Origin of the sequence: Amycolatopsis halotolerans (assembly GCF_042647905.1) — a bacterium.
GTDB lineage: Bacteria > Actinomycetota > Actinomycetes > Mycobacteriales > Pseudonocardiaceae > Amycolatopsis > Amycolatopsis halotolerans.
Genome location: NZ_JBHRWI010000081.1, coordinates 1 through 57671 on the forward strand (window position 1 = coordinate 1; position 57671 = coordinate 57671).

Here is a 57671-nt window from a genome sequence, read left to right on the forward strand (position 1 = left end):
CTGCAGGACCATCACCGGTTCGCCGGCGAGGAGCTCCAACGTCTCGATCTCGTCGGGCGTGGGCATGCGTGAGCAGACAGTCTCGCTGATCGTGTCCGGCTCGAGGCCCTGCAACGTGAGGACCAGGAAGCCGCCGCCTCGACCGGCTGGTCCCGGAGTGTCGTCGACGAGGCGGGTGCCCTCGACATCTTCCGGCAGGTAGTAGCTGGAGAGGGTGTGCGTCGGGTGGCCCGCGTCCTTGACCAGACGCGCACGCTCGTAGACGGGCGAGCCGACGTCGATGCTCAAAGCTTCGGCGATCTCCGCGTCCGCCTCGATCCGCGAAACGGTCTGGGTCTGATCCGTGGGCTTCCACTCGCGACCGGACACTTCGCGGTCGGCAATGAACGCCACCGTGTCGCCGTACTTCCACTTGCTCTTGGCGTAGCGGTCGGCACCGAGGCGTTTCATCGGCGGGCGTGCGCGAACGACGGTGCCGCGACGGCGGATCGGCGTGACCAGCCCTTCGGCTTCCAGGAGACCGACGGCTTTGCGGACGGTGTTGACGTTGACGCCGTACTCCTCGGCCAGTTCCTCCTGCTTCGGCAACGTCGAGTCCGGGGCGTAGTCGCCCCGCTGGATCGCGTCGCGCAGGATCGCGGCCAGGTCGCGGTACCCAATGCCCACGTCGTCCTCCTCCGTCGGCGATAACGCTAGCGGTATCAGCACCTCCCGACCTATCAGACTAGATAGAGGTATTTCTATTGACAACTCTTCCCGCGAGGTTTTCAATAGGACTACCTCTAATTCGGTGACCGGTCCCCCAGGTTCCAGACGTCAGACACCTCAGAGGAAAGGCATCCATGATGGCGGCCAGAGCTGAACCAGCGACACTGCATGACGCGCACGCCTCCGCGACGATCCGGCGGCCCGCAGCGGACGCTACCCGTTCGGACTGGGCGGGGTTCCACCTCACGAACGCGCGGATGTACCGAACCGTCGCGGACCATGACCGCTGGCATCATCACGAAGCCCTGTACTGGGCTGACTACGAAGAGCGTCAGGCCGCACGGTTCTCCCCGCCGCCCAAAGAGGTCGAGAGCGAACCGAGTTAGTCCACATTAGACACCAGCACCCCTGTGCCGCGACTGCGACTCAAAGCCGGATCGACTTCTGGTTCATGAACTCCTCAATCCCCGACGGCCCCAACTCCCGCCCCATCCCCGAGCGCTTGATCCCGCCGAAGGGCAAATCCGCCTGCGACCCGCCGGACTTATTGAAATACACCATCCCTGCCTCCAGCCGATCCGCCGCGCGACGCAACCGAACCGGGTCCGTGCCGAACACCGCCGCGCCCAAACCGAACGGCGAGTCATTAGCGATCTCAATAGCATGGTCATCCGAATCAGCAGAGAACAAGATCGCCACCGGACCGAAGATCTCCTCCCGGTAAGCGTCCATCTCCGGCGTGACATCAGTCAGCACGGTCGCGTCCAGATAAGCCCCCTCACCACGACGCCCACCGGTCCGCAGCGTCGCGCCCTGCTCCACCGCGCGAGCCACCTGACCAGCGACCTCGTCAGCAGCAGCGACGGAAGCCAGCGGCGGCAGCTTCGCAGCCGGGTCAGCCGGATCCCCCGGGACGTAATAGTCCGCGACCCGCTTCGTGAAGCGGTCCACGAATTCCTCATAAAGGTCAGACTGGACAATAATCCGCTTAGGCGCGTTACAGGACTGCCCACAGTTACGCATCCGCGCGGTCGCCACAGCCTGCACCGTTTCGTCCAAATCCGCGGTGTCGAGCACCAGCAAGGGATCCGCGCCGCCCAGTTCCAGTACGCATCGTTTCAGGTTCCGGCCCGCTTCAGCCGCCACGGAGATACCGGCTTGTTCGCTGCCGGTCAGGGAAACGCCCTGGATGCGCGGATCGGCAAGAATCGACGGAACCTGACGGCTCGAGGCGAAGACGTTTACGTAAGCATCGTCCGGAACGCCTGCTTCGTGCAGAATCGCCTCGATAGCCAGCGCCGAACGCGGGCAGATCGACGCGTGCTTGAGCAGGATCGTGTTGCCCAGCACCAGATTCGGCGCGACGAACCGGGCCACCTGATAGCACGGGAAGTTCCACGGCATCACCCCGAGCAGCGCGCCGATCGGTTCCTTGCGGATCACCGCGGAACCGCCGCGGATGGCGAGCGGCTGGTCGGCGATCAGGTCCGGGCCGCGCTCCGCGTAGTAACGGAAGATGTCCACGACGATCCCGACCTCGCCGCGGCCCTCGTTGACGCGCTTGCCCATTTCCAGCGTCATGATGGCGGCCAGCTCGTCCGCGCGCTGCGCGAACAGGTCCGCGGCGCGGGCGACGATCGCTGCTCGTTCCGCCACCGGACGGTCCCGCCAGCTGCGATATCCGTGGCCGACGCGTTCGATCGCCGCGCGAACCTCCGCGTCGGTCGCGTTCTCGATTTCCTCGATCAGCTGGCCCGTTGCCGGGTCGGTCACCGTGTACATCGCGGTCTCCCTGCGGTCGGCATTCTCGGCGACATCCTATTGCATACAGTATCCCGTGTATAGATGACGCAGGGTAGCTGATTCTTGACCGAGAGCGGGCGGTCGAGTATGGTCTAGACCACAAATCTCCCCACCCCCCTCCGCCCGCGCTCCACCCCACCGCGGGCTCGTCGGTCGTGCCGTGGCTCGTCCGGCCGCCCTCCGGCGCGGGAGCGGGCCCGGCTTCAAAGGAGCCACCATGCCCCGCAAACGCACGATGCTCGCCGCACTCGGCGGCGCGGCCCTCGCCCCGGTGCTGATGCTGATCGGCCCCGGCATCGCCAGCGCGCACGGCTACGTCAACTCCCCGCCGAGCAGGCAGGCCCAATGCGCGGACGGAACGGTGTCCTGCGGCGACATCAAATGGGAACCGCAGAGCGTCGAAGGGCCCAAGGGCCTGCAGAGCTGCAGCGGCGGCAACGACCGGTTCGCCGACCTCGACGACGACAGCAAGGGCTGGAAGGTCACCCAGGTCGGCACCCAGGTCACCTTCAACTGGGTGTTCACCGCGCGCCACCGCACCAGCGACTACGAGTACTTCATCGGCGGCACCCAGGTCGCGAGCTTCAGCGGCAACGACCAGGCCCCGCCGGAAACCATTTCGCACCAGGTCGACCTGAGCGGCTACACCGGACAGCAGAAGGTGCTCGCGGTGTGGAACATCGCTGACACCGGCAACGCGTTCTACGCCTGCATCGACTTGAACGTTTCCTGACCGCGCGAAATGCCGGGCAGCCGGGCGGAATCCCCGCTCCGGCTGCCCGGTGTTTCATCCGGCGAACGCCTCGGCGACGGCGAGGCTGTCCTCGTAAACGTGATACTGCGTGATCAATCCGCCGCCAACGGTCACGTGCACCGCGAAGCTCGTCGCGAAACGCTTGCCGGTCAGCTTGACTGTCTGGGCGCTCGTTCCGACGAGCACCGCGTCCGGCCCGTGGACCAGGATTCGGTCGACCCGAACTTCTTCGGGAGCACAGGCGCTTCCGAGCGTCCTGAAGTGGTCCGCGACGTCCGCCCGGGTGGAGCGGGGGCGGATCCACGGCACAGCGGGATGCTCCGGTTCCGGCCAGCTCACCCGCCAGTCGACCGGTTCCGCGAAAAGCTCCGCGATCCGGTCCGGGTCGCCCTGCGCGAGCCTGCGCACGAATTCGTCCGCCGTCGTGCGGGCGTCCGGAAACGCGGGAAGCGGCGGCTCGGCGAACTGGCAGTCGCGCTGGATCCGGCCGTCCTCGCCCAGTTCAGCCACGACGAAGCCGGTCCAGGCGACCTCCCCGTCCGCCGCGGGGACCATGCAGGTGCTGAACCGGACCACGCCGTGATGGCCCACCGCGTCTCCGGCGGACCGGAACACAAACCCCGCCCCGCCAACGAATTCCTCGAAAGCCTCATCGACCCGGCGCTCGAGCTCCCGATGGCCCCGATACTCCGCGGACTCGGTGAACTGGACCCCGTCCTCGGCCCACAACGAGGCGATCGCCGCGCGGCGGGCGGCCGGGTCGGATTCGTTCCACACTGCGACATACCGGTCGGCGAACGCGCCGGCGTCAATCTCGTGATCCATGCCCGGACGCTAACCGCGCTCCACTGACATCCTGTGTCAGCGGAACGAGGCCTCCGCGCTCTTCTTGCCGACCAGGAACCACAGCACCGGCCCGATGAACGGCGCGCAGAACGCGAAGATCACCCACACAAACTTCATCCCGCCGCCGAGCGGACTGCCGAGCACGCTCACCAGCGCGCCGAGGAACAGCAGGACCGGAAACGCCACCAGCGCCATCATCCCGGCGACGGCGGCGAAGTGCAGGCCTTGATGGACGGTGTCGGCCAGGACGGCGGTCATCAGGAGTTTCCTCTCTCACAGCGGGCTGAAGCCCATTGTGCGAGCCGAACCGCCTCGCCCGGATCGGCTTGACGGCTCGATCCGGGTACCGCTTAAGTCGTACACGCGTCCACTGTGGACATCAGGCTCCGAACAGCTCGAGCAAAGCCGCCGGTGCGTCAGCGCGGAAACAGCTCTCGAGACTTTGCGCCGACTCCGTCGCGGATTTCGCGCTGCGCGGGAACAACGCAGCCTCGTACTCGGCGAGCGCACGTTCGACGTCGCCCGGGTGCCGGGCTAGCGCGAGCCCCAACTCGGCACCGTCGAGCATGGCGAGGTTCGCGCCCTCCCCGGCGAACGGTGACATCAGGTGCGCGGCGTCGCCGACCAGCGTGACGCCGGGCACCCGCGCCCACGAATGCTCGACGGGGAACGCGTGGATCAGCCGCGGGACCAGGTCACTGTCCGCGTCCGTGACCAGGGCGCGGAGCTGGTCAGACCAGCCGTCGAAGTGACTCAGCACGGCGGCCTTGGCGGCGTCGCGATCAGTGAAGTCGATGGACGCGGCCCAGGCTTCCGGGACGCGCACGGCAGCGTAGACGTGGAGGCTGCCGTCCGGTTCGCGGTGCGCGAGAAAGCCTTTGTCCTCGCCGAGCGCGAAGCTCATGCCGCCGCCGAGGAGAGCCGCCGCCTCTGGGTGCCGGGAATCGGCGTCGAGAAGGTCGATCTCGACGAACGAGATCCCGGTGTAGGCCGGTTTCTCCGGCGAGACCAGCGGACGGATCCGCGACCAGGCGCCGTCGGCTCCGACGAGCACGTCCGTGGTGAGCGACGTGCCGTCAGCGAGGGTGAGGCGATGCCGCCCGTCAGCGAGCGACTCCGCGGCGGCGACCTTCGTGCCCCAGCGGACGGTGCCTTCCGGCAGCGAGCTGAGGAGGAGGTCGCGCAGGGCCCCGCGGTCGATCTCCGGGCGCCCGCCACTGCCGTCGTCCGCTTCAGAGAAGAGGAGGGCTGCGGTCCGGTCGTAGACGCGGGTCTCCTGGCCGCCTGAGTGGACCAGGGCACGGAATTCCTCGTGTAGACCGGCGGCGCGGAGGGCGACCTGGCCGGAGTCGTCGTGGATGTCGAGCATGCCGCCCTGCGCGCGGGCGGACGGGGAGGCGTCAAGGTCTAGGACGGTGGCTTCGATGCCGTGGACGTGCAGGACGCGGGCGAGGCTGAGACCGCCGAGGCCGGCGCCGACGATGGTGATGTTCATGAGGTGCTCCGTTTCTCTTTCGTGGATGACTGGTTTGAGCTTAACGAACATGTTCGTTACGAACAAGTTCGCGATGGAGTGACGGTCGTCAACCGCCCCCGCGCCCGCGCCCGCGTTGGCGGGCAGCGGGCAGCGGGCAGCGGGCAGCGGGCAGCGGGCAGCGGGCAGCGGGCAGCGGGCAGCGGGCAGCGGGCAGCGGGCAGCGGATGCTCCAGTCGAGGAACAGCTTCGGCAAGCTGACTCGGCGGCGAATGCACAACGATTCGCCAAGCGGCGCAACCTGATCGAGGGTCAGCCGTCTTCGGCTACCCGAGCCGACCAAGCGGTCACTCGATTGGTGGCGATCCAGATCACCTTATGGGGCCGGAACATTCGCGCGGCTGGCGCGTTGTACAGGGTGTCGGTACGGAGGTGCCCCCGGGCCTCACCTTCTGCCTTCCAGGAATACCGGTCCGGCCGGAGCCTGGTCGTGCCACTCGCCGCGAGGCGGCCCCCGTACCGGCGCAGAACTACCCGCTCCGCGCGACTGCTCCCCCCAGGCGCGGAACGGGATCCGGTGCTCCTGCTCCCGCCGGCCTGGTAACCCCCAGCCGGTCCGGAGGAGAGCGGGAGCACACCCCCGGCCGCGGGAATGTTCTTGGCCCGCAACGAGTTGTACCGAAGAGCGGCAACACCGACAACCGAGCCGAGTCCGCCGGTCAGCCGTCGGTGCGCGGGACGGTCCAGGTAGGACTGTCCGCACCGAACACACCGGTTTCTCCCAGCCACCCCGTCCGTTGCGGCATCTCCCCCAGTGCCCCGCGCGGACGGGGATCCCGCGCCCCCCGCTCCGGCTCCCGCAAGCCGGACGCGCGGGGCGCTCAGACCACCTCGCTCGCCGCGCCACCCCTCCCCCACGGTCGCGCGAGCGGGGACATGTGCCCGCCCGGCCGCCGGATCCCGACCGAACCGGCCGGGCGGGCACCCCCAAGGCCAATCCCTTCGACGCCGGGTCCGTCGAGGCAGCTCAGTCGGCGCCGGTCAGTCGGCGCGGGTCAGTCGGCGCGGGTCAGTCGGCGCCGGCCAGTCGGTGCCGCCCAGTCGATGCAGGCCACTCGGCGCAGGCCACTCGGCACAGCTCAGTCGGCGCGGGTCAGTCGATCCACTCGCGGGCATCCCGCAGCAACCCGAGCATCCCGGAGACCAGCCGCATCTGGTCCACCGTTCTGATGTCCGCCTCGAGCAGCTTCGGGGAGCACACCAGGACCGCCACGGACTGCGCGCGTGAGAGAGCGACATTCAACCGGTTGCGGGACAACAAGAAATCAAGGCCTCGCGGCAAGTCTACCGCCGAAGAGGACGTCATTGTCGTCACCACAACGGGTGCTTCTTGCCCCTGGAACCGGTCGACGGTGCCGACCCGGACGTCGCCGAAACCAGCGTCGGACAGGGCGCGCGTCACTACTCGCGCCTGCAGGTTATACGGGGCTACGACTAGGAAATCAGCGTCCGTGAGCGGTCGGCCCTCCCACGAACGGCCGTGCAGCGACTTGATCACCGAGACCACTTCCTCGGCTTCCTCCACCGAACGCGTGGTATTCCCGCTGTGCTCGACCGTCGCCAGGTAGAGACCCGACGGGAAGCCGTCGACCGAACGTTCCGCAGTGGGATGCGAGTGCAGCAAACCGGCGTACGACAGGTTCGAAACCGGCGCACACACGGCGGGGTGCATGCGGCGCGTCAGGTCGAGGAAATATCCGAGTTCCGGCGGGATGATGTCCGCGTCGCCGATCAAGTGGCCGAGCGCGGACGCCTCCGCGCCTGCCGGGTGCGTGCCCTGCACCACCTGCGGCAGCTGCTGCGGATCCCCCAGCAGCACAACGTTTTTCGCGCACATCGACACCGCCAGCGCGTCCGCGAGGGCGAATTGGCCGGCTTCGTCGATCACCAGGACGTCGAAGGGTTCTTCGCGCACGGCGGCGTTGGCGAACGTCCAAGCCGTGCCGCCGACCAGGTGACCGGTGTCGTGTTCTTCACGCCAGCGTACCAGCGCGTTGTTGTTTTTCGGTTGTTCCCAAGGCAATTCCGGGTCCGGCGTCCGCTTCGCGCGCTTGGCGCAGGCCATCTCCGGCGCGTTCTCCATGGCCGCCGAGAGCACGTTCTCGACCGCTTTGTGACTGTTCGACGTGACGCCGACGGTCCGGCCCGAACGCACCAGGTGCGCGATGAGTTTCCCGGCCAGGTAAGTCTTTCCGGCTCCGGGCGGGCCCTGGACGGCGAGCACGGAACCGTCGAGCTGATCGACCGCGGTGATCACCGTGGCGACCAGATCTTCCCCCGGTTCGGGCAAACCGCCGCGCAACCGGGGGACGCGGCGGAGCAGGTCGACGCCGGGGTGTGACGGCAGCGCGGGCAGCGTTTCCCCCACCAGCCGGGCGAGATCGGCTACCGCCTCGTCCTTCGGCGACGGGCGGACGGGGCTGCCCGGCAGGACCGCGGCGGGAAGGTCGTTGGACGTCCGATCCGGGGCGCTGCTCTCTTCCAGGGTCACTTCGACGGCCGTCGCGGACACGACTTTCGCGTCGCGAGCATCGGCGCCGTAACGCAATCGCACGTCGTCGCCGGGTGCGAACGGATGCGGACGGTCCGGGTCGCACCGCACGGCCAGCGTGCGTTTCGCGGTGCGCAGCCGGCCGGACGGCGGGACCCACTCGCCCGCGGTCACCGACACCGGGACCGCGCAGGTCGTGTCCACTTCGAGGTCGCCGAGCGGGGCGGCCAACTGCCGGAAGAACTCCCACCACGCGGGGTTCGTCTCGCGCCGGTGGTAGCCGACGGACGCCGCCAGCAGCGCGCGGGCGTGGTCGTCGGGAGTGAAATCCGCGGGGTCTTCGGGGAGGCCGTCCAGGAGCGGGTCGACCAAAGCCGCCATCGCGGCGGCGCGTTCGGCCCGGCGCTGGGCGGCTTCCTCTTCTTCGGTGCGGCGGAGGAGAGCGTCCACTTCGGACTCGGGGTCCGGTTCGGCCAGGTCGATTCCGGCCTCGGCGCGCACGCGGTGGAGGAATTCGTGCAGGCGCAAGGTGGAGACGCAGTCGTACTCGTTGTAATCCGCGATGCCGCGCAGGATTTCGTCGGCCTGTTCGGTGTTCCCGGCGGAGGAGAGCGTCAGGTAGTCCTCGTATGCCTCGATGCTCGACGCTGCCGTTTTTACCTCGCCGTCGCGGGCTTCCGGCATGTACAGTGGTTCTAAATACTTGATCGAATACGACCGCTGTCCTACCCGCAAAGCCTTGCGTACCACGGCATACAGGTCGATCATCGCGCCGCTGCGCAGCAGCTCGTCCACAGCTTCCTCCCGCGTGCCGTGGACGGCGGCGAGCCGCTTGATCGCCGTGACCTCGTACGGCGCGTAGTGGTAGACGTGCGCGTCGGGGTGTTCCGCGAGCCGTGCGGTGGCGAAGTCGATGAACTCCTCGAACGCCCGTTTCTCCTGCGCGCGCGAGTGCGCCCAGAACGGGGTGAAGCGCTCGTCCGGGGTGACCGCGCCGAAGAGGTACTCCAGGCCGGTGCCAGCCACGGCGTACGGGTCGCCTTCCATGTCGAAGAAGACGTCGCCGGGGCTGGCTTCGGGAAGTTCGGCGAGCGCGCCCGGGGCGATGATTTCGTAGGCCAGCTCACCGGTTTCGTCCTGGCGGACCTGGATCGCGGCCTGCGCGCGCAACGAGGCGAACGTGCCCTCGGACATGTCACGCGGACGGTCGGCGGGTTCGGAGCCGGCGAGCGCGTCGATGGTGCCGAGCCCGGCGGTCACCAGCTTGCGCCGCTGCTCGCTGCGCATCCCGGCGACGAGCGACAGGTCCCGGTCGGCCTCGCGCGCGGACGAACAGTGGTCGGCGAACGCACATCCGGTGCACGCCGGACGCTCGTCGGCCCAGACCCGGTCCGGCAACTGCGGCGGACGGTCCTGCAACCGGTCGCGCAGGCGGTCCACGAGCGGGAGGAAGTCGTCGACGCGGAGGCTGCGCGTGCTGCCGTCGCCGAGCAGCAGGTGCATCTCCGGTCCAGTGGGCCAGCCGCCGCGGCGCAGAGCGTCGGCATACGCGGTGAGCTGCACGACTGCGGACGGCTTGGCGTGCCGGGCGAGTTTCGTGTCGTAGACCTCGTAGCGGCCTTGGTCGTCGCGCAGGAGGAAATCGGCGCGTCCGGAGAACTCGCCGTCGTGGAACACCGCCTGGTAGACCACCGGCGCGCCCGCGCGCAACGCTTCCTCGGTGGCCTTCGCCGCGACGACCGGATCGTGCTCCTCGATCTCGACGACCTGCGTCCGCTCGCCGCGCAACCGGTTGAGCGTGGCCGCCTCGTGCGCGCGCCCGTGCTTCACCGCCAGCCGATCGGGTGCGGAACTGGGCCGCGGCGCGCCGGGTGTCCCCGCCGCCAGCGCCTGCTTGAGGATGCTCCGGTGCTCGCATTCGAGCAGGTCAGCGAGATCAGACGGCGTGTACATCGCCCGGCAGTCTGTCACGCGCGATGGTGACCCCTTGCGAGGCGGGGTGGCGACACGCCGCCCGGAATTGTCGGTGGTGGGTGGGATGATCTTGAGGTGGTCAGGAGCGGGAGCTGAGGAGGCGGAGGTGAGTGCTGGAGCCGAGGTTGTGAGGAGATGAGAGTGGGCTTGGTGGCGCTGTTGGTCTGAGGTGGTGTGGTTGGTCGCGGGTGGAGCGGTTGGCCTGACGTGGTGTGGGTTGGTCGCGGGTGGCGCGGTTGGTCTGAGGTGATGCTGTTAGACGGGCGTGGTGCGGTTGGTTGACGTGGTGCGGTTGATCGGAGGTGGCTCTCGTTTGGAGTCTGCGCTGAGTAGCTCTTGGTGATCTGCGAGCTGGCGGGGTTGGTCGTGTCGTTCGGCGGGGTGCACACCGTCCGGGCGAACTCGGCAGGCGACTCGCGATTCGCTACGGCACGGAACTGCCTGGCCACCGAGTGACCTGGCCACCGAGGTGGCCGGGTGACCGAGCGACCTGACCACCGAGGTGGCCGGGCGACCGGGCGACCGACGGAGTCTGGACTCACGGGCGAAACCTGCCTCGGGTGCTGCGAACCTGGGTGCCAGGTCGTGGAGGCCGGAGCCCATTGGCGGGTAGCGCAGTCGACCATGCCGCCCGGCGAGTTGCACCGCCCCGGTGACTGCGGCAGGGAGGAGCGCCGTCGGCGGCGATGCGGATGGCAGCGTGGAACGGCCACGCAATCGCCGAGCCAGGCTCGCGGGCGACGACGCGTGTCTCTGCCAGAGCGGGCGTTGGCGCGAGGTCGTGGAACCTGCTGGTGAGCGGCGTTGTCGATCATGTCGTCGCGCGAGGCGAGCGGCGTTGTCGATCATGTCGTCCCGCGAGGCGAGCGGCGTTGTCGGCCATGTCGTCGCGCGAGGTGCGCGCCACCCCGACAGTCTCGGCAGGGCGGCGCGCCATCCGTTACGGCGTCGGGCGGTTGAGCAATCGCTCGAGCCAGGACTCGCGCGCCGTGACGCACGCTTTGGCCAGGGCGGATTGTGGTGCTAGGTCGTGGAAGCCGTGGAACGCACCGCCCCAGACGTGGAGTTCTGCGTCGCCTCCGGAGGCCCAGATGGAGCTTGCGAAGGCTACGTCCTCGTCTCGGAAGACCTCCGCCGCGCCGACGTCGATGAAGGTTGGCGGGAGACCGCTCAGGTCAGTTGCCCGGGCGGCTGCTGCGTAGGGCGAGACGTCGGCGGTTCCGCGGCGGTCGCCTAGGACTGCTGTCCATGCGGTCAGGTTGCTTGTGCGGTCCCAGACGCCGGTGCCGTCGTACTGGCGGGACGACACTGTCTCGTTGCGGTCGTCGATCATCGGGCATTGCAGCAGCAGGCCTAGCAGCGGCGGGCCGTTGCGGTCGCGTGCCAGTAGCGCGGTTCCGGCGGCGAGACCTCCTCCGCCGCTGCCGCCGAACATGATCACGCGGTCGGGGGCGAAGCGCAGAGCGTCGGCGTTGGCGGCCATCCATCGCAAGCCCGCGTAGCAGTCCTCGACGGGTACTGGGTCGGGATGTTCCGGAGCTAGCCGGTATTCGACGGTGACCGCGACTGCGTCGTGCTTCAGCACCCAGTCGATCAGCGGGCCTGCGGCGGCGAAGCGGTCTCCCATGACCATTCCGCCTCCGTGTAGGTGGTAGATCCCGACGCCTGGGATGTCGTGGTCCACGTGCGCAAGGACAGAGACCTCGATCGCCACGCCGCCGTAACCGGGGATCGTGTGGTGTGTGCAGCGGACCGGGCGGTCGGCGATTTGTTCTTCGATGGTGGGGAAAGGGAGGCTTCGGTAGTGCGGCAGCTGGTCTGCTGTCATGCCGACCGGTACGCCGCCGTCGAGGGTCGGCAGGACCGCTGCTAGTTCTGGATCGAAAGGGGGACGCGGCATTTCCTGCGTCATGAGTGCTCCTGAGCGTCATCGATCTCCTCGCGGCGTACCGGCGCATGGCTGAGCGCACGCGTCGGAGCGCGCGAGGAGAGAGGGGTGGTGGAAAGAGTTGCTGGCAGGGCACTCGTCGGCCGGTACGCCGCCGAGAACCCGGCGGCTAGCCTCTGTCCACCTCGATGAGCATGTCGCGAGTTTACCTGACTGCCTGGGCATCCTGTGCTGAGTTTCTCGGGGATCGCGCTCGAAGCCGGTGTCGGGTAAGGACTTTGGGCAGACTCCGGGCGGGACAAGTCTCGACGGGTGCAGAATGGGCGGTCGTGACGGTCATCCTTTCCCTGCCCCGAACCGAATCCCAGGCAGCCTTGCGGCTGCGGCCGTGGCGGTCGGAGGATCGGGAGGCGCTGGTCGCCGCGCATCGTGATCCGCTGTTGCGCCGCCGGTTGATGGCCCCTCTCGCCGAGGACGGCGACGCCCGGCGGTGGTTGGACGCACAGGTATCCGGCTGGGAGTCCGCGACGCAGTTCAGTTTCGCGGTGGCGGCTGACGACGACATGCCGCTCGGGCACGTCGTCGTGAAGGTTCGGGACGCTGGGGCCGCTGAGGTCGGGTACTGGATCGCCGCCCAGGCTCGGGGTCGGGGAATCGCTGCTCGGGCGTTGGAAGTTGCGTCGCGGTGGGCGCTCGGCACGCAGCGGTTCGTTTCGTTGAGCCGGCTGGACTTGCTGCATGCCGAGGACAACCCGGCGTCCTGTCGGGTCGCGGAGAAGTGCGGCTACGTCCTCGACGGGCTGCTGCCGCCCGCGCCTCCGGACTTTCCGGTCAGCGGGCACCGGCACTTGCGCACCTCGGGAGGTTGAGTGCCAGTCGGAGCGGTTAACCGCATCTCGGGAGGCTGAGTGCCAGCCGGAGCTGTTAACCGCACCTCGGCGGCGAGCAAGTGGCGGCGGTGGGCCGAACAGGCAAGCAGAGCCAGCCTCGTTGGTGGACGCCACGGGCTCGTGGCTGCCGGTCCCCGCGCGCGAACCCGTTCCGGCGGTCCTCCTCCGACGCGCCGTCTCGAGCCGAGGAGTCGCTAGCCGCGTGTCTCTAGCCAGGTGACGACGGCTCGGACGAAGCCATCGACGTTCGATAGGGGTTTGCCTGCGAAGACCGCGTGCAGATGCTCGACGCCGATCAGGTCGTTCCAAGCCTGCGCGCGCCGGAAGGTCTCCTCGTCGGCGGCACCGCGGAGGACGTCCCAGCCGTGCCAGGTCGCGGCTAGTGCTGCGTCTACGGCTGGGTCCGCCAGGATCGCCAGGTCCCAGTCGAGGACGCCGGTGAGCTTTCCATTGGCGTCGAAGTGGACGTTGCTGCCGCCGAGGTCGCCGTGGACGAGCCGGGCGGGTGCCTCGTCCAGGGCGAGGAGCGTGTCCAGTCGCTGCTGAACTCGGGGCTGCCACTTTTCGGGCAGGCGCGGGATGACGTCTTCCAAGATCTCCGCCCAGCCCAGGCCGTTGGCGTAGGTGCGCGGGCGGTGAAGGACGGCTTCGAGCTTCGGTGAGAGCTCAACCTCGCGCAGTGCCGTCAAGAGCGGGCCGAACGCCGCTGGGTCGCCGACGCCTTCTGGCAGGCCCTCGCCGTCGATCCAGGAGACTGCGACGGCGGCGCGGTCTCCGAACCTGGTCACTGGGGTCAGCGGCTCTGGCACGGCGAAGGGCAGTCCGGCTGCGGCGACGGTGCGGAGGATCTCGGCTCGGTGCGGTAGTTCGGCGGCGGCGTCGGGGCGCTTGGTGATTCGCACGGCGGCGACGCCGGGTAGCAGCACGACGTGGTGCATGTTTCCCTGAGCGGCGAGGCGGGCGGGGCCGGCGGCGAAGCCGGGGACGAGTGTTTCGGCGATTTCCAGCAGGTCGGCGGGGACCGGGTGCGGCATTCCGCGAGTCTGCCGGATGCGGCCACCGCTCAGCGGCGCGGATGCCTCACCGCCCGCGCAGATGCTTCACAGTCGCGCACGTGCCTCAGCCTCGCGCAGGTGTCTGAGCCTCGCGCAGGTGTCTCAGCCTCGCGCAGGTGCCTCGCCGCCGCGCAGGTGCCGCGCCGCCGCGCAGGTGCCTCGCCGCCGCGGAGGCGCTTCACCGTCGAGGAGGCAGCGGCACCACGTCCAAGTCCCGGGCCACGTGGATCTCTCCGTCGAACACCTTCGCGGCCTCGTCGCGGAACCGGTCCGCCTCGTCGTACGGGTAACGCTGCGAGAAGTGCGTCAGCAGCAGCTCCCGGGCACCCGATTCCGCGGCTAGCCGGCCGGCGTCGGTGCTGGTCAGGTGGCCGTAGCGGTAGGCCAGATCGGCGTCGTCGGCGCGGAAGGTCGATTCGGCGATCAGCAGGTCCGCCTGTTGTGCGCAGGCGAACGCGCCCGCGCACAGGCGGGTGTCCATCACGAACGCGACCACTTGGCCCCGGCGCGGCACGCTTACGTCTTCCAGGCGGACCACGCCGTCTGCTGTCTCGAAAACGCCATCGGCCTGGAGTTTTCGTACTGCCGGGCCTTGGACGCCCGCGGCGGCTAGTGCGTCCGGCAGCATTCGGGTTCCGTCTGGTTCGGTGTAGCGGTAGCCGAAGCAGTCGATGCGGTGTTCCAGCGGGTACGCCGACAGGGCACCGCCCAGCGGGCCCGGCTTGGTGATCGGCAGCGGGACCAGTTCGGCCCGTTCGTGGAACGACGTCGAGTGCCGCAGGCGGTCGAAGTACTCCTGGCCGGACGCTGGGTAGTGGCAGCGCACGGGGTGCGCGACGCCGTCCAGCGACAGCCGCTGGATGATGCCGGCCAGGCCGAGGCTGTGATCGCCGTGGAAGTGGGTGACGCACAGGTGCGTGAGTTCGCTCGCCGTCGCGCCGGCGTACATCATCTGCCGCTGGGTGCCTTCGCCCGGATCGAAGAGGACCCCGTCGGTGTCGAAGCGCAGCAGGTAGCCGTTGTGGTTGCGGTGCCGGGTCGGCGTCTGGCTCGCAGACCCCAGCACGACTAGCTCGCGTCGGGACATGACGATCATCTTCGCGCCGCTCCCGGGTCCGACGCCACCGAAATGAACTCCGCGGAAACAGCGGCGGCCGTCCGGGATGAAATTCCCCGGACGGCCGCGCGCCGCGAATAATTGCCGGTTGAATTCGGTCGATCACTTTCCGCGAATTCGATCTTCACCCGGCCTCGGGAATTGCCAGCGTTTCCCGATACCAGTTCCGGGACTGAGCCATTCGGACGCCTAGTCCCGGCCCGGGAGAAACCCCGGTGACCTTCCAGACCTTTTCGCTGGCATACCAATGGTCCCGGGTGAGCAGCGACCGCTGGTGCTCGCTGAGCCACGGCGTGCGGGCCCGGTGCTCGGCGAGCGGCCGGTCGTGGCTGGGAATCGGCAGGTCAAGCAGGGTGCAGACGGCTTCGAGCAGCTCGCGCATCCGCACCGGTTCCGGGTCGGCCACGTGGAACACCTCGCCGGGGCGGCCCAGTGCCGGGTCCAGTGCGAACGCGCTGAGCACGGCAGCGAGATCCCACGACGAGACCACCGATGTCCGGGACCTGCCGCCGTCGGCCCACGCCGGCACCGCACGCAGCCACTTCACCAGCGTCGGGACCACGTGCCGGTCGCCGTCGCCGTACACCAGGTGCGGCCGCAGAACGATCCCGCCCGCCGCACGGACCTGCTGTTCCCCGGCCAACCTGGTGCGGCTGGTGGCCGAGGCGGGCCCGAGGTCGAGCGTGTCCTCGGGCGCGCCTCGATGCTCGCCGTCGCGGTAGACCGCGCAGGTGCTCAGGTACACGATCCGGCGCGTGCCCGCGCGCCGCGCTTCCGCGAGGAGCCGGGCCGTGCCGCGGTCGTTGACCTCGGCGCATTCCTCTTCGGTGCCGCCGATCCGGGACGCGGCGTGCACGAGCGTCGCAACGCCCGTGCACGCCCCGGCCAGCCCGGCAGCGTCGGTGAGATCGCCTTCGTGGATCCGCGCGCCGGATCGCGTGATCCACTCCGGCACCGCACCGCGCGCCAGCACCCGGACCGCGGCGCCGCGGGCGAGCAACGCCCGCAGCACCGCCGATCCGATGAACCCGGTCGCCCCGGTGACGAGGATTTCCCCGGTCGTACTGTCCGCCCCCAGGCCGGCAGTCATGACCTGCGCATCGCCAGGGTGCCGCTCGCCACGGGACGGCCCTTCTGCTCCGCCACCACGCGCACCAGGCGGGACCCGTCCGCGTCGACGCCGATTTCTTCCGCCACCAGCAGGCATTCCGAGTCGAACTCGACGTAGACGGAGAAATCGAAGTCCGTGCGCAACGGCAGTGCGTACGGGTCGCCGAGCGTCAGCAACGCCGCCTGACGCGCGCCTTCCAGCAGCACCATGCCCGGGACGTGGTCCACCGAGTGGTCGAACAGGACCGGGTGGTCCGGATCGAACTGCAGGGACCAGGTCCCGGGCGTCGCGGTCTCCGCGACCAGCACGTCCTCCTCGCGTTCCCGGCCGACGAGCACCGGTTCCACGGTGGGCAGCGCGATGGCCTGGAACGGCGTCGCCGCGAAGTGATCGCCGCGCAACCGGCGGTAGACCGCCGGGGACACGCAGCGAATGGTCTCCGAAGCGGTGCCGATCAGCTCCCCGTCGCGGAAGCAGCCGAACTCGAACCGCATGCCGCCGACGTTGTTGCCCCGGCGGATCACGTCCTGGACGCTCACCCGCAGCACCACATCGATCGGCCTGCCCGCGGTGACCAGCCCTTCGGGGGTGATAGCGCTGGTCTTGCGGCCGCCGACGAACACGGTGCCGAGCGAAACGCCGTACGCGCGGTGCGCGACCAGCATGATCGCCTGGCGGAACGTTTCCAGGTACAGCATGGGATCGTGCGATCCCGGGGTGCGCGGGCCGAAGAACCCGTGCCGGCGCGGCCACTGCGCGCCGACTTCGAACCGGTCCTCGCCCACGATGTTCAGATCAGTGACGAAAACTTCCGAGACGGCCGCGCGGTGCACGAGATTGCGCGGGATCGTCTGCTGGAAGTCGACCGGGCTTCCGCCCGGCGAACTTTCGCCGTTGATGATGAAGGTTCTTCCGACAGACTCCTCTAACAGCGTACCGACCATGTCGGTCCTCCCAGAAAAAAGTACTTCCCCAGTACCCCCACAACATTTTTAGCGGAAACGAGCGGACAAAACCATACCTACCTACCGGTTTTTTTCTCTGGCCCCGCGGGCCACGCGGCGGTAGACTGGTGTGTCAGCGTGGCCCGGATCGGGCCCGCGATCCCCCCCCCGAGAGGAGTCACAGTGGCTCGCCAGGAACGCGCGGAGCAGACCCGAAATGCCATCCTCGACGCTGCCGCGTCCAGGTTCGACGCGGTCGGCTTCCTTGGCGCGAGCCTGTCGGACATCCTCGCCGAGGCGGGAGTCACCAAGGGCGCGCTGTACTTCCACTTCAAGTCCAAGGAAGAACTCGCGGACGCGCTGATCAACGAGCAGTTCACCGTGTGGGACCCGCTGGCCGACATCGAGAGCCCCGGGCTGCAGACGGTCATCGACCTGACCCAGAACATGGGGCACAGCCTGCGCAAGAACGTCCGCGTGCGCGCCAGCATCCGGCTGGTCATCGAGCAGGGTTCGTTCGTCACGCCCGCCGCGGGCGCGTACAAGCAGTGGATCGACACCATCCACGGCTGCCTGCTCGCCGCGAAAGCGGCCGGTGACGTGCGGAAAGACATCAACGCACACGATCTCGCGCAGTACGTGGTCTCGTCGTTCACCGGCACCCAGCTCAGCTCGCAGGTGCTGACCGGGCGGACCGACCTGCACGAGCGGGCCACGTTCATGTGGCAGACGATCCTGAACGCGGTCGTCCCGCCCCGGCGGCTGCACAAGTTCGATCCGGCCGGGACCTTTCCCCCCGACGCCGAGTGAGATCCGGGGTCACGGGCCTGAACCGGGCGGTCGGTTTGCGAGCCTGACTGTGTTACGGCACGATCGCCGCGCGTCGCGGAGATCGACCCGGCAGAGCCGTCGCTCAGGCGCCGGTCGCCTCAGCTGTGGTCGAATCCGCCGGTTGCGCCGCCTCGATCACCCGCCACAGCTCGGAAAGCGTGCTCGCCAGGTCCGTGCCGGCCGGGATCGTCCCGCTCGCCGCCGCCGATTCCAGGCCGACGCAGGTCACCACGACCAGCAGCGCCGCCATGTCCGGGCGGACGTGCGGGCTCAACTCCCCCGCCCCGTGCGCGGCGGCGATGTGCGCGCGCACCTGGCCGAGCCACGCGCGGACGAACGCGACGAACCGCGGGTCGTTCGAGCCCATTTCGCGGGCGAGCCGGAAGCTCGCGCCCACCTTCGCGTCTTCGGCGAGCCAGCCCATCAGCGCCCGGCTCAGGTCGGCCAGCCTGCGCAGATGCGGACGGCGCCCGCGCGCCCGCGCGACGTGCCCGTGCAGGACCGCGACGGCCGCCGATTGCACCTCGTCGCAGATCTCGTCCTTCGACGAGAAGTGGAAGTACAGGCCGCCCTTGGTCACGCCCGCTTCGCGCGCGATGTCCACCATGCTCGTGGCCGCGTAGCCGTCGCGGTGCAGCAGCGCCGCGGCGGCGTCCAGCAGCAAGAGCCTGGTGAGCTCCGCACGGGCCTGTTTCGTCACCGTCTTCCCCATCGTCTCGCGCCGGGAACGGCACGGTGTGCGTCCCGACCGCCCAATCATGACATACCGACCGCCCGGTTTACCAGAGATTCCGGCCGATTACCTGGCTCCCGCCGGGAATTCAAGATCAAAACAGACCAACCTCCCGGTTTTGTCTTGAAAACCGACCTCCCGGTTTGCTATGGTCCAGTGGTGGACCCGGCTCGGACCGGCAGGCAGCGGCGCTGGGGGCGCCGCCGGGCGGGTCCGGCGCGAGAGACACCGGAGGGCAGTCATGCTGAACTACGAAATTCTCGGACAGATCAGAGTGAGCGGCCGGCCCGGCGTCTGCGCCCCGCGGGCTCGCAAGATCGAGACCTTGCTGTCCGTGTTGCTGGCCAAGAACAACCAGGTCGTGACCGCTGAGCATTTGATCGGCGAGATCTGGGGCGAGCATCCGCCCGCACGGGCTAGTGCGGCGTTGTACGTGTATGTGTCGCAGCTGCGGAAACTGTTGCGGGGCAGCGGTGATTGCGCGGAAGACAATCCTGTTGTGACGAGTCCGCGGGGGTATTCGCTGCACGTGGGGATCGATGAGCTTGATGCTGATCGGTTCACGCGGCTGTATGAGCAGGGGCGGGCGTTGCACTGGGATCGTGGCTACGGACAGGCTGCGAAGGTGTTGCGGGAGGCTACTAATTTGTGGCGCGGGGCGGCTTTCGGCGGCTTCACCGACTCCCCCGATGTTCAGGCGTACGCCACGCTGCTCGAGGAGAGTCGGCTTGGCTGCTTGGAGCTGCTGATGGAAACGGAGCTGCTCATCGGGCGGCATCGTGAGGTTGTCGGGCAGCTGTCGGCGCTTGCCAAGGAGCATACGCTTCGGGAGACGTTTACCGAGTACTTGATGACCGCGTTGGCTCGGTCCAACCGGCGGGCTGAGGCGTTGGAGACGTTCGCGTCCGCGCGGCAGAATTTGGTGCAGCAGCTGGGGATTGAGCCGGGGAGCTCGTTGCGGAAGCTGCATCACAGCATTCTTGTCGGGGAGATGTCCGACGCTGTTTGAGCTTGGTCGTGGGGGTGGCCCGGTCTTCCGTTTCGGCGGGAGGCCGGGTCCTTTTGTGCGCGGGCGCGGAGAAAAGCCTTGAGGGGAACCCTGAGGGACTCTGAGTCCCTCAGGGTTCCCCTCACGACACCCCTAGCTGCGGTAGACCGAGACTACGAAACCGCCGCACGTAACCGGTTCTCCGTACCAGCCGCCCCAGCGGCTGTCCAACGCCAGACCGGCCAGCTCGGCCATCAAGTCCAGTTCAGCGGGCCACACGTACCGCAACGGCAGCGCGGCGTCGGCCAAGTGCACGATCTGCCGCACGTCGTCTACGGCCCGTACGCGGGCGTCTGCGGTCCAGCAGGCCGGGTCTGGGTGGCGGCCCTGCACCACCAGGGCGCCGCCGGGGCGCAGGAGGCGGCTGTAGCGGCCGATGGCGCGCAACTGATCCCGTTGGTCTGGCAGGCGGGAAAGCACGTCCGCGCCCAGGTATCCCGCGTCGAAGCGGGGGCCCGGTTCCAAGTGGACTTCGTAGCCTTCTCCGGCCAGTGCGTCCGCTACCGGGCCGCCGCCGGGGACCAGGATCCGGCCGGAGCCGTGGGACCTCGACACTCGGTCGGTTACTTCCGAGAGGAACGCGACGGCGCCCGCGGGGTCGTCGGCTAGCGGGGCCAGCCACGCGGCCACGGGATCGACCGGCTTTTCCATCACCTGGGTCGGCATGTCGCCACCTCACTTCACGCAGTGGTCCTCTCTACTCCACAGAGAGTGCCGGACCGATCTAAAGCGGACCTAGCGGAATCGGGGTCCCCTAGGCAAGCCTGAAGGGCGACCCGCGGCACGCGGGTCGCCCTTCAGCGGTGAAAAGTGGTTCAGCCCTTGGTGCGCCGGTTGAACTTGCGCACCGCGAGGAACGAGGCCGCGGCGGTGATCACGCCCCACCAGGCGAGGGCGAGCCACGCCGTACCGCCTGCGGGGGTGCCGTTCATCAGGGCGCGGACGGCGTCCATCAGGACCGTGAACGGCTGGTTGTCCACGATCACCCGCAGCACGCCGGGCATCGCCTGGGTCGGCACGAGTGCGCTGGAGGCGTACGGCACGAACACGAGGATCATGCCGAGGCCGCCGGCGCCCTCAACCGTCTTCGAGATCGAGCCGAGCAGTACTGCCAGCCAGAAGACGCCTGCCGCGAACAGAACCAGCAGGCCGATCGCGGCGAGCCAGCCCAGTGCGCTGCCGCCGGGGCGGAAGCCGATCGCGAAGCCGATCGCCACCATGATCACGAACGACACCAGGCTGCGCAGCATCCCGGCGACGACGTGGCCGACGAGCACGGCCGGGCCGAACATCGGCATCGAGCGGAAGCGTTCCACGAGGCCCTGGGTGAGGTCCGCGGCGACGCCGACGACCGTGGTCGTCGAGTTGAAGCCGATGCTGATGGCCAGCAGACCGGGCACCAGGTAGTCGACGTAGGCCATGCCGGGCACGTTGATCGCGGGCCCGAACATGAAGCGGAACAGCAGCAGCAGCACGATCGGCAGCGACACCGCCTGCAGCAGCATCTCCGGGTTCCGCGTGATGTGCTTGACGTTGCGCCCGATCAGCACGCGGAAGTCGGACAGCACCGAGGCCAGCCCGGCGCTCTCGGGCGCCGCGGGGATCCGCGCCCCCTCGGTTTCCCTGGACAAGGTCTGGGTCATCACTTCGCTCCCGCGGTTGAGGTGAGGGTGTGGAACACGTCGTCGAGCGTCGGCTCGGACAGCTCGATCCCGGCGGGCTCGAGCCCGGCGTCGGCGACCCGGTTGAGCGTCGCGCGCACCTGGCCGGGGTGGTCGATCGGGACGCTGACCGTCTCGTCCAGCAGCACGCCGCCGGTGACCTGCTGCGCGCGGCCCGCTTCGGCGGCCGACGCGAAGGTCAGCTTGAGCCGTTCGGTGCCGACCCGGCGCTTCAGCTCGGTGGCGGTGCCCTCGGCGACGACGCGGCCCTTGTCGATGACCGCGATCCGGTCGGCGAGCTGGTCGGCCTCGTCGAGGTACTGCGTGGTGAGCAGGACCGTGGTGCCGCCGTCGAGCAGCTTCCGGATCGCGTCCCACATCGCCGAGCGGCTGCGCGGGTCGAGACCCGTGGTGGGCTCGTCGAGGAACAGCACCGGCGGCGACGTGATCAGGCTGATCGCGAGGTCGAGCCTGCGCCGCATGCCGCCGGAGTAGGTCTTCACCGGACGGCCGGCGGCTTCTTCGAGGTCGAACTGCGCGAGCAGCTCGGTGGCCCGCTCCTTCGCCCGCGCGATCGGCAGGTGGAACAGCCGCCCCATCATCTCCAGGTTTTCGCGGCCGGTGAGCAGTTCGTCGACCGCGGTGTTCTGTCCGGTGAGGCCGATCTGCTCGCGGACCTTGCGGGTGCGCTTGGCGACGTCGTGCCCGTTGACCGTCACGGTGCCGCCGTCGGCCTCCAGGAGGGTGCTGAGGATCCGCACCGTCGTGGTCTTGCCGGCGCCGTTGGGGCCCAGCAGCGCGAACATCGTGCCCCGCTCGACGCTGAGGTCGACGCTCTCCAGGACGTCGACATCGCCGTAGGACTTGCGCAGCCCCCGTGCTTCGATTGCGTAGCCGGTGACCATCGGGTTACCTCTCCTCGGTTCGGTCAAGCGGGGAAACTGTCGGGATCAAGTGGGCCACAGCGGCCGCGAGAGCGGCAATACCGGCCGGGCCCGATAGGGGTGGGCTAATCGTCGTCCCCACCCCCGATCGCCATGCTGATCAACGCGTCGGTGTCCAGCTCGTCGATCGTGTCCTCGTCCACTGCGGACGATTCCAGTTCCTCGTCGGCGACGGACTGTTCCGGGATCTGGATGCCCGCCAGTTCGAGCAGGCCGTCCAGCAGGCCCGCCGAACGCAGCCGTTCCAGCGGGATCGCCGCCACAGCTTCCCGGATTCCCTGGTCCGACAACGGTTCCGGCTCGGTCTCGGCTGGGGCCAGCTCGGTGACCAGGTGCTCGGCGAGGATCCGCGGAGTCGGGTAGTCGAAGATCAGGCTGACCGGCAGCTTCAGGCCGGTGACGAGGCTGAGCTTGTTGCGGAACCCGGTGGCGGACAAGGAATCGAAGCCGACCTCGTTGAACGAGCGGTCCGCTTCCACCGCCTCCGGACCGGCGTGCCCGAGCAGCGTCGCCGCGTGCGTGCGCACCAGGGTGAGCACGGTCGGCACTCGTTTGCCCGGCGGGAGCGCACCGAGTTTCTGCGCCAGCGATTCGGTGTCCTCCACGGCGTCCTGAGCCGCGCGACGGCCGCGAGTGCCGGCGAGTTCGCGCAGGACGGCCGGGAGGTCGTCGTCGCCCGAGGACGCCAGGACACGGGTGTCCAAAGCGATCGGAACGAGCAGCGGCTCGGGTGAACCCGCTGCCGCGTCCAGCAGTCGCAGACCGTCCTCAGTGGACAGCGCGGTGATGCCGGTTTCGCCGATGCGGTGGGCGTCCGCGTCTTCCAGCGCCGCGCCCATGCCACCGCCCCACAGGCCCCAGGCGAGCGACGAGCCCGCGAGACCTTCGCGACGACGGCGGACCGCCAGCGCGTCGAGGTAGGCGTTGGCCGCGGCGTAGCTGCCCTGGCCCGGTGCGCCGAGCACGCCGGCGGCCGAGGAGAACAGGACGAACGCGGTCAGGGTGCGGTCGCGGGTCAGCTCGTCGAGCGTCGCCGCGGCGTCGACCTTCGGGTGCAGGACGTGGTCGAGACGTTCCGGGGTAAGGGACGTCAGGACACCGTCGTCAAGGACACCGGCTGCGTGCACGACTCCGCGCAGGTCGATTCCCTCCAGCAGGGCGGAAACCGCAGCGCGGTCTGCCACGTCGCAGGCGGCGAGCGTGACTTCGGCGCCGAGACCGGCGAGTTCGTCCCGCAGCTCGGTCGCGCCCGGTGCGTCCGCACCGCGACGGCTGACCAGCAGCAGGTTCCGCACGCCGTGTTCGGTCACCAGGTGCCGGGCGACGGAACCGCCGAGCGCACCGGTCGCGCCGGTGATCAGCACCGTGCCTTCGGAGTCCCAGACCGGGGCGGCAGCGGCGTCGGCGGCGCGTTGCAACCGCGGCACCAGCACCGCACCGGCGCGGAGAGCGACCTGCGGTTCGTCCGATGCCGACACCGCGGCAAGGGTGCGGCCGCTAGGGGTTCCGGTGCCGAGGTCGATCAGGGTGATCCGGTCCGGGTGCTCGGCTTGCGCCGAACGGACCAGCCCGGCCACCGCGGCTCCGACCGGGTCGGGGCTCTCCTCGGCGTTGGCCGCGACCGCGCCTCGGGTGACCACCAGCAGCGAGCCCTCCGGACGGGCGAGGAACGTCTGCAGTTCGCCGAGGACCCGGTGCAGTTCCGCGTGCACGTCGTCGCCGGCGGCGGGCAGCACGACCAGGCCGGAAGCGTCGTCGATGCTGGTCACGGCGGTGGCGCCGAGGGCATCGGTGAGGCCGAACGGGTCGTCGCCGACCACAGTCCAGTCGGTCACCTCGGCGACGGCGTCGAGGTCGGTCTGTTCCCACGCGAGGCGGAACAGCGACTCCATACCACCGGATTCGGCGGCCTGTGGCTGTGCCGACATCGGGCGCAGCAGCAGCGAATCCACCGAAGCGACCGGCGCACCGGTGGCGTCGGCGATCTTCAGTGCCGCCGCACCCGAGCCGATCTGCTTCACGTGTACCCGCAGCGTCGTCGCGCCGACTGCGTGCAGCCGGACGCCTTCCCACGCGAACGGCAGCGCCGGTTCGTCGCCGACCGCGCCGGAGACGCCAATGGTGTGCAAGGCGGCGTCGAGGACGGCCGGGTGGATGCCGTAACGGTCCACATCGGACACCGTGGCAGGCAGCTGGATCTCCGCGAACGCTTCCCCATCGCCCTTCCAGGCAGCGACGAGACCACGGAAAGCCGGGCCGTACGCGAGACCGTCGGCGGCCAGTTCCTCATAGGTGCCTTCGAGTTGGACCTGCTCGGCAGCGGGCGGCCACGCGGAGAGGTTGAACTTCTCCGACTTCCCTGCCTTCGCGAGACGTCCGGTGGCATGACGGGTCCAGGGGACGCCGTCCGCTGCGCCTTCCGGTCGCGAGTGGACAGTGAAGGGGCGAATGCCGTTCTCCGCGGCGTCGAGCGCGAACTGGACGCGCACGCCGGTCCGCTCCGGTACGACCAGCGGGTACTCCAGCGTCAGCTCGTCCAGGCGCGGGCACCCGGCCTCGTCACCGGCACGGATCGCCATCTCGACAAAACCGGTGCCGGGGAACAGGATCGAGCCGCCGACGACGTGGTCCGCCAGCCACGGGTGCGTGCCGACGGACAGCCGTCCGCTGAACAGGAGGCCCTCCGCGCCAGCCAGCTCCGTCGCGGTGCCGAGCAGCGGGTGGTCTTCCTGGCCCGGCGCGGTGGCCGTGCTCTCCAGCCAGTAACGCTGACGCTGGAACGGATACGTCGGTACCGGCACCGGGTGGGCACCGGTCGGCGCGTAGATGGCCGACCAGTCGACGTCGACGCCGCTGACGTGCAGCTGCGCGACACCGGTCAGCGCGGCGACCGCTTCGTCCTGCTCCTTGTGCAACAGCGAGGCGAGCACGAGACCGTCCGGACGCTCGTCGAGGCTGGCGTCGGCCATCGCGGTAAGCGTGGTGTCCGGGCCCAGTTCGAGGAACCGGGTCACGCCATCCGCAGCAGCCCGAGTGACGGCGTCGCGGAATTGGACGCCTTCGCGGACCTGGTTTACCCAGTACTCCGGCGAAGTCAGGTTGTCGGCGGGCTCGCCGGTGACCGTGGAGATGATCGGGATCCTCGGCTCCGCATAGGACAGTCCTTCCGCGACAGTGCGGAACTCGGCGAGCATCGGGTCCATCAGTCGCGAGTGGAATGCGTGCGAGACGCGGAGTTGCTTGGTGCGCTCGAACTTCGCCGCCACTTCGGCGACCGCTTCCGCAGCACCGGAGATGACGACCGCGGTCGGGCCGTTCACTGCGGCAATGTCCACAGTGTCCCCAGCGGCTTCGCGAACCGCCTCGGGTGTCCCGTCGATCGCGACCATCGCACCTCCATCCATGCCCCCGCCACCGCCCTCAACGGAGTCGCTTCGCGACGCTGATCCGACTCCAGGCAAGGCCTGCATCAGCTTGCCGCGGGCAACCACGAGCTTCGCGGCATCGGCCAGCGAGAAGACGCCAGCGCAGTGTGCGGCGGCGAGTTCGCCGATGGAGTGTCCGGCCAGCAGGTCCGGCTTAACGCCCCACGACCGGACCGTGCGGAACAGCGCGACTTCCAGCGCGAACAGCGCCGGTTGCGTCCAGCGGGTCTCATCGAGACCGTCGCCGCTGTCGATCACTTCGCGAAGCGGACGGTCGAGGTGCTTGTCGAGTTCGGCGCACACCTCGTCGTAGGCCTCCGCGAACGCCGGGTACCGCGCGGCCAGCTGCGAGCCCATCTGCGCCCGCTGCGAACCCTGGCCGGCGAACAGGAACGCAGTACGGCCGCTGCCGGTGGCGATGCCGCGGACGACGCCACGTGCGTCCTCCTCGTCCACCAGGGCCGCCAGACCGCGCACGAACTGCGGCGAACGGCTGCCGATCAGCACCGCGCGGCGGTCGAACGCACTGCGTGCAGTCGCCAGCGAGAGGCCGATGTCGGCGAGGCTGCCTTCCGGGTCCTCGTCCACATAGGACATCAGCTGCTCGGCCTTGGCCCGCAACGCTGCCGCACCGCGACCCGAGACCGGCCACGCGACCGGGCCGTCGTACTCCGGGCCAGTCGAGGCGGTGACCTCGCGACGGTCGCCTTCCTCCAGGATCACGTGCGCGTTCGTGCCGCTCACGCCGAAGGACGAGACGCCGACGCGGCGGGTGTGGCCGTTCGGCAGCCACTTCACCGGCTCGGCGAGCACTCGCACCGCGCCAGTGGACCAGTCGATCTCGCTCGACGGCTTGCCCACGTGCAGCGTCGCGGGGAGTTCGCCGTGCCGCATCGCTTCGATCATCTTGATCACGCCCGCCGCACCTGCCGCGGCCTGCGTGTGCCCGATGTTCGACTTCACCGAACCGATCCACAACGGACGGTCCGCCGACGTCTGCGTACCGTAAGTCGCCAGCAGCGCCTGGACTTCGATCGGGTCGCCGAGCTTCGTGCCGGTGCCGTGCGCTTCGACGGCGTCCACATCGGACGGTTCCAGCCCGGCGTCGGCGAGCGCGGCGCGGATGACCCGCTGCTGCGCGGGACCGTTGGGCGCGGTCAAGCCGTTCGACGTGCCGTCCTGGTTCACCGCGCTGCCCTTGAGGACCGCGAGCACCGGGTGGCCGTTGGCGCGGGCGTCGGACAGGCGCTCCAGCACCAGCACGCCGACGCCTTCGGACCAGGTGGTGCCGTCGGCGTCGTCGGAGAACACCTTGCACCGACCGTCGGCGGCGAGGCCTTGCTGACGGCTGAACTCCACAAAGGTCTCCGGAGTGGCCATCACCGTGACGCCGCCGGCCAGCGCGAGCGAGCAGTCGCCGCCGCGCAATGCCTGTGCTGCCATGTGCATCGCGACCAGCGAAGACGAGCACGCGGTGTCGACGGATACGGCCGGGCCCTCGAGGCCGAGGGTGTATGAAACCCGGCCGGTGACGATCGAGCCAGCGCTGTTCGCGCCCACGTAGTCGTGGTACTGGACGCCCGCGTACACGCCGGTCGGGCTGCCCTTGAGCGAGACCGGGTCGATCCCGGACCGCTCCAACGCTTCCCAGGACGCTTCGAGCAGCAACCGCTGCTGCGGGTCGATCATCGGCGCTTCCTTCGGCGAGACGCCGAAGAACGTCGGGTCGAAATCGCCCGCGTCGTAGACGAATCCGCCGCGCGCGACGTAGGTCGTGCCGGGACGGCGGCCGGTCGGGTCGAGCAGGCCGTCGATGTCCCAGCCGCGGTCGGCCGGGAAGTCCCCGATCGCGTCGCGGCCCTCGGCGACGAGTTCCCACAGCTGCTCCGGCGAGGTGACGCCGCCGGGCAGACGGCAGGCCATGCCGACGATCGCGATCGGCTCGTCCGAGTTGTCCTTAGTGGACACTGTAACGATCTCTGGTGAAGCGCCAGCCAGTTCGTCGAGCAGGTGCGCGGCGAGGGCGGTCGGCGTGGGGTGGTCAAAGATCAGCGTCGCGGGCAGCCGCTGGCCGGTAGCCGCGGTGAGGCCGTTGCGGAGTTCGATCGCGGTCAGCGAGTCGAAACCGAGCGACTGGAACTGTGCCGACGGCTCGATCTCGTGCGCGGCACGGTAACCGAGCACGGTGGCCGCGTGACTGCGCACCAGTTCCAGCACCGCGTCACGACGGTCTTCTTCCGGCAGGCCCAGCAGCCGTGCGCCGAACGAGTCCACCGTGGACTCGGCAGCGGCGGCGACCCGGCGCGTGGTGCGTCCGACGAGTTGCTCCAGCGTGCGCGGGAGCCGGTCGAGTTTGCGCAGCACCGGCAGGTCGAGCTTCGCCGGAACAGCGGTCGGCTTGCGGACGGCGATGGCGCGGTCGAACATCGCCAGACCCTCCGCAGTGGACAGTGGCACGATGCCGCTGGCCGCGAGCCGCTGCACCTCCTCTTCGGTGAGCGTGCCGCCCATGCCGCCGACCTCGCCCCACAGACCCCAGTCCAGCGACAGACCCGGCAGACCGTGCGCGACACGGTGCGACGCGAGTGCGTCCAGGTACGCGTTGGCTGCGGCGTAGCTGCCCTGGCCGGGCGCGCCGAGGACGCCGGAGACCGACGAGAACAGCACGAACGCGGACAGCGCGATCTCACGGGTCAGTTCGTGCAGGTTCAGCGCGCCGTCGACCTTCGGCGCGAGCACGGCGTCGACCCGCTCCGGGGTCAAAGCGGTGACGACACCGTCGTCGAGAACGCCAGCGGCGTGCACGATCGCGGTGAGCGGATTCTCCTCGGGCAGCGACGCCAGGACACTGGCCAGCGCCTCGCGGTCGGCGACGTCGCAGCGCTCCAGCCGGACGTCGACCTCGCTTTCCCGCAGTTCGGCGGCCAACTGGTCGAGAGCGGGCGTGATCCGGCGGCTGAGCAGCAGCAACCGGCGGACGCCGTGCTCGGCGACCAGGTGCCGGGCAAGCTTCCCGCCCAGCGCGCCGGACGCGCCGGTGACCAGCACCGTGCCGTGCGGGCAGAAGTACGGCCGCTCCAGCTCAGGCGTCGTGCGGACCAGCCGGGGCACGAGGACGGTGCCGAGCCGGACCGCCGCCTGTGCTTCGCCCGAGGCCAGGACCTGCGGCAACACTGCTTCCGGCGTGGTTTCGGCGTCGAGGTCGAGCAGGACGAAGGCGTCCGGGTTCTCCTCCTGAGCGGAGCGGACCAGGCCCCAGACCGCGGAGGCGGCGAGGTCGGTGACGTCTCCAGCGGCCGGGACCGCGCCGCGCGTGACCACTACGAGCCGGGCTTGCGAGGGGTGTTCCTCGGCCAGCCAGGCCTGAAGCGCGGCCAGCACGCGGTGCGTGAGTTCATGGGTCTCCGCTGCGGTGCCGGATTCGCCGATGCACTCGAGAATCTGGACGTCGGCAGTGTCCACAGTGGTCTCGACGTCCGCCGAACGCTGCCATTCGATCCGGTACAGCGGCGCGGCCTGCTCGGCGACCGGCGCGGCGAACGTGCGAAACACCGTCTCGGCGACCGTCGCGACCGGAGCGCCGGTCGGGTCGGCGAGGGCGATGGTGAAACCGTCCTCTGTGGTCGGCGTGAACCGCACACGCAGCGCGGACGCACCGGTGGCGTGCAGCTCGACTCCGGTCCAGCAGAACGGAACCCGGCCGACGCCGCCGTCCCCGCCACCTGCGACGCGCAGCGCGTGGGTGCACGCGTCGAGCGCGGCCGGGTGGAGGCCGAAGCGGTCGGCGTCGCTGTCCTCCGGCAACGCGACCTCGGCGAAGATTTCGCCGCCGCGCTGCCAGACTGCTTTCAGGGAACGGAAAAGCGGGCCGTAAGTCAGACCGGTGTCGGCGAAGTCGTCGTACAGACCGTCGATGGCGACCGACTCAGCGCCGGCGGGCGGCCACTCGGTCAGCGCAGTGCCGCCACTGGCCGACTGCGGAGCGACGCTGCCGCTTGCGTGCAGGGTCCAGTCGGCGTCGTCGTCCTCAGGTCGCGAGTGGACAGTCACCGAGCGGACGTCGCGCTCCCCCGCCGCACCGACGGTGACCTGCACCTGGATGCCGCCACGGGCGGGCAGGACGAGCGGACTGCCCAGGGTCAGTTCCTCGATCCGGCCGGAACCGACCTGGTCTCCGGCGCGGACGACCAGTTCCAGGAACGCGGTGCCGGGCACGGTGACCGCGTCGCCGAGCTGGTGTTCGGCCAGCCACGGGTGCGTTTCGACGGACAGCCGGCCGGTGAGCACGACGCCGTCGGTGTCGGCGAGCGCGACGGCCGCGCCGAGCAGCGGGTGCCCGGCGGACGTCAGCCCGGCGGCGGTGACCTCGTCGCGGTTGGCGCGAGCGTCGAGCCAGTACCGCTTGCGCTGGAACGCATACGGCGGCAGGTCGCCGCGCTGGGCACCACGGTCTGCGAAGACCGCCGCCCAGTCCGGGTTCAGGCCGCTGACGAACAGCTCGGCCAACGCGGTGAGCGCGGCGGCCGGTTCTTCGCGGTCCTTGCGGAGCACCGGGACCACGAGCGCGTCGGACGTCTGGCGGACCAGCGCGGACAGCACACCGTCCGGGCCGACCTCGACGAACCGTCCAACACCTTGCGCGGCAAGGGTTCCGACGCCGTCGTGGAACCGGACCGCGGCGCGGACCTGGCGCACCCAGTAGTCCGGAGTGGACAGGTCGACATCCGAACCGACCGTCGAGACCAGCGGGATTTCCGGCTGGTGGTAGGTCAGACCGCGGGCCACGGCGGCGAACTCCGCGAGCATCGGTTCCATCAGCGGCGAGTGGAACGCGTGCGACACCTTGAGCTTCGAGGACTTCCGCCCGTCGAACGCGGCCACCACGGCGGCGACGGCGTCCTCGGCACCGGAAAGCACGACGGAATCCGGACCGTTGATCGCGGCGATGCTGACCTCGTCCGTCAGATGCGGCGTGACCTCGTCCTCGGTCGCCTGCAGAGCCACCATCGAACCGCCGGACGGGAGGGCCTGCATCAACCGAGCCCGAGCGGCGACCAACGTGGCAGCGTCGGCCAGCGAGAAGACCCCGGCGACGTGCGCGGCGGCAAGCTCGCCGATCGAGTGGCCGAGCAGGAAGTCCGGCTTGATCCCCCACGACGCGAGCAGCCGGAACAGCGCCACCTCGATCGCGAACAGCGCGGGCTGGGTGTAGCCGGTTTGGTTGATCAGCCGCGGTTTCTCGAACAGAACTGTCTTGAGTGGACGGTCGAGGTGCTGGTCCAGTTCGGCGCAGACCTCGTCCAGCGCCGCACCGAAGACCGGGAACGCGGCGGCCAGCGCGGCCCCCATCCCGGCCCGCTGCGCGCCCTGACCGGAGAACAGGAACGCGGTCAGTCCTTCCACCTGTGTGCCGGTGACGACGTCCGGAGTGGCGACGCCGTCCGCGAGCGCGGCGATGGCCTGCTTCGGGTCCTCGGCGAGCACGACCGCGCGGTGCGACAGCGGCGATCGCGAGGTGGCGAGCGAAAAGCCCAGGTCAAGCGTCGGATGCACAGAGGACACCAGCTGCGCGGCCTGTGCCCGCAGCGCCGCACTGCCGTGGCCAGCCAGCGGCAGCGGGACCGCGACGTCCTCGGGCCAGCTCGGCGTGACCGGCGCGGCGGCCTCCACCGCAGGCGCTTCCTCCAGGATGATGTGCGCGTTCGTACCGCTCACGCCGAACGACGAAACGCCCGCACGCCGTGGGCGTTCCCCAGCCGCCCACGGACGCTCGGTGCGCAGCAGTTCGACCGCGCCGGAGGTCCAATCGACCTCTGTGGACGGTTCGGTGACGTGCAGCGTGCGCGGCAGCAGCCCGTGCCGCATCGCCTGCACCATCTTGATCACGCCGCTGACGCCCGCCGCCGCCTGCGCGTGGCCGATGTTCGACTTGATCGACCCGAGCCACAGCGGTTCGGTGCGGTCCTGGCCGTAGGTGGCCAGCAGTGCTTGCGCCTCAATGGGATCGCCCAGCGTGGTGCCGGTGCCGTGGCCCTCGACAGCGTCCACATCGGACGCCGACAGCCGCGCGTTGGCCAGCGCCTGGCGGATCACCCGCTGCTGCGAAGGACCGTTCGGCGCGGTGAGGCCGTTGGACGCGCCGTCGGAGTTCACCGCCGAGCCGCGCACCACCGCGAGCACCTGGTGTCCGTTGCGCTGAGCGTCGGAAAGCCGTTCCAGCAACAGGGTTCCCGCGCCTTCGGCCCAGCCGGTGCCGTCCGCGCTGTCAGAGAATGCCTTGCACCGACCGTCGGCGGCAAGACCGCGCTGACGGCTGAAGGCGAGGAACGGACCCGGGCGCGACATGATCATCACGCCGCCCGCCAGCGCGAGCGAGCAGTCCCGCTGGCGCAGCGACTGCACCGCCAAGTGCAGCGCGACCAGCGAAGACGAGCACGCGGAGTCGATCGTGACGGCCGGGCCCTCCAAGCCGAGCGCGTACGCGATCCGGCCGGAAATGACCGAACCGGCGTTGCCGGTGCTCAGGTAGTCCTCGACCTCGCCGGCGAGCACGGACGGCGGCAACTCGTCGTAGTAGTCCTGCCCGCCGCTGCCGACGAACACGCCGACCTGCTGTTTCGCGAGCGAGTGCGGCGCGATGCCGGCCCGCTCGAAGGTCTCCCACGCCAGCTCCAGCACGATCCGCTGCTGCGGGTCCATGGCCAGCGCCTCGCGCGGCGAGATGCCGAAGAACGGCGCGTCGAACTGGCCCGCGTCGTGCACGAACCCGCCCTCGGAGACGTAGCTCGTGCCGGGGCTGTCCGGGTCGGCGTCGAACAGCCGGTCCAGCGCCCAGCCGCGGTCGGCGGGGAACTCCCCGATCGCGTCGCGGCCGTTGGCGACCAGCTCCCACAGGTCGTCGGCGGACCGGACGCCGCCGGGGTAGCGGCAGCCCATCGCGACGATCGCGATCGGCTCGGATTCGGCGGCCTCGACCGCGCGCAGCCGGGCCCGCGTCTCCTGCAGGTTGGCGGTGACCCGCTTCAGGTAGTCGACCAGCTTGGTTTCGTCGGTCCTGGCTTCGTCAGACATCTGGAGAACCTCTTGTCGCGGTGTAGTGGGCTGGCCGTGCGGGTCAGGCGCCGAGTTCGTCGTCGATGAGCGCGAACAGTTCGTCGGTGGTGGCCGATTCGAGCGCTTCGGAGCCGGATTGGCCGCCCGACAGCGTCTGGTGCAGCGCGGCGACGACCGCCTGCAGCCGGGGCAGGATGCGGGACCGGTCGATCTCCGCGGCGTCGAGCGCGGCGGCCGCCGCTTCGAGCCGGTCGAGCCCGGCCTCGAGCGGGACCTCCGTCTCGCCCGCGCAGAGCTGGCTCCACAGATGCTCGGCCAGCGCCTGCGGGTTGACGTGGTCGAACGCGACCGTGGCGGGCAGCTTCAGTCCGGTGCCGGCACCGAGCCGGTTGCGCAGGTCGACCGCGGTCACCGAGTCGAAGCCGAGTTCCTTGAACGCCCGCGCGGGTTCGATCGCGCCGCCGTCGTCGTATCCGGCGACTGCGGCGACCTCTCCGCGCACCAGGTCCAGCACGGTCCGGCGCTGTTCGGCCGGGCTCAGCGACGCCAGCCTGGTCCCGAGGTCGCCCGTACCCACCGGTTCGGCGTCGGTCCGGTCGGCCGCCGCCTCGGGGATTCCGCGCAGCAGCGGGCGGGGCCGGGCGAGCTGGTAGACCGGCGCGAACGCGGCCCAGTCGATGTCCGCGACGACCAGCTGGGACTCGTCGTGGTCGAGCGCCTGGCCGAGTGCTTCGACGGCCAGCCGCGGGTCCATTTCGGCCAATCCCATGCGGCGCAACAGATCGCTCGCGTCCGCGTCGACCATGCCGCCACCGCCCCAGGAACCCCAGGCCACCGCGGTCGCGGTACGCCCGGCGGCACGACGGCGGCGGGCCAGTGCGTCGAGGTAGGCGTTGCTGGCGCCGTAGGCGGGCTGGCCGGAGGTGCCCCACACTGCGGCGCCGGAGGACATCAGGACGAACGCGTCGAGTTCGGTATCGCCGAGCAGCCGGTCGAGCAGCTCAGCGCCAGTGACCTTCGCGCGGATCGCGGCGGTGAACTCCTCCGGCGTGACGTCGGCCAGCGCGGGTTCGCGGGTCAGCACCCCGGCGGCGTGCACCACAGCGGTCGGCGGGTGCTCGGCGAGCAGCTTGGCCACAGCTGTCTCGTCGGCAACGTCGCAGGCCACGACGGTGACGCGGGTGCCGGACAGCTCCTCCACCAGCTCGCGCGCGCCTTCGGCTTCGAGGCCGCGACGGCTGGTCAGCACCAGGTGTTCCGCGCCTCGCCCGGCGAGCCAGCGTGCGACGTGGCCGCCGACCGCGCCGGTGCCGCCGGTGATGAGCACGGTGCCGCGCGGCTGCCACGACTCGGCGACGTCCGAGCCGAGCGGTGCGTGCACCATCCGCTTGGCGAACACGCCAGACGGCCGGATCGCGACCTGGTCCTCGTCGTTGATGCCGGAGACGACGGCGGCGAGCTTCGCGGCGTCTGATGCGTCGGTGACGTCGACCAGACCGCCCCAGCTGCCGGGCTGGTCCAGGGCGACCACGGTGCCGAGGCCCCAGACCGAAGCTGCTTCGGGGTCGGCGTCGGAGAAGGCGTCGACTGCGACTGCGCCTCGGGTGACGACCCAGGCCGGAGCGTCGATCTCGTTGTCCCGCAAGGCTTGCAGGAGTGCGATGGTGGTGAGCGTCGGGTTCTCGTCGAAGGCGAGCAGCGACAGGACTCCGTCGAACGGGCGGACTGCGGTTGCTTCGCCGAGAAGTTCTGCCAACGCGGTGCGGGTGTAGTCGGCGGCGACCAGGCGGACGACGTCGCCCTGTTCGGCCAACGCGTCCGCCAGGTCGGTTGCCTGCGCATCCCCGGCGGGGACGACGATCAGCCAGCTGCCGGTGAGTCCGCTGGTCACGCCGGAAAGCGGGGCCCAGGACACGCGGTACCGCCAGGAGTCCACGGTGGACAGTTCGGTGCGGCGGCTGTGCCAGGCGGCCAGCGCCGGGACGACCTCGGCGAGCGGGCCGGCTCCGACGCCGAGCCTCGTGGCGAGCGCGTCGACGTCGCCGCCGGTCACGTCCTGCCAGAACTCCTGGTCGGCCACCGGGGTCGCGGTCTCCGCCGTGACGGCTTCTTCTTCGTGCCAGAAACGCTTGTGCTGGAACGGATAGGTCGGCAGGTCGACGAGCTGGCCGCCGGGGACCAGCGAGAGCCAGTCGACCGAACCGCCGCGGACCGAGTACTCCGCCATCGAGGTCGCGAACCGGGTCAGGTCGCCCTCGTCGCGGCGGAGGGTGCCGACGACCGAGCCGGTGTGCCCGGTTTCGTCCAGCGTCTCCTGGATGCTCATCGCCAGCACCGGGTGCGGGCTGATCTCGACGAACCGCGTGTAGCCCGCCTCGGCCAACTGCGCGACGACCGGTGCGAACCGGACCGTGCGGCGCAGGTTGGCGAACCAGTACGCGGAATCCACAGTGGACTCTTCGACGGCGTCGAGGGTGACCGTGGAGGTCATCGCGACGTCGCCGCGCTTCGGCTGGATCGGGCCGAGGTCGGCGAGCAGCCGGTCCGAGAGGTGCTCGACGTGTGCCGAGTGCGACGCGTAGTCCACCGGGACCAGCTTCGCGCGGAAGCCTTCGGCCACCAGCTGGTCGCGCAGCTCTTCGAGCGCTTCGGTGTCGCCGGCCAGGACCGCTGAGGTCGCGCCGTTGTCTGCGGCGACCGAGATCCGGCCGTCCCACGCGCCGAGCCGCTCTTCCAGTTCGGTCGCCGGGAGGCCCGCCGCGAGCATGCCGCCGCCGCGTCCGCCGAGGATGTCGCCGATCGCCTTGCTCCGCAGAGCAACCACCAACGCACCGTCCTCAAGCGACAGTGCACCTGAGACAGTCGCGGCGGCGATTTCGCCCTGCGAGTGGCCGATGACCATGTCCGGCTCGACACCGTGTGCACGCCACAGCGCGGCCAGCGAAACCATGACTGCCCAAAGCATCGGCTGCACGACGTCGACCCGGTCGGCAGGCGGGGTACCCGGTTCGCCGTGGAGAACGGAGATGACCGACCAGTCGGTGAACTTCCGCAGCGCGGTGTCGCATTCGAACATCCGGGCGGCGAAGGCCGGAGACTGCTCGATGAGGTCGAGCGCCATGCCCGTCCACTGTGAACCCTGGCCGGGGAAGACGAAGACAGTGCGTCCACGCACGTCAGCGGAGCCAGTAATCACGTCCGGACGGGAAGCGCCGGAAGCCAAGGCGCGCAAGGCTTCCTCAGCCTGCTTGCGATCTTGCGCGACAACGACCGCACGGTGGTCCAGTGGCGCGCGACCGGCGACGAGCGTGTGCACGACGTCGGCGAGGTCACTGTCCACTTGAGCCAGTTGTCCGGCGGACTCCGCAAGCGCGGCCGGAGTCTTCGCCGACAGAGCCAACGGGTAGACGGGAGCCGAGGGAGCTGCGGATTCCTCGGCGGCCGGAGCCTGCTCCAGGATCACGTGCGCGTTCGTCCCGCTCACGCCGAACGACGACACCGCCGCCCGCCGCGGCCGGTTGACCTCGGGCCACGCCTGCGGTTCGGTGAGCAGCTCGACCGCGCCGGACGTCCAGTCCACGTGCTTCGAAGGCGTCCCGACGTGCAGCGTCTTCGGCAGCCGAGCGTGTTGCAGTGCCTGCACCATCTTGATCACGCCCGCGACGCCAGCAGCGGCCTGCGGGTGCCCCATGTTCGACTTGATCGAGCCGAGCAGCAACGGCGCACCGCTGCTGCGCTGACCGTAGGTTTCCAGCAGCGACTGGGCTTCGATCGGATCGCCCAAGGCGGTCCCGGTGCCGTGGGCCTCGACAGCGTCCACATCGGACGCCGAGAGCCCAGCGTCAACGAGCGCGGCCTCGATCACGCGGACCTGCGAAGGACCGTTCGGCGCGGAGAAGCCGTTGCTGGCTCCGTCCTGGTTGACCGCCGAACCGCGCAGCAGCGCGAGCACGCGGTGCCCGTTGCGCTGCGCGTCGGAAAGTCGCTCCAGGACCAGTACGCCGACGCCTTCCGCCCACGACGTGCCGTCGGCGTCGTCGGAGAACGACTTGCTCCGGCCGTCCGCCGCGAGACCGCGACGGCTGCAGAAGTCCACGAACATCTCCGGCGTGCCCATCACCGCGACGCCGCTCGCCAGCGCGAGCGAGCAGTCGCCGCGACGCAGCCCTTGCGCGGCCATGTGCAGCGCGACCAGCGAAGACGAGCACGCGGTGTCCACCGACACCGACGGTCCTTCGAGGCCGAGGGTGTAGGAAACCTGGCCGGACACGAGGCTGCCGTCGGGGCTGCCGCCGCTGTAGTCGTGGTACATCACGCCGGCGTAGACGCCGGTCGAGCTGCCCTTGAGCCCGTGCGGGTCGAGCCCGGCGCGCTCGAACGCCTCCCAGGACGCTTCGAGCAGGATCCGCTGCTGCGGGTCGGCGCGGCGGGCGTCGCGCGGGCTGATGCCGAAGAACTCGGCGTCGAAATCCGCTGCGTTGTAAAGGAAACCGCCGTGCCGGGTGTAGGTCTTGCCGGGCCGCTCGGGCGTCGGGTCGTAGACGCCCTCGATGTCCCAGCCGCGGTCGGCGGGGAACTCCCCGATCGCGTCGCGGCCCTCGTCGACGAGGTCCCACAGGTCGTCCGGCGTGCGCACGCCCCCGGGATAGCGGCAGCTCATGCCGATGATGGCGATCGGCTCGGTATCGCGCGCCTCCAGCTCGTGCAGCCGGCGGCGGGCCTGCTTGAGATCGGCCGTCGCACGCTTCAGGTAGTCGCGGAGCTTGTCCTCGTTGCTCATGGTCTGCCCGTTCATGAGATGCCCAATTCGTCGTCCAGGACGGCAAACAGCTCGTCGTCGGTGGCCTCGTCCAGATCGGCTTCGGTTTCGGCCCCGGCGTGCGCGTCGGCCCACTTGCGCACCAAGGCGTCCAGCCGGGCGGCGACCTTCGCGGTCGACCCGTTCAGCGTTCCGGCCGCGCCCCCGAGGAGGGTTTCCAGCCGGTCGATCTCGGTCAGCAGCGGTTCGGCCGGACCGCGGCCGACGCCGAGCAGCTCGTGCAGCCGCCGGGCCAGCGCGGCCGGGGTCGGATGGTCGAACACGATGGTCGCGGTCAGCTTCAGCCCGGTCCGCGCGCCGAGCTGGTTGCGCAGTTCGACGGAGGTGAGCGAGTCGAAGCCCATCTCCTGGAACGCGCGCTCCGGCTCGACCGCCGCGGCGTTCGCGAAGCCGAGGATCGCCGCTACCTGCTCGGACACCAGGCCCAGCAGGTACTCCTCGCGCTCGGCCTCGGGGACGGTCGCCAACCGGGTCGCGGCCGGTGCCTTTTTGGCTGGGCGGCGAACCATGTTCCTCAGGACCGGCGGCAGGTCGTCGGTCCGGCTGCGCAGTGCGGCCTGGTCCAAGCGGACCGGCGCGAGCACGGGTTCGGTCGACGCGAGGCTGGCGTCCAGGAGGGCGAGTGCTTCGGCGGTCGCCATCGGCGGCGTGCCCAGACGGCGGAGACGGCGGAAGTCCGCTTCGGACAGTTCTCCCGCCATGCCGCCGTCTTCGGACCACGCGCCCCAGCACAGCGAGGTCGCCGGAAGTCCTTGTGCGCGACGGTGTTCGGCCAGTTCGTCGAGGAACGCGTTGGCCGCGGCGTATCCCGCCTGTCCGGCGGCGAGGACCGTGCTGGCGGCGGACGAGAACAGGACGAACGCGCCGAGGTCGCTCGTCAGCTCGTGCAGGTGCCAGGCTCCGTCGACCTTCGGCGCGAAGACGCGGGCGGTTTCTTCCTCGGTGAGCGTCTCGACGCGTCCGGCCGACGGCACGCCCGCCGCGTGGATCACCGCGGAGAGCGGGCCGACGGTTTCGAGCAGGTTCCGCACGGACGCCGCGTCGGTGACATCGCAGCTTTCGATCGCGACCGTCGCGCCTCGGGAGATCAGCTCGTCGCGCAACTCGGCCGCACCGGGGGCGTTCGCTCCCCGACGGCTGGTCAAGACGAGGTTCCGCACGCCGTGCTTGGTCACCAGGTGCCGGGCGACGACTGCGCCGAGTCCGCCGGTACCGCCAGTGACCAGGACTTTGTCCCAATTCAGTTCGGTCGGTTCCGCGGTGACGGTGGCGAATCGCGGGGCGAAGACCTGGCCGTCTCGGACCGCAGTCTCCGGCTCACCGGTGGCCAGCGCTGTCTCCGGGTCCCCATCGACCAGCGCGAACCGGCCGGGGTTCTCGGCCGCAGCGGCGCGGACCAGCCCCCAGGCCGGGGCGAGCGCTGGATCGACGTCCTCACCGTTGACGGACACCGCTCCTCGCGTGACGACCGCGAGGCGACCGTCACCGTCGAGCGTTTCCTGGATGGCGGCGAGCACCTTCGCCGCGACTGCGCGCGCTGCTTCCGGCACTCGACGCTCCGAAGTGGACACTTCAAGGATCCGGAAGTCGTGCTGTTCGCCGATGTTCTCGACGGACTCCCACTTGACCCGGTACAGCGTGTCTTTCGCCGGAGCCAGCTTCAGCGCCCGTGCGGCGAGTGCCTCGACGGTCAGGACCGGGCCGCCGGTGGCGTCGGCGATCTGCAGAGTGATCGCGTCGGTGCCTGCCGGGGCGACTCGGACTCGCAGCGTCGACGCGCCCGGCGAGTGCACCGTCGTGCCGCTGAAGGAGAACGGCAGCATCGGCGCGGCACCGCCCTCGGGCGCCGGGCCGAGGAGTTGCGCGTGCATGGCGGCGTCGAGCAGGGCGGGATGGACGCCGTAGTCGCGGGCCTCGGCACCGTCCGGGAGCGTGACCTCCGCGTAAATGACATCGCCGTCTTGCCACATCGCCTGCAGGCCCTGGAAAGCCGGGCCGTAGTCGTAACCGAGTGCGGCGAGCGTTGTGTACGGGTCGTCCAGCTCGACCTTCGTCGCACCGGCGGGCGGCCATTCGGCGAGGTCGAACGACGGCAGTTCTGCATTCGGGGCAACGAAACCGCTCGCGTGCCGGGTCCAGGATTCGGCGCTGTCGTGTCGCGAATGGACGGTGACCGTGCGGCGGCCGTTCTCGTCCGGAGCCTCGACGGAGACCTGGATCGCCGCGCTTTCGGTGAGGGTGAGCGGTGCTTCGAGGGTGAGTTCCTCGATGTGCGCGCAGCCAACCTCGGCAGCGGCACGGTGCACCAGCTCGACAAACGCCGTCCCCGGAACCAGGATCGTGCCGAGCACGACGTGGTCGGCGACCCAGCCGACGCTGGTCGTGGACAACCGGCCGGTGAGCACCACCGAGCCGGTTTCCGGCAGGTGGACGACAGAGCTCAGCATCGGGTGTCCGGCGGGCCGCTGGCCGTGCTCGGTCGCGTCGCCGCCGGTCGTGTCGGCGGGGAGCCAGTAGCGGGTGCGGCGGAAGGCGTAGGTCGGCAGCTCGACGCGGCGCGCGCCCGGGTAGAACGCGGTCCAGTCGACCGGGACGCCGCGCGCGTGCAGCGTCGCGAACGCGGTGACGGCAGTGACCGCTTCGCCGCGGTCCTTGCGCTGTGCCGGAATGAAGGCGAGGGTGTCGTCGTCAAACGCGTTCTGTGCGGCGGTGAGGACTGCGGACGGTCCAATCTCGACAAACGTCCGGACGCCTTCGTCCACCAGCTTCTCGACCCCGGCGTGGAACCGGACCGCGGCACGGACCTGGCGCACCCAGTAGTCCGGAGTGGACAGATCCTCGCCGACCCCGACAGTGGAGACGATCGGGATCTGCGGCTTCGCGTAGGTGAGCTTCTCGGCCGCGACGGCGAATTCGGCGAGCATCGGCTCCATCAGCGGCGAGTGGAACGCGTGCGACACCTTGAGCTTCGAGGACTTCCTAGCGGAAAATTCCGCCACCACTGCGGCGACAGCGTTTTCGGTGCCGGAAAGAACCACCGAGTCCGGACCGTTGATCGCGGCAATACTCACCTGGTCAATCAGCTGCGGCGTGACCTCGTCCTCGGTCGCTTGGAGAGCCACCATCGAACCGCCGGACGGCAGCGCCTGCATCAGCCGCGCCCGCGCGCCGACCAACGCCGCCGCGTCCGGGAGCGAAAGAATCCCGGCGACGTGCGCGGCGGCGAGTTCACCGATCGAATGGCCCAGCAGGAAGTCCGGCTTGATCCCCCACGACGCCAGCAGCCGGAACAGCGCCACCTCGACCGCGAACAACGCGGGTTGAGTGAAGCCGGTGCGCTCCAGCTCGGCGGCATCGTCGAGGACTGTCTTCAGCGGACGGTCCAGGTGCGGGTCGAGTTCGGCGCACACGGCGTCGAAAGCCTCGGCGAACACCGGGTACTTCGCGGCGAGTTCCTTGCCCATCCCGGCCCGCTGTGCGCCTTGGCCGGTGAAGAGGAACGCCGTACGGCCGTTGGTGCGACGGTCCCGTACTTCGCGCAGGTCGTCTCGTGTGGTGCCGACGAGCACGGCACGGTGGTCGAGCATGGACCGGGTGGTGGCCAAGGAGAAACCGATATCAGTCGGCGAACCTTCGACCGCCGAGAGCTGGTTCACCTGAGCGTCGAGCGTGTCCGCGCTGTCCGCAGAGAACGGCCACGCGAGCACCGGCACCTCGACCGGCGCGGCGGCATCCTCGACCGGCTCGGCCTGCTCGACAATCACGTGCGCGTTGGTGCCGCTGATCCCGAACGACGACACCGCGGCGCGGCGGGCACGTCCGGTCTCCGGCCACGTCCGCGCCTCGGTGAGCAGTTCGACCTCGCCGGCCGACCAGTCCACGTGCGGCGAGGGCGCGTCGACGTGCAGCGTCTTCGGCAGCACGCCGTGCCGGATCGCTTCCACGACCTTGATCACGCCGCCGACCCCGGCCGCGGCCTGGGTGTGTCCGATGTTCGACTTGAGCGAGCCCAGCCACAGCGGCTCAGTGCGGTCCTGGCCGTAGGTCGCGAGCAACGCCTGCGCCTCGATCGGGTCGCCGAGCTTCGTGCCGGTGCCATGGCCCTCGACGAGGTCGACGTCCGCCGTGCTCAACCCGGCCGATTCCAGCGCCTGGCGAATCACTCGCTGCTGCGCGGGTCCATTAGGGACAGTCAGACCGCTCGACGCGCCGTCGGAGTTCACCGCGGAGCCGCGGATCACGGCGAGCACCGGGTGGCCGTTGCGGCGGGCTTCGGAAAGCCGCTCGACCACGAGGACGCCCGCGCCCTCGCCCCAACCAGTTCCGTCAGCCGCCGCGGCGAACGCCTTGCACCGGCCGTCGTCGGAAAGCCCGCGCTGCTCGGAGAAATACACGAACGTTTCGGGCGTGGCCATCACTGTGACGCCGCCGACCAACGCGAGCGAGCAGTCGCCGCGGCGGAGTGCCTGCGCGGCCCAGTGGAGTGCGACGAGCGACGACGAGCACGCGGTGTCCACGCTCACCGCCGGTCCTTCGAGCCCGAGCGCGTAAGCGACGCGGCCGGAGACGACGCTGCCAGCGGCCGCGTGTCCGGCGTAGTCGTGGTACATGACGCCGGTGAAAACACCGGTTTCACTGCCGCGCAACGTTTCCGGAACGATCCCGGCCCGCTCCAGCGCGGTCCACGAGGTTTCCAGCAGGATCCGCTGCTGCGCGTCCATCGCGAGCGCTTCGCGCGGCGAGATGCCGAAGAATTCCGGATCGAATTCCGCTGCGTCGTAAAGGAAGCCAGCCTCGCGCGTGTTCGTGGTGCCGGGCCGTTCGCCGGTCGGGTCGTACAGGGTGTCCAACGGCCAGCCGCGGTCCTCCGGGAAGCCGCCGATCGCGTCGGTTCCGGTGGCGACGAGGTTCCACAGGTCCTCGGGCGACGTGACGCCGCCCGGGTACCGGCAGGCCATGCCGACGATCGCGATCGGCTCGCCGGCACGCTCGCGCGTTTCCTGCAGTGCCCGCTTCGCCTCGCGAAGATCGGTCGTCGCGCGTTTGAGGTAGGCGAGCAGTTTGCGCTCGTTCTCGCCGCCGGACTGGAAGTCGCTACTCACGCCAATCGCCCCGCCTAACCGCGAAAAAGGGTGGAAAGTGCCACGTCGGGAACGCTACCGACGGCCCCCGCGCGCCCCCACCCCTAGCGGCCCCATATTCAGCCGGCCAGCGCGGCGGCGACCACGCGCGGGGCCGGCAACGCGGCCATCTCCGCACGCAACGCGCTCGCACCGGCACGAAGCGCTTCGCCCGTCAGCCGGGAAATCCCTTCTGCCGTACCGGAAAGCCCCGCACCTGCCGCCGTGACGCGAGTACCGAAGGCGGACTCGGTCAACGACAGCTGCGGCAGTCCGTACGCCACCGCGGCAAGCGCCAAAGTCTCGTCACCGTCGTGCACCACCGCCGCACAGGTCGGCAATACAGCAGCCGGTGGTGCGGCGTCGACGAGCTTCAATTTCTGCGGCAATTCGAGACCAGCGGGCAAATCCGCACCACAGACGATTTCAGCGTCCACATCGGACAGTGCGTGGAAGACCGGCTCATACCACGACGGATCGGTCAGCGACAGGAGAATGCGAGCCCGACGCGCCTTGCGGCGCAACCAAGTCGGCACCTCGACCGGACCGAAGTACGGCACGTGCCGCAGCGGCTGCCCGGGAGATTCCCGCAAGGAAGGCGGAACGACGTCGAGCGTGAGGTCCGCTGAAGCATCCAGCTCGTCAGCCGGACCCAGCACGCGCACGGCCTTAGCATCGACCGCGCGGGCGGCAGCGATTCCGGCGGAGGCATTCGAGATCACCGCCGCGGGCCGCCACAATTGCGCGAACTCGACCAGCGCCGCGGATTCGGTCAGCGCAGCGTCGCCGTCCTCGAGCTCGACCGCGACGCAGCCGGTGCGGAGGATGTCCTCGACGAACGCGGGCCGTCCGGCGATTTTCACGTCGTGCCCGGCACTTCGCAGCGCCCACGCCAGCGGCACCAGGGTGTGGAGACGGGCCGTTGACGACGGCGCGACCAGGAGTACACGCATGGGGATCACTCCAGATACGACGAAAACCGGGCCGGCCCGGTGCGGACAGTCGTCACGAGACTATCCACCCCGGGCCGGCCCGGCGTACCCCTAGAAACCGTTACTGGCCGGGCATTTTCACCGCTTCGATCGCGTTGCGGCGCATCGCCAGCCTCGCCGAGAGCGCGGTCGCCGGCCACACGATCAGGAAGATCGCGAGGACCACGCCGAGGAACACCCAGATCGGCCCGGACGGGATGATCTCGCCGGTCGTCAGCGCCATCGGCACCACCGTGAAGAGCGAAATCACGATGCCGAGCACCAGCCCGGTCACCGCCACGATCCCGCCTTCCACGAACAGCATCCGCCGAATCTGCCCGCGATCCGCACCAGCGAGCCGTTGCGCGCCGAACTCCCGTCGGCGCGCGAGCACGGCCACCGCGAGCGTGTTCACCGCGGCGATCGCGGCGTACGCGATGGCGAGCACGGCCAGCAGGTAGTTGATCAGCGCCTCGACGTCGGCACTCGCCTGGAAACTCGCGGCGAGCGCGCTGTCGTCGCCGACCGTGACCCCGGGCCAGTCCTTCGCCCGGTCGGACAGCGCCGACACGATCGCGCCGGCGTCCCCGCCCCGCACGAGCACCTGCGACGCCAGGCCGCTGGTGGTGTGCGCGGCCAGGAGATCCGCGGGCAAGATCATGCTCGCGTAGCTGGACGGGCTGTCCAGCAGCGCGACCACGGTCACCGGGACCTGCGCCCCGTCGCCGAGCCGCATCTTGATGGTGGAGCCGACCTTGACTTCCAGCTTTTCGGCGACCGACGCGGGCAGCGCCACGGAATTCCCGCGCAGCTGCGTCAGCGAGCCTTCGGTGACCTCGGTGGCGAGTACCGTGCCGCCCTGGTCCTGCGCGGCGACGCCCATCAGCCGCAGCGGGTCGCTTCCGTTGCCGTCGTAGGGCTCCTCGACCCAGCCGGAGCTGGTGACGAGCGGCGACGAGGTCGAAACCCCTGGCGTGCTGCGGATCTGCGCGAGCTCGTCCGGAGAGAATCCGCCCGCGGTCGAGCTGACCACCGCGTCTGCCTTCAGTTGCCCGGCGTACGCGGCGATCTGCGCTTTTTGGGCGGTGGTCTCGGAATACACGTTGCCGAGCGCGACCGCGCTGGCGAGGGTGATCGGCGTGAGCACCGCCGCGAACGCGACCGCCCGCGCCCGGGTGTTGATGACCGCGAGCGTGGCGTCGCGGCCGGCGACCCGGCGCACGAACGGACCGAACCGGTCCACCACCCAGGCGATGATCTCCGGACCGAGCAGCGCGACGCCGATCGCCCCGGTGAGCACCGCCGGTCCGCCGATCGCCGCCGCCGTGTCGGCGGGCATGAAGATCGTGGTCGCGGCCAGCAAAACCGTGGCCGCACCGCAGATCAGCGCGCCCATGCGGCGCATCGCGTTCACCTTGACGCCCGGGATCGCCGCTTCGGCCAGCGCCTGGATGGGCCGGGCCCGCGCGGCGGCCAGCGCGGCGAACCACGCGGCCCCGAAGGTGATCGCGAGCGTGACGACGATCCCGCCGGCGAACGCGATGATGTCCTGGGTGAAGGCGAGTTCGTCCGGCACGATGCCGAGCGAGCCGCTGGTGCTGAAGATCCAGTTCCCGAGCAGGCTGCCCAGGAACGCCCCGCACACCGCGGCGACCGCGCCGACCGCCATCGTCTCCATGACGACCATGCGGTGCACCTGTTTCGGCGTCGCCCCGGTCGCCCGCAACAGCGCGAGTTCCTGCTGCCGCTGCCGGACGGTGAGGCTGATCGTCGCGGAGACGACCAGCGCCATCACGACCAGCACCATGCCGCCGAACACCGCCGCGAGCAGGATCAGCGGCAACTGGCTTCCGCTCACGCCGAGGAATTCGGCCGAACCGCGGTCGTCGCCGGTCAGCACGGTGAGCGAGGGAACCTGCGCGGAGATCTTGCCCGCCAGGTCTGCCGCGTCGACACCGTCAGCCGGGAAAACGCCGACGAGCCCGACCGTGCCGGGATGCGGGTTGAACCGCTGGGCGTCGGTGACAGAGAAGAAGAACGCGGGCGCGCGCACGGTCTGCGACGGCTGCGCGATCCCGGAAATCTGGAACGACTGCCGCTGCCCGTTCACCGCCAGGTCGACCGCCGAACCGGCGTGCAGACCAGCCGCGGACGCGGTGGTCGCGTCAATGACCACCTGCCCCGGCGTGTTCGGCGCCGCGCCCTCGGTGAGCTTGTATCCGCCCAGCGAAGCCGAATCCCAGCCGTGTCCGGAAAGGACAGCCGCACCCGACGCGGCGGGCGCGCCGTCGTGCAGCAGCACGGTCGCGAACGACACGTCCGGCACCGCTTGCCGGACGCCCTGCACCGCGGAGATCTTCGCGACCTGGTCCTCCGGCAGCACCGCACGCTCGGCGTACGGGACGACCTGGGATTCCTCGTCCGGCAGCTTGAACCCGGCGGATCCGCCGACCACGAGAGGCGCCGCGGACAGCCGTTCCGGCGCTGCCTTCAGCACGATCGCCGTCTCGAACAGCCCGGCGCACGCGATCAGCAGACCGCAGCCGATGAAGATCGCGACGAACGACGCGAGCGACGCCGCCGCGCGGTACCGGAGGCTCGACAGCGCGAGCGCGAGCACCACTCGCCGCGAACTCACCGCTGCCTCCTCGCTTGCTCGCCGAGGTGCGCCAGGGTGCTCGCGACCGCGTCGACGCTGGGTGTGGTCATCTGCGTGACGATCCGCCCGTCGACCAGGAACAGCACGTTGTCCGCGTGGGACGCCGCGACCGGGTCGTGGGTGACCATCACGATGGTCTGGCCGGCGCTGACCAGCTCGCGCATCAGGCCGAGCACCTCGAGCGCGGTGGTGGTGTCGAGCGCGCCGGTCGGCTCGTCGGCGAACACCACAGCCGGGCGGGCCGCGAGCGCACGGGCGATCGCGACGCGCTGCTGCTGTCCGCCGGACAGCTCGCCGGGCCGGTGCTTCACGCGCTGCGACAGCCCGACGCGCGCGATCACCTGGTCCACCCACGCCTTGTCGGGCGTGCGGCCGGCCAGGAGCGTGGGCAGCGTGACGTTCTGTTCCACGTTCAGCGCCGGCATCAGGTTGAACGACTGGAAAATGAACGCGACGTGCTCGCGGCGCAGCTCGGTGAGCTGGGTTTCGTTCTTGCCCTTGAGGTCGGTCCCCACGAGGGTGACCTGCCCCGAGGTCGGCGTGTCCAGCCCCGCCGCGCAGTGCAGCAGCGTGCTCTTGCCGGAACCGGACGGGCCCATCACCGCGGTGAAGGTGCCTGCCGGGAAGGCAACGGACACGCCGGCGAGCGCTTCGACGGCGCTCTCGCCGCGGCCGTAGGTCTTGTGCACCGCGTCCAGCTGGACCGGTGTTGCCACGGAAGTGGTGGTGGGCACGTCGTTCACTCCGTTCCGTTCCCGGAACCGCGGCGCTCGAGCGACCACCAGACCGCGAGCACGATCGCGCCCCCGCCCAGCGTCCACAGCCAGAAGGGCGACTTGAAGGACATGCTGATGAGGCTCATCAGCAGCCAGATCACGAACTGGACGCCGGTGATGGCGGCCCAGGCGATCGTGACGATTCGGCGAGCGAGTCCGCTCCCGGAGCGGGTCTTCTCGGTGCTCTCCGACATGAGGCCCCCCAATACGGCTTCGACGGAGTCGGGATTAATTGTGTAAGGCTTGAACAGTTTAGCGGACTCCCGCTGATGGGGGAACCCCAGGGGTTTCGCTCAGGACGCCCGGCCCGCCGTGGCCCGCGCCCGCCGGTCGAAGTCCCGGACGCTCCACACGCCCGCGACCAGCACTCCGCCGCCGAGATAGACCCAGAGCAGCCACAGCGGATCCCACTGCCCGCCGATCACCCCGATGCCGAACCAGATCAGCGTGTTGACCGCCGCGACCAGCACCCAAAGCCCGAACGCGAGCTTCGGCGCGGCCTCGAGCAGCGGCGGCGGCGATGCCGAAGCGCGCCCTTCGACCGCGGCCCGCAACGCCGCGTGCGACCCGGCGAGCCGAATCCGGGCCAGCCTGCGGGCCGCTTCCTGCCCGTCGCAGACCCCTTCGGAACGGGCGTGCTCAACCTCGGTAGCCGCCAGCTTCCGATCCAGTTCGGTGACCTTCCCGAACCCGAACCGGTTGGTCTCGCTCACGTTGGCTCGCCCCCAGACCAGATCAGTGTAAGACTTGCACAGTTTACTGAAAGACGTACCGGAGCGAAAGATGCCGATCGAGCCCGATCCCCGAGCCCTGCCGCCGGGCCTGACCCCAGCCTGGCTGGGCGCCCCCCGTCCCCGCCGAGGACCGAAGCCGTCGCACACAGTGGAGGCGGTGGTAGCCGCGGCTGTCGAGCTGGCCGACACCGAAGGCCTGACAGCCGCGTCACTGCCGAACATCGCGTCCGCGCTAGGCCTGACGACCAACGCGCTGTACCGCTACGTGAGCTCGAAAGACGAGCTGCTGATCCTCCTGGCCGAGGCAGGCTTCGGCCCGCCTCCCGCCGCTCCCCTCAGCCTGGACTGGCGCTCCGCCGTCCGCACCTGGGCCGACGCAGCGACCAAGCGATACGCCGCCCGCCCGTGGCTGCTGGACGTCCGCGAGGGCTTGACCCCACACCGCCTCCGCTGGACTGAGCAGCTCCTGGCGATCTTCGTTGCGGCCGGTTTGTCCACTGTGGACGCCCTGTCGTGCGCAGAACTGGTCTCAGCGGTAGTCCGAGCCACCGCCGACCGCCGGCGCACGGTCGCCGACCCGGACTCGCCGGAATCGACCGAGTACGTAGCCGAGGTGCGAGCGTTCCTGCACCCCCGTCTGACCGAAGGCGACTACCCGCACCTGGCCGAGCTAGCGGAGTCCCGCGAGTTCCCAGCCGCCGCCCCCGAAGACTTCGCCCTGGAACGAGTCCTGGACGGAATCGCCGCACTGCTCCCCTGAACCAAGTCCGTGAGGGGAACCCTGAGGGACTCTGAGTCCCTCAGGGTTCCCCTCACGAACCGCCCGCGCCCGCCGCGATGCGCCCCAACGCCACATTGGGCGCAAGCCCCGCCCCACCGCGAACCGCAGCCAACGCACCCACCCAGCAAAGCACCCACCCCACCCCCAACCCCGATACGAAGCCAAAAACACGGCGCGGGGGCGCTTGTCAAGGCATCTTTCCCGCCTTGACAAGCGCCCCCGCGCCGTAGTCACACTCAAACTTCGGGGTGCCAAGCCTCACCACCCGGGCGCAATGTCGCCGCCAGGCGACGAGCCACCCGAGAGAGAACTCAGAGACTACCCACCCACCCCTCCACAGCCTTAGCCGTAGTCTCCACATCCGCATCAACAATACTGAAATGGTCCCCAGGAACAGTAACCACGACATCCGCCCGATCCCAGGTAGTCCGCCACAACCCAGGATCCTCCTCCGCCCGATCCGCGGAATCCCCAGCGATGACAAACCGCCGATCCGGCCGAACCAACACCACCGGCGCGGAAACCTCAGGCAACCGAACCCCGTCCAGCAATCCGAGATAATAAGCCATCGCAGTCAACTTATCCCGATCAAACGGCCCGAACTGCTCCTCCCGCTCAACCATCCCCGCGGCCATATCCCGAACGGTGTCCCCGGCATCCCCACCGTCATCCATCGCATAGGTGTCCAGCAGCACAACCCCAGCCGCCCCCACCCGGGAAGCCAGCGCATAAGCAAGAACCCCGCCAGATGAATGGCCCACCAAAACAAACGGCCCGTCCCCGGAAAGCCGGACACTCTCCGCCAAAACATCCAGCAACGAATCCAGATCGGCAGGCAACAACTCCCCGGCCACAAACCCAGGCGTAGGCAGAGCAGCAACCCCCCGAACCCCCCGGAACCGAGCCGCGAGCTTCGCGTACTGGTAAGCCCCGCCCATCCCAGCCGGAGTAGGAACCGCCAGCAACCTCACCCCAGCGGGCCCCTCAGCCAACTCCACCGGCCGAGGCGCCTCCGAAAGCTCAGCCACACCATGGAAAACCGGCCGCAACTTCGCAGCCGCCCCCAGCAACGCGAGACCATTCTCGACCTGCCCGCCCCGGACAGCCTCGAAGAACATCTCCGTAACCGGATCCCCGCCAGTCTCAACCGCGGGCCCGGTCAACACGCCGAGCAAATGCTTCGCCAACCCCGCCGGCGTCCGGTGATCGAACGCAACAGACGCGGGCAACGAAACCCCAGCCACCCCACCGATCCGATTCCGCAACTCAACCGCGGTCAGCGAATCGAATCCGATCTCCAGGAAGTGCGCGTCCTCGTCAAGCTCGGCGGCATCGGCATACCCCAGCAGCCCAGCGACCTGCTCCAAAACGAACGCCAGCAGCCCCTTCTCGGTGAGCTCCAACTCCGAGACATCGTCAGCCACCGCACGCCGCTTCTTCACCACGGCCTGCCCCGCTGAGGCAGCCTCCGGAGCCACCAGCTCCCGCACCGTCACCGACTCAGCCGCGGCAACCGCCCGCCCAGAACGATCAGCGAACAACACCGCCACCCGATCGTCGGCAACCGGAGTCACCCGAACCCGAAGCTTCACCGCCCCGGTAGCGAACAACCGGAAGCCCCGCCATTCCACCGCATCCCCGCCCACAGCGGACAGCGCGGCGTCAAGCACCACCGGAGACAACCCGAACCGCTCGTCCGGAGCGACTTCGATCTCCCCGAACACCACCCCGTCAACAGTCCAAGCAGCGTCCAGCCGCCCAGCACTCACCGGCTCCGCCCCAGCAGGCGGCCACTGGCCAATGCCCTCCGGCTCACCACCGTCGTCCACCGCCAGCACCCCCTCGGCATGCCGTGTCCACGCATCGTCGTGTCGCGAGTGGACAGTCACCGGACGCTTCCCGATGTCATCCGGCTCGCCCACCACGATCTGCACGTGCGCAGAAGCCAACGGCGACTCAACGGTCAACCGCACCACGCGTCCGCAGCCGACCTCATCCCCGGCCCGAGTAGCCAACTCCACAAAGCCCGCTACCGGGAACGCTTCATCGGCAGGCAACGTCCCGCTCAACACCACAGTGGACGATCCAGCGACAGTCAACGGAGGCCCGAACAACGTCGCGAGCCCAGTCCCGTCGGCCCGCCGAGCCTCCATGTCCACCGACGGCCAGTACCGAGTCCGGTGGAACGCATACGGCGGCAACGGAACCGTAGCCGCGGCTCGCCCGGAGAACATCCGTCGAACATCCAGCCCCGCGCCAAGGACGTGCAGCTGCCCAGCCGCCAGCAGCGTCGAAGCGACCTCACCGCGATTGCGCCGAAGCACCGGAACGAACTCCGCGTCCTCGATCACAGCCTCAGCGGCCGCCGTGAGCACCCCATTCGTACTCAACTCGACAAAACGAGTCGCCCCCGAAGCCTTGACCGCGTCCGCGAACCGAACCGTGTTGCGGCAGTTAGCCACCCAATGAGCCGGATCGGACAACTCGTCCGTCACCTCAGCACCGGTGACCGTCGAGACCACCGGCACAGTCGGCGTCGCGAACGTCAACTCCTGCGCGATCTCTTCCAGCTCTTCGAGAATCTCGTCCAGCAACGGCGAGTGAACCGCACAATCGATCGCCAGCCGGTTAGTACGCCGGCCAAGCTTCTCGAAGTGCTCAACAATCGCCTGGACGGCACCGTCCACACCGGACACCACCACCGACCGCAGCCCGTTCACCGCAGCCAGCGCAACGTCCTCGCCCAGCAACGGCCGCACCTCGTCCGCACTGGCCTCGACCGCGACCACCGCACCAGCCCGAGTCTCCGCCATCAGCTGACCTCGGTGCGCGACAAGCTTCACCGCGTCGTCCAAAGAGAACGCCCCGGCCAGATGCGCGGCCGCGATCTCACCGACCGAATGCCCGACGAGTACCTCCGGCCGCTGCCCCCACGATTCCAGCAGCCGATACAACGCCACGGAGAACGAGAACACCGCGGCCTGGCTGAACTGAGTCCGGTCCAGCAACTGCGCGTCGACCGATCCGGCTTCAGCGAACATCACCGTGTGCAACGACCGCCCGAGATGCTGATCGAACTTCGCCGCAACCCGCTCCAGTTCATGCGCGAACACCGGGAACGCAGCGGACAGTTCCGCACCCATCCCAGCCCGCTGGCTGCCCTGGCCCGGCAAAAGGTACGCAGTCCGCCCGCCAGAGCGAGCGCGTCCCGTCACCACCGAGTCCGAAGTAGACAACGCCGCCAGCGCCGCACGGAGCTCAGCCGCATCCGAACCGACCACCGCAGCCCGGTGCGAGAACAACGGCTGACGATTCGCCTGCGAGTAAACGACATCCAACGACGGATGCGCGTCGAGGTGCGCCAGCAACGCCCGCGCCTGATCAGGAAGCGCCGCCGCCGTACGAGCCGAGAACACGAGCGGCGGCAACACGCCACCGGAATCAACCGTCTCAGCCGCTTCCGCCACTGCCTCCGGAGCCTGCTCCAGAATCACGTGCGCGTTGGTCCCGCTGTACCCGAACGCCGACACCGCAGCACGCCGCGGCCGATCCACCTCGGGCCAGTCCCGAGACTCGTCCAGCAGCCGCACAGTTCCGGCAGCCCAGTCGACATCGTGCGTCGGCTCGGTGACGTGCAAGGTCGACGGCAACACTCCGTGCCGCATCGCCTGCACCATCTTGATCACACCCGCGACACCCGCCGCCGCCTGAGTGTGCCCGATGTTCGACTTCACCGAGCCAAGCCACAGTGGACGGTCCGCCGACCGTTCCCGACCGTAAGTGGCCAGCAGCGCAGCGGTCTCAATCCGGTCGCCCAGCGGAGTACTCGCGCCATGCCCCTCGATAGCGTCCACATCGGACGCCACCAGACCAGCCGCCGTCAATGCCCGCCGAATCAACTTCTCCTGCGCCGGAGCACTGGGCGCGTTAAGACCGTTGGAAGCACCATCCGCGTTGACCGCGCTGGACTTCACCACAGCCAGCACGTCGTGCCCGTTGCGCTGCGCGTCAGACAGCCGCTCGATCACAAGCACCCCGACGCCCTCGCCCCAGCCAAACCCGTCGGCCGCAGCCGAGTACGGCTTGCACCGGCCGTCCCGAGCGACAGCACCGTCAAGGAACTGCGCGAACGGCGCCGGCGAAACGAGCGCCGAGACACCCGCGACCAAGGCGAGCGAGCAGTCCCCACCGCGCAACGCCTGGGTCGCCTGATGCAAGGCCACCAACGACGACGAGCACGCCGTGTCCACCGACACCGCGGGCCCTTCGAGACCGAACGCGTACGCGACCCGCCCGGAGACCACGCTGCTCAGCGCACCGGACCCGCGATAGGCCCCGCCGCCCTGTTCGAGCGCGTCGCCCGGGTCGTAGTCGGACTGCATCACGCCGACGAACACCCCGGTCGTGCTCCCCTTGAGCGCCAGCGGATCCACCCCGGCGTTCTCCAGCGCGACCCACGACGACTCCAGCAGCATCCGCTGCTGCGGGTCCATCATCACGGCCTCGTTGGGGCTGATGCCGAAGAACGCCGCGTCGAATTCGGTGGCGTCCGGCACGAACCCGCCGCGCGGCGTGCCGCCGTCGGGCGCGACCTGCTCGAGCCAGTGGTCCATGTCCCAGGCCCGGTCGGCCGGGAAGTCGCTGGTCCCGTCCTGACCGGCGGCGACCAGCTGCCACAGCTCGTCCGGCGTGGTCACCCCGCCGGGGAACCGGCAGGCCATGCCGACGATCGCGATCGGCTCGTCGCTGCCCACCACCGTGGTCTCCGGCCCGGCCGCGTCCGGGTCCAGGTCGCCGAGCAGCTCGTCGTGAAGGTGCGCGGCGAGGTCGCCAGCGGTCGGGTGGTCGAAGACGAGCGTCGCGGTGAGGCTGAGGCCGGTGACCTCGTTGAGCGTGTTGCGCAGCTCGACCGCGGTCAGCGAGTCGAAACCGAGGTCCTTGAACGCCCGGTCGGCGTCGATCATGTCCGTCGACGTGTGCCCCAGCACCGCCGCCGCGTGCTCGATGACCAGGTCGCGCAGGTGGTCAAGCCGCTTGTCGGCGGGAAGGCGGACCAGCTTGCCCAGCAACGAGTCCGTCCCGGCCTCCCGGTCGGCGACGGTACGCCGAGCCGCCGGGACCAGGCCGCGCAGCAGGTCCGGCACCGCGCCGGCCTCGCGCCACGCGGGCAGGTCGAGCTTCACCGGAACGAAGACCGTGCCCGTCGAGCTGACCGCGCTGTCGAACAGCGCCAGCCCCTCCGCCGCGCTGAACGCGCCGAGCCCGCGCTTGCCATTCGTTTCGCCAGCCATCCCGGCCGACGATTCCCACATGCCCCACGCCAGCGAGTGCGCCGGTTTGCCTTCGGCACGGCGGTGCGCGGCGAGAGCGTCGAGGAAAGCGTTTGCGGCGGCGTAGTTCGCCTGGCCAGGAGCACCGAGCACGCCAGCGGCCGACGAGAAGGTGATGAACGCTGAGACGTCGCCAGCCAGTTCGTGCAGGTGCCAGGCGGCGAGTGCCTTCGGGTTGAAGACGCCGTCGATCCGCTCCGGCGTCATCGACGGCAGCACACCGTCGTCCAACACACCGGCAGCGTGCACCACCGCGGCGACCGGGTGCTTCTTCAGCAGCCGCGTCACCGCCCGGCGATCGGTGAGGTCGCACGCGGCGACGGTCGTTTCCGCGCCGAGTTCGGTCAGTTCCGCGACGAGTTCCGCAGTGCCGGGTGCCTGGTCGCCACGACGGCTGACCAGCAGCAGCCGCTTTGCGCCCTGCTTCGCGAGGTGCGTGGCGACGATCCGGCCGAGCGCCCCGGTACCGCCAGTGAGCAGCACGGTCCCGGCCGACCAGTCGACCGGCTCCCCCAGCTCTGGCGTCGCCCGGACAAGACGCGGCACGCGCACCTCGGCGCCGGACACCCGGACCGCCGATTCGTCCGCAGCCGCGATAGCCGCGAGCTGTTCGTCGCTGGCGTCGCCTTCGACGAGCACGATCCGGCCCGGATTCTCCACCTGCGCGGACCGGACGAGGCCAGCCACCGCAGCCCCGGCGAGGTCGTTGCCGGTCACTACGAGAAGCTTCTCTTTACCGTCCGACTGCAGTTTGGACAGTGCACTGTGGACGGCCTTTTTCGCCTTCGCCGCGTCATTCCCGGCCTTCGCCCGGTAGACCTCGTAGGCCTCCTGCGCGTCCGGCGCGTCCGGCAGAGTCGTCGGCACCCAGTCCACTTCGTACAGTTCGTCCGAACCAGCCGGAGCCGCGGCTGCCAGCTGTTCCTCGCTGATCTGCCGCAACTTCAACGTGCCTACCCGCGCGACCGGCGCGCCCGCGCTGTCGGCAAGACGCAGCTCGACAGCCTGCTCACCGGTCGGTCGCACGTGGACTCGCAGCGAAGACGCACCGGTCGCGAAAAGCTCCACTTCGGACCAGGCGTACGGCAGCGTCGTCCCTTCCCCTGCCGCCGCACTGAGCCCCACTGCGTGCAGGGTCGCGTCGAACACCGCCGGGTGCAGACCGAACGCCTCGGCCCCGATCCGTTCCTGCTCGGGCAACGCGACCTCGGCGTACACGTCCTCGCCGCGCTGCCACGCCGCCTGCAGCCCCTGGAACACCGGCCCGTAAGCCATCCCGTGCTCGGCCAGCAGGTCGTACATTCCCTCGACGTCCACCGTCTCAGCACCGGACGGAGGCCATTCGCCCAGGTCGAAGTTCGTCCCGGAAGCGGCCGACGCGAGAGTGCCGTCCGCGTGCCGGGTCCAGCCGACAGCGGTGGCGAGATCGTCGGGTCGCGAGTGGACACTGATCGGCCGAGTCCCGTTGGCGGCCGGAGTTCCGATGCGCACCTGGATCCGCGCCGCACCCTTCGCGGGCAGCACGAGGGGCGCGTGCAGCGTCAACTCCTGGACGCGACCGCAGCCGACCTCGTCACCGGCGCGCACGGCAAGTTCCACAAACGCCGTGCCGGGCAACAGGATCGAGCCGCCGACGGCGTGGTCGGCCAGCCACGGATGCGTCGCCGTGGAAACTCGACCGGACAGCACCACGCCGTCCGCGTCGGCGAGCAACGTCGCCGCGCCGAGCAGCGGGTGGTCGACCGGGTCGAGGCCCATCGACGAGACATCCCCGGATTCGGACGACACCTCCAGCCAGTAACGCTGGTGCTGGAAGCCGTACGTCGGCAGGTCAGCCCGGCTCGCGCCCCGTGAGGCGAAGTGCGCGGCCCAGTTCGGCACCACGCCGCGGACGTGCAGCGTCGCCAAGGCGGTCAGCAGCGCCACGTCCTCGGGGACGTCACGACGCTGGCCCGGCACGGCGACCGCGTCACCGGCGGACTGCGGGACCACGGCGGTCAGCGGCGCGTCCGGACCCAGCTCGAGGAACCGGTTGACCCCTTCGGCAGCAAGCGTGCGGACAGCATCAGCGAAACGGACCGGCTCGCGGACATTGCGCACCCAGTATTCGGGGTCGGTCAGCTCGGCGTAGACCTCTTCGCCGGTCACGCTGGAGATCACCGAAATCGTCGGCTGCGCGTAAGCGATGCTCTGCGCAACCGCCCGGAACTCGGCAAGCATCGGCTCCATCAGTCGCGAGTGGAACGCGTGCGAGACCTTGAGCTGCGTCGTCCGCCGCCCGGCGTCGCTGAACTTCGCGGCCACCGCTACGACGGCGTCCTCAGCACCGGACACCACCACGGAACGCGGACCGTTCACCGCGGCGACATCGACCGTCCCTTGTGGATCGTGCTCCGCGACCTCCTCCGGATTTCCTTCGACGGCCACCATCGCGCCGCCCTTCGGCAACGCCTGCATCAACCGTCCGCGAGCGGCGACCAGCTTTGCCGCGTCAGCCAACGAGAACACGCCCGCACAATGCGCGGCGGCAAGCTCGCCGATGGAGTGGCCGCACAGCGCGGCCGGAGCAAGACCCCACGATTCGACCAGCCGGAACAGCGCAACCTCGAACGCGAACAGCGCGGCTTGGGTGTTCGCGGTCTGCGCCAGCACGTCCGCGGCACCGTCGATCACTTCACGGATCGGCCGGTCGAGATGCCGGTCCAACTCCGCGCACGCCGCCGCGTAAGCCTCAGCGAAGACCGGGAAGACCTCCAGCTGACGGCCCATGCCGACTCGCTGAGATCCCTGTCCGGAGAACAGGAACGCCAGCGATGCCTCGCCGCGCGCCAGGCCGCTCACCGCGCCCAGCTCACCATTCGCGAGCGCGTTCAACGCGGGCAGAACGTCCTCAATGGACTTCCCGATCACCGCAGCGCGGTGGTCAAGATGCGTCCGCGACGCGCCCAAGGTGGCGGCGACGTCGAGCAGGTCCAGTTCCGGTTGTGCCGCAAGGTGTTCAGCCAGTCGCGCTGCCTGCACCCGCAATGCCTGCGGCGTCCGGCCGGAAACGACCACCGGGATCGCCGCCTCGTCGCGCGGATTTTCCACCGCATCTGGTGCCGGTGCTTCCTCGATGATGATGTGCGCGTTGGTCCCGCTGAGCCCGAAGCACGACACCGCACCGCGCCGAGGCTGTTCCCCGCGCTCCCACGGCCGAGCCTCGGTCAACAGCTCTACCTTGCCCGAGGCCCAGTCCACGTGCCGAGTCGGCTTGTCGACATGCAGCGTCTTCGGCAGCAGGTCGTTGTTCAGCGCCAGCACGATCTTCAGCACGCCAGCGACACCAGACGCGGCCTGTGTGTGTCCCACGTTCGACTTGATCGACCCCAGCCACAGCGGCTCTTCGCGCTCCTGGCCATACGTCGCGAGCAGCGCCTGCGCTTCGATCGGGTCGCCCAGTTTGGTCGCGGTGCCGTGTGCTTCGACGACGTCGATCTCGTCCGGCCGCAGCCGCGCGTTCGCCAGCGCCTGCCGGATCACGCGCTGCTGCGCGGGCCCGTTCGGCGCGGTCATGCCGTTGGACGCGCCGTCCTGGTTGATCGCGGTGCCGCGGACGATCGCCAGCACCGGGTGCCCGTTGCGCCGCGCGTCAGACAGCCGCTCGACCAGCAGCATGCCGCAACCCTCGG

The 57671-nt window shown here is 69.7% G+C and carries 28 protein-coding genes and 2 pseudogenes (1 of these 30 running past the window's edge); 6 read left to right on the forward strand and 24 right to left on the reverse strand.

What is annotated here, in order from left to right; genetic code table 11:
• A partial coding sequence (locus ACFORO_RS45955) for a GntR family transcriptional regulator (protein ID WP_377896780.1) occupies positions 1 to 666 on the reverse strand: 666 nt, incomplete at its 3' end.
• 176 nt (positions 667 to 842) lie between these two features.
• Here ACFORO_RS45955 and ACFORO_RS45960 point away from each other — a divergent pair.
• Positions 843 to 1094 (forward strand): AMED_5909 family protein, encoded by a 252-nt coding sequence (locus tag ACFORO_RS45960; RefSeq protein WP_377874512.1) that lies wholly within the window; start codon positions 843 to 845, stop codon positions 1092 to 1094.
• 40 nt (positions 1095 to 1134) lie between these two features.
• Here ACFORO_RS45960 and ACFORO_RS45965 read toward each other — a convergent pair whose 3' ends face one another.
• Positions 1135 to 2490 carry an NAD-dependent succinate-semialdehyde dehydrogenase gene (locus ACFORO_RS45965; RefSeq protein ID WP_377874510.1) on the reverse strand — a complete coding sequence of 452 codons (1356 nt, stop codon included), beginning with the start codon at positions 2488 to 2490 and terminating at the stop codon, positions 1135 to 1137.
• Positions 2491 to 2728: 238 nt separating this feature from the next.
• On the opposite strand from ACFORO_RS45965, the gene ACFORO_RS45970 reads away from it, so the two are divergent.
• Positions 2729 to 3244, forward strand: a complete 516-nt coding sequence (locus ACFORO_RS45970) for a lytic polysaccharide monooxygenase auxiliary activity family 9 protein (RefSeq protein ID WP_354745049.1) — start codon at positions 2729 to 2731, stop codon at positions 3242 to 3244.
• A 54-nt stretch (positions 3245 to 3298) separates the two neighbouring features.
• On the opposite strand, the gene ACFORO_RS45975 is transcribed toward ACFORO_RS45970, so the two are convergent.
• From ACFORO_RS45975 to ACFORO_RS45995, 5 genes are all read right to left on the reverse strand, one after another.
• Positions 3299 to 4090: a nuclear transport factor 2 family protein gene (locus ACFORO_RS45975; RefSeq protein ID WP_377874508.1), complete on the reverse strand. Its 792-nt coding sequence runs from the start codon at positions 4088 to 4090 to the stop codon at positions 3299 to 3301.
• Between the two features lie 36 nt (positions 4091 to 4126).
• Complete coding sequence (locus ACFORO_RS45980) at positions 4127 to 4369, reverse strand: PLDc N-terminal domain-containing protein (protein WP_354745045.1); 243 nt, start codon at positions 4367 to 4369, stop codon at positions 4127 to 4129.
• Positions 4370 to 4490: 121 nt separating this feature from the next.
• Positions 4491 to 5606: an FAD-dependent oxidoreductase gene (locus ACFORO_RS45985; protein WP_377874505.1), complete on the reverse strand. Its 1116-nt coding sequence runs from the start codon at positions 5604 to 5606 to the stop codon at positions 4491 to 4493.
• 1132 nt (positions 5607 to 6738) lie between these two features.
• Complete coding sequence (locus tag ACFORO_RS45990) at positions 6739 to 10089, reverse strand: TM0106 family RecB-like putative nuclease (RefSeq protein ID WP_377874503.1); 3351 nt, start codon at positions 10087 to 10089, stop codon at positions 6739 to 6741.
• Positions 10090 to 11050: 961 nt separating this feature from the next.
• Entirely contained in the window at positions 11051 to 12022 is a 972-nt protein-coding gene (locus ACFORO_RS45995; protein ID WP_377874500.1) for an alpha/beta hydrolase, read from the reverse strand.
• 305 nt (positions 12023 to 12327) lie between these two features.
• Here ACFORO_RS45995 and ACFORO_RS46000 point away from each other — a divergent pair, with 305 nt between their 5' ends.
• On the forward strand, positions 12328 to 12867 hold the full coding sequence (locus tag ACFORO_RS46000; RefSeq protein ID WP_377874498.1) for a GNAT family N-acetyltransferase: 540 nt from the start codon (positions 12328 to 12330) through the stop codon (positions 12865 to 12867).
• Positions 12868 to 13082: 215 nt separating this feature from the next.
• Here ACFORO_RS46000 and ACFORO_RS46005 read toward each other — a convergent pair whose 3' ends face one another.
• From ACFORO_RS46005 to ACFORO_RS46020, 4 genes are all read right to left on the reverse strand, one after another.
• Positions 13083 to 13922 (reverse strand): phosphotransferase family protein, encoded by an 840-nt coding sequence (locus tag ACFORO_RS46005; RefSeq protein ID WP_377874496.1) that lies wholly within the window; start codon positions 13920 to 13922, stop codon positions 13083 to 13085.
• Between the two features lie 199 nt (positions 13923 to 14121).
• Positions 14122 to 15030 carry a ribonuclease Z gene (locus ACFORO_RS46010; RefSeq protein WP_377874494.1) on the reverse strand — a complete coding sequence of 303 codons (909 nt, stop codon included), beginning with the start codon at positions 15028 to 15030 and terminating at the stop codon, positions 14122 to 14124.
• Positions 15031 to 15184: 154 nt separating this feature from the next.
• Positions 15185 to 16150 (reverse strand): NAD-dependent epimerase/dehydratase family protein, encoded by a 966-nt coding sequence (locus tag ACFORO_RS46015; protein WP_377874492.1) that lies wholly within the window; start codon positions 16148 to 16150, stop codon positions 15185 to 15187.
• On the reverse strand, positions 16147 to 17115 hold the full coding sequence (locus ACFORO_RS46020) for a ScbA/BarX family gamma-butyrolactone biosynthesis protein (protein ID WP_354745029.1): 969 nt from the start codon (positions 17113 to 17115) through the stop codon (positions 16147 to 16149). The genes ACFORO_RS46015 and ACFORO_RS46020 overlap by 4 nt, the downstream gene beginning before the upstream one ends.
• A gap of 183 nt (positions 17116 to 17298) precedes the next feature.
• Here ACFORO_RS46020 and ACFORO_RS46025 point away from each other — a divergent pair, with 183 nt between their 5' ends.
• Entirely contained in the window at positions 17299 to 17925 is a 627-nt protein-coding gene (locus tag ACFORO_RS46025; RefSeq protein ID WP_354745027.1) for a ScbR family autoregulator-binding transcription factor, read from the forward strand.
• A gap of 103 nt (positions 17926 to 18028) precedes the next feature.
• Here ACFORO_RS46025 and ACFORO_RS46030 read toward each other — a convergent pair whose 3' ends face one another.
• Positions 18029 to 18646, reverse strand: coding sequence for a ScbR family autoregulator-binding transcription factor (locus tag ACFORO_RS46030; protein WP_354745025.1), 618 nt, complete (start codon positions 18644 to 18646; stop codon positions 18029 to 18031).
• Between the two features lie 274 nt (positions 18647 to 18920).
• Between ACFORO_RS46030 and ACFORO_RS46035 the strand changes: the two genes are divergently transcribed.
• Entirely contained in the window at positions 18921 to 19688 is a 768-nt protein-coding gene (locus tag ACFORO_RS46035) for an AfsR/SARP family transcriptional regulator (protein WP_354745023.1), read from the forward strand.
• 132 nt (positions 19689 to 19820) lie between these two features.
• Here ACFORO_RS46035 and ACFORO_RS46040 read toward each other — a convergent pair whose 3' ends face one another.
• From ACFORO_RS46040 to ACFORO_RS46090, 11 genes and pseudogenes are all read right to left on the reverse strand, one after another.
• The gene (locus ACFORO_RS46040) at positions 19821 to 20393 is read right to left on the reverse strand and encodes a hypothetical protein (protein WP_354745021.1); all 573 of its coding nucleotides are present in this window, start codon (positions 20391 to 20393) and stop codon (positions 19821 to 19823) included.
• 149 nt (positions 20394 to 20542) lie between these two features.
• Positions 20543 to 21370, reverse strand: coding sequence for an ABC transporter permease (locus tag ACFORO_RS46045; protein WP_354745019.1), 828 nt, complete (start codon positions 21368 to 21370; stop codon positions 20543 to 20545).
• On the reverse strand, positions 21370 to 22293 hold the full coding sequence (locus ACFORO_RS46050; RefSeq protein ID WP_377874487.1) for an ATP-binding cassette domain-containing protein: 924 nt from the start codon (positions 22291 to 22293) through the stop codon (positions 21370 to 21372). Before ACFORO_RS46050 ends, ACFORO_RS46045 begins: the two co-directional genes overlap by 1 nt.
• A gap of 104 nt (positions 22294 to 22397) precedes the next feature.
• Positions 22398 to 32795: an SDR family NAD(P)-dependent oxidoreductase gene (locus tag ACFORO_RS46055; protein WP_417281600.1), complete on the reverse strand. Its 10398-nt coding sequence runs from the start codon at positions 32793 to 32795 to the stop codon at positions 22398 to 22400.
• Between the two features lie 76 nt (positions 32796 to 32871).
• A pseudogene (locus ACFORO_RS46060) lies at positions 32872 to 37554 on the reverse strand (type I polyketide synthase); the annotation flags it as partial.
• A 47-nt stretch (positions 37555 to 37601) separates the two neighbouring features.
• A complete protein-coding gene (locus ACFORO_RS46065; RefSeq protein ID WP_377896781.1) occupies positions 37602 to 42731 on the reverse strand; it encodes an SDR family NAD(P)-dependent oxidoreductase in 5130 nt (1709 codons plus the stop codon).
• Between the two features lie 98 nt (positions 42732 to 42829).
• Positions 42830 to 43702, reverse strand: coding sequence for a nucleotide disphospho-sugar-binding domain-containing protein (locus tag ACFORO_RS46070; RefSeq protein ID WP_377874480.1), 873 nt, complete (start codon positions 43700 to 43702; stop codon positions 42830 to 42832).
• 100 nt (positions 43703 to 43802) lie between these two features.
• Positions 43803 to 46358 carry an FtsX-like permease family protein gene (locus tag ACFORO_RS46075; RefSeq protein WP_377874478.1) on the reverse strand — a complete coding sequence of 852 codons (2556 nt, stop codon included), beginning with the start codon at positions 46356 to 46358 and terminating at the stop codon, positions 43803 to 43805.
• Complete coding sequence (locus tag ACFORO_RS46080) at positions 46355 to 47122, reverse strand: ABC transporter ATP-binding protein (protein WP_354745006.1); 768 nt, start codon at positions 47120 to 47122, stop codon at positions 46355 to 46357. Before ACFORO_RS46080 ends, ACFORO_RS46075 begins: the two co-directional genes overlap by 4 nt.
• Positions 47119 to 47349 carry a hypothetical protein gene (locus tag ACFORO_RS46085; RefSeq protein WP_354745004.1) on the reverse strand — a complete coding sequence of 77 codons (231 nt, stop codon included), beginning with the start codon at positions 47347 to 47349 and terminating at the stop codon, positions 47119 to 47121. Before ACFORO_RS46085 ends, ACFORO_RS46080 begins: the two co-directional genes overlap by 4 nt.
• A gap of 99 nt (positions 47350 to 47448) precedes the next feature.
• Positions 47449 to 47868, reverse strand: coding sequence for a hypothetical protein (locus ACFORO_RS46090; RefSeq protein WP_354745002.1), 420 nt, complete (start codon positions 47866 to 47868; stop codon positions 47449 to 47451).
• A gap of 70 nt (positions 47869 to 47938) precedes the next feature.
• Here ACFORO_RS46090 and ACFORO_RS46095 point away from each other — a divergent pair, with 70 nt between their 5' ends.
• Positions 47939 to 48649: a TetR/AcrR family transcriptional regulator gene (locus ACFORO_RS46095; protein ID WP_377874474.1), complete on the forward strand. Its 711-nt coding sequence runs from the start codon at positions 47939 to 47941 to the stop codon at positions 48647 to 48649.
• Between the two features lie 332 nt (positions 48650 to 48981).
• Here the strand turns inward: ACFORO_RS46095 and ACFORO_RS46100 are convergent.
• Positions 48982 to 57671, reverse strand: a pseudogene (locus ACFORO_RS46100) (type I polyketide synthase) (its annotated part continues 769 nt past the right edge of the window); the annotation flags it as partial.

Bases quoted from the DNA above. Each gene is read 5' to 3' on its own strand.
- ACFORO_RS45975 (WP_377874508.1), bottom strand. From the start codon at position 4,090: ATGGATCACGAGATTGACGCCGGCGCGTTCGCCGACCGGTATGTCGCA.
- ACFORO_RS45960 (WP_377874512.1), top strand. From the start codon at position 843: ATGATGGCGGCCAGAGCTGAACCAGCGACACTGCATGACGCGCACGCC.
- ACFORO_RS46085 (WP_354745004.1), bottom strand. From the start codon at position 47,349: ATGTCGGAGAGCACCGAGAAGACCCGCTCCGGGAGCGGACTCGCTCGC.
- ACFORO_RS46040 (WP_354745021.1), bottom strand. From the start codon at position 20,393: ATGCCGACCCAGGTGATGGAAAAGCCGGTCGATCCCGTGGCCGCGTGG.
- ACFORO_RS46045 (WP_354745019.1), bottom strand. From the start codon at position 21,370: ATGACCCAGACCTTGTCCAGGGAAACCGAGGGGGCGCGGATCCCCGCG.
- ACFORO_RS46015 (WP_377874492.1), bottom strand. From the start codon at position 16,150: ATGACTGCCGGCCTGGGGGCGGACAGTACGACCGGGGAAATCCTCGTC.
- ACFORO_RS46005 (WP_377874496.1), bottom strand. From the start codon at position 13,922: ATGCCGCACCCGGTCCCCGCCGACCTGCTGGAAATCGCCGAAACACTC.
- ACFORO_RS45990 (WP_377874503.1), bottom strand. From the start codon at position 10,089: ATGTACACGCCGTCTGATCTCGCTGACCTGCTCGAATGCGAGCACCGG.
- ACFORO_RS45985 (WP_377874505.1), bottom strand. From the start codon at position 5,606: ATGAACATCACCATCGTCGGCGCCGGCCTCGGCGGTCTCAGCCTCGCC.
- ACFORO_RS46010 (WP_377874494.1), bottom strand. From the start codon at position 15,030: ATGTCCCGACGCGAGCTAGTCGTGCTGGGGTCTGCGAGCCAGACGCCG.
- ACFORO_RS46050 (WP_377874487.1), bottom strand. From the start codon at position 22,293: ATGGTCACCGGCTACGCAATCGAAGCACGGGGGCTGCGCAAGTCCTAC.
- ACFORO_RS45995 (WP_377874500.1), bottom strand. From the start codon at position 12,022: ATGACGCAGGAAATGCCGCGTCCCCCTTTCGATCCAGAACTAGCAGCG.
- ACFORO_RS46035 (WP_354745023.1), top strand. From the start codon at position 18,921: ATGCTGAACTACGAAATTCTCGGACAGATCAGAGTGAGCGGCCGGCCC.
- ACFORO_RS46070 (WP_377874480.1), bottom strand. From the start codon at position 43,702: ATGCGTGTACTCCTGGTCGCGCCGTCGTCAACGGCCCGTCTCCACACC.
- ACFORO_RS46020 (WP_354745029.1), bottom strand. From the start codon at position 17,115: ATGGTCGGTACGCTGTTAGAGGAGTCTGTCGGAAGAACCTTCATCATC.
- ACFORO_RS45970 (WP_354745049.1), top strand. From the start codon at position 2,729: ATGCCCCGCAAACGCACGATGCTCGCCGCACTCGGCGGCGCGGCCCTC.
- ACFORO_RS46095 (WP_377874474.1), top strand. From the start codon at position 47,939: ATGCCGATCGAGCCCGATCCCCGAGCCCTGCCGCCGGGCCTGACCCCA.
- ACFORO_RS45980 (WP_354745045.1), bottom strand. From the start codon at position 4,369: ATGACCGCCGTCCTGGCCGACACCGTCCATCAAGGCCTGCACTTCGCC.
- ACFORO_RS45965 (WP_377874510.1), bottom strand. From the start codon at position 2,490: ATGTACACGGTGACCGACCCGGCAACGGGCCAGCTGATCGAGGAAATC.